The sequence below is a fragment of the Methylobacterium oryzihabitans genome (genome assembly GCF_004004555.2).
Lineage (GTDB): Bacteria > Pseudomonadota > Alphaproteobacteria > Rhizobiales > Beijerinckiaceae > Methylobacterium > Methylobacterium oryzihabitans.
In genome coordinates this window covers 168044-223082 of record NZ_SACP01000006.1, presented here as the reverse complement: position 1 = coordinate 223082, position 55039 = coordinate 168044, and the positions used below count along the sequence as shown (strand labels likewise).

Here is a 55039-nt window from a genome sequence, read left to right as displayed (position 1 = left end):
CGCCGCGGCTCGCCCGCAGCAGCCGGCGGGCCGCCTCGGCACGGGCGGCCTCGGCCTCGGGCGGCGCGAGCAGCCCGCGGGCGGCGTCGCGGTCGATCTCGCGGAGCTGGTCCTCGTAGAACCCGGTCTCGGTCGCCAGGACGACGGCCTGGGCCGCGACCGGGACCGGCCGGCGCGACATCGGCCACAGCAGGGCCAGGACCGCGGCGCCGGTCATGAGCGCCAGGATGAACCAGATTGCCGTCATCGGGCCGGTCTAGCGGTCCGGGTCTCCGGGTTCGATCGCACGGAGCGGCGACACGGTGTCACTGCGCCGGGATCCGGAGGATGGCCCCGAGCCGGTGCCGTCCCGGAGAGACCGCTCCGGCACGGCCCGCCGGGGCGGGGACCGTGCGGAGGAGTAGGCTCAGACCGGCCATTCCAGATCGCGGGCGCGATCGGCCAGGGACAAGAACGCAGCAGCACAGGACAGGTGCAAGATCGCGAGCCAGAGCATGTGATTTCCAGACGCTGGTATCCGGAGCGAGGGCGCCGCGCCTGCCTCCCAGAAGCGGTTGAGATTATTTATTCAGCAAAATGCCCCTATTTTGCAAGCACCCGTCGCCGGTCATGAGAGATATTTTTCCGACCTGTCCAAGCCGCATCCTCTGTGCATGACTTTCCACCAGGATGTAGACTTTGCGAGATCCCCACTCCGAACAATCCAGTTCGCACGAATGCTGCGATCCGGTTCACATGCCGTGCATCTTTCACCGAAATTCATCAATCAAGAAGCAGGCAGATAGAACTTATGCGATCATCCGCCGACAGATAAGGCAAGCCAACCAAATCCCGGTGCGACGAATTTACTTAGCGGAACCGAATTTTGGAGTTCGATGCAGCGAAACCCGCGCGATCCGCAAGACATTCTGAGCGCGCCTCATCCAGAAGATCGATCGCGGTCTTCTACCATCCGGCCTCGGACCGGGGCGGATAGGAAGGCCGCCGCCGCCTGATGGGAAATGATGCATGCGGAAATGTACGTAGGAACTATTCCGCCGATGCGCAGCGCGCCGAGCCCGATTCGGCGGCGTCGCACCAGCCCTGCCCCGTCCACAGCCGGACCTGCACCGTGGCGGTGCCGTCGGCGATGGTGATTCGGTTGTAGGCGTTCGGCTCGTTGCCACGCAGACGTGTGGAGGTCGCCGAGCCCGCCTGCACGGCGAGCAGCCGCGTGGGATGGGTCGAGACCTCGCTGCGGTTCAGCTCGGCCCGGGGCGGTCCGTCCGGGTTCGGGGCGGCGAAGCGGGCATAGCCGCGGTGCAGGTGTCCGGCGAGGGTCAGGCCGACTCCGTGGCGCTGGAAGGCGGCGAGCGCCTCGTCGGCCCGGCCGACGAGGCGGGCCTCCTCGTCCCAAGGCGGCGGCATGAACGGGTGGTGGGCGACCACGATGCGGAACAGCCCCGGCGGCAGGACGGCGAGCCGCGCCTCGGTGCGGCGGATCTGCGCGCGGGTGATCTTGCCCTGCGACCAGTCGGTCTCGGGCGCCCAGGTCCGCACGGTGTTGAGGCAGACGACCGCGATCTCGTCGTCCTGGAACACCGGCTCGGTCTCGGGGGCGATATAGCGCCGGTAGCGCCGGAACGGGTGGAAGAACCGCTGCCAGAGATGGAACGGCGAGATGTCGTGGTTGCCCGGCACCGCCAGCCACGGGCGCGGCAGCCGGGCCATGAAGGCCTGCGCCTCGGCGTACTCGCTGCGCCGCGCCCGCATGGTGAAGTCGCCCGACGCGATGACGAGGTCGGGCGGCTCGCGGTTCAGTTCCTCGACCAGCCCTTCGACGACGGCCGGGTCGGTGCGGCCGAAATGCAGGTCGGAGATGTGGGCGATGCGTCTCACGGGCGGTTCCCCGGCAGGGAGTGGCGGGACGGGGCGGTCGGCGGGGGGCTCAACTCTGCATCTCCGTCCTGTCGGGCCTTCGGGCAGCCCGGCTCCAGTTAGGGCACACCGGCAGTCCGGACGAGGACGCTCCTCAGCAGACTTGCGTTGGCAGGCCAACGCTTCGTCCGCTTAGATGTTTGTTTCGCCGCAGATTTTTGTCGGAGAACCGGCTACCACTTTTGCGAAATCTGCTTAGCGCTTCGGGGCCGGCGCCTTCGGCTCGCGCGCCTCCTCGATCGTCTCGGCCTTCTCCTCGTCGGTGTCGCCGCCCTGCTCGATGGTGCGGTCGGGGTCGGCCACCAGCTCGCGCAGGATCGCCACCAGCCGGGCGCACTCGGCCGGGCGCTTGTGGGCGTCGAGGATGATCGCCGCGTCGCGCAGGGTGCGCAGGTCGCGCACGGTCTGCGCGTTGGCCGATTCGCGCAGCTCGGGCTTGCGGGCGATCTCGTCCTCGAGCCGCAGGCCGACCACGTCGCAGCCCTTGCCCGGCTCGGCCGTCGCGGCGACAGGCTTCGCGGTCCCGGCCGCATCCGGCACCGATCGAGTCTGGGCCGAGGCGACGGTCGCGAGGACGAGGCAGACGCCGAGGGAGGCCAGCGCGCGCATGGGAAGACGACTCCTGTGTGATGGAAAGACCGGCCGCTCAGTGGCCGAGGATGCGGTTGGCGAGGGCGACGATCTGGCTCGGGCGGTAGGGCTTCGGGACGAAGACCGAGCCGGACACCGCCTCGCCGTCGTGCAGGGACTGGCGGCCGCCTGAGGTGTAGACCACCGGCAGCGTCGGGTGATGGCGGCGGGCGTCGCGAGCGAGGGCGACGCCGTTGGTGTTGCGGGCGAGGTCGATGTCGGTGAACAGCATGTCGACCTCCTCCTGCGCGAGGATGCGCCCGGCCTCGTCGGCGTCGGCGGCGGTGAGCACGCGGTAGCCTTCGAGGGCCAGGGCCTCCGCGGCGATCTCGCACACCATCGCCTCGTCCTCGACGACGAGCACGGTCTCGATGACGGCCGCGGGGGGAACCATGAATACGGCCGGGGCGAACTGGATCATGACGCAACTCCGTCCAAGGCCCCTCGCCTGAAGGGCCTTCGCCTGAACCGCCCGCCGGAGGCGGTCCCGGCGGGGTGCCGGACCGCGAGCGTGGCCGGCTTTCGTGTCGGGAGAACCGGCGCGGCGGGGCCGATGTTCAGAGACTTTGATGCGAAATGGAGGAGTTTGGTAAGCAAGCGCTTAACCTTGACGGATCGCTCCTTAACGGCGGCCGGAACCCGCGGCGGCCCGGCCGGCCTTGCACCGGCCGCCCCCATATGAGACCCAGCCCCGAAGACCGATGCCCCACGCGGGGCCGAGGCACAGGTCCAGGCCGATCCCAGGGTTGACCCGATGAGCGCCACCGCCGCCCCCTCCCTCACCGAGCACGTCGCCGAGATCGCGGCCGGCGCCCACGTCGCGGCGGCCCACTGGCTCGGAGACCGCGTCGCCCTGGCGCTGGCCGACGGCGTCGTGCTGCTCGCCGGCGACGGCGGCGAGACCCGGGTCGAGGCGCATCCCGGCGGCGGCATCCTGGTCGCGGCCGGCGACGGCGCGCGGCTGGTGACCGGGGGCGACGACGGCCGCGTGGCCGCCACCCGCGCGGACGGCACCCGCGAGGAGATCGGCGGGTCGGGCGGCGCCTGGATCGACGCGCTCGCCCTGCACCCGGACGGCGCCGTCGCCTACGCCGCGGGCAAGGCGGTGGTGGCGCGCGACGCCAAGGGGCGCGAGCGGACCTTCCAAGCCCCCTCCACCGCCCGCGGCCTCGCCTTCGCGCCCAAGGGCTTCCGCCTCGCGGTGGCGCATTACGGCGGCGCCAGCCTGTGGTACCCGAACCTCGACACCGCGCCCGAGCCGCTGACCTGGAAGGGCTCGCACATCGACGTGACCTGGTCGCCCGACGGCCGCTTCGTCATCACGACGATGCAGGAGAACGCTCTACACGGCTGGCGCCTCCAGCCCGACCGCGGCCACATGCGGATGAGCGGCTACCCGGCCAAGGTCCGTTCCACGGCGTGGTCCGCCGACGGGAACTGGCTCGCCACCAGCGGCGCCGAGGGGGCGATCGTGTGGCCGTTCGATTCCAAGGAAGGCCCGACCGGCAAGCAGCCGCGGGAATGCGGCGTGCGCCCGGCCCGGGTGTCGCGGGTGGCGTTCCACCCGCGCTCGCCGGTGCTGGCGACCGCCTACGAGGACGGCTGCATCCTGCTGGTGCGCTTCACCGACGCCTCCGAGCTGCTGGTGCGCCCGGCCGTCCGCGGCAGCGGCGTCACCGCCCTGGCCTGGGACCGCAAGGGCGAGCGCCTCGCCTTCGGCTGCGCCGACGGCGCCGCCGGCGTGCTCACCCTGCCGCGCTGAGCCGTGGGCCTCCTCGGGGCGTTCCGGCGCCGCCGGCCGGACGAGGCCGAGGCCCGCGCGCGGGTCGCCGCCTGGGTGCGGGAGATCGGCGGCTTTCCCCCGGAGGTCGCGGTCTCGGTGAACGAGATCGTCTGCCCCGACCCCGCCTGCCCGGGCACCGAGACGGTGATCCTGGTCATGGTGCCGTCGCGCCCAACCCGCGCCTGCAAGGTCCCGGCGCCGGTCGAGGCGGTGGAGCGCGAACAGGTCGTCCGGGCCCTCGCCACCTGATCGAGGTGTTGCATCGCGTCCCCGGTGTTGCGCCGCATCTACAGCGTCGCGGGCCGCGGCTCGACTACGAGGGGTGTCCGGGCGCAGCCCTGACGCACCGGTTCCGTGGATTCGCAGGACCATGCCGCGCCCGCCCGCCTCCGCCCCGAGCGATCCCGCCGCCGACGCGGCGGCCCTGCTGCGGCGCATCGGCTTCTTCGGCCTCCTGGTGCTGCTGCCGCTCGCGGCCCTGGTGTCGCGGCGCGCGATCGTGATCCTGGTGCCGATCGGGCTCGCGCTGCTGATCCTCGCGGCGTTCATCGACGGGGGCGGCGTGCGGCCGGTCGCCGCCGGCCTGACCCGGATCCTCGCCTCGCGGGCGGCGATCGCCGGGGGCATCCTCGCCGGCTGGTGCGCCCTCTCGCTGATCTGGACGCCGTTCCCGGGACCGGCGGGCGAGCGCCTGCTCAACTTCGCCGCCACGGTCGGGCTGACGATCGCCGGCTACGTCGCGCTGCCGGAGCGGATGCGCTCGGCCAACCTCTACCTCCTGCCGCTGGGCGTCGGGCTGGCCGGGCTCGGCGGCGCGGTGCTCGGCCCGTTCGGCGGCGCGATCCTGCCGGCGGGCTTCGACGACGACAGCGCCCTGGAGCGGGCCGCGATGCTGATCGCCCTGCTGCTGTGGCCCGCCGTCGCGTGGCTGCGCTCGCGCCACCGCAACGCCGGCGCGCTGGCGGTCGCGGTGGCGGCGGCGCTCGCCCTGGCGCTGGCCCCGCGGGCGATCCCGCTGCTGTCGCTGGCGGCCGGCGCGGCGGCCTACGCCCTCGCGACCTGGGACCTGCGCCGGGGCGTGCGGGTCGTCGCCGGCCTCGCCGCCGGCCTCGTGGCCCTCGGCCCCGCCCTGCCCTTCCTGCTGCGGCCGCTGCTGGCGCCCCTGCTCGGCGCCGCCGACCCGACCGTGCAGTCGCTGAAGGTCTGGATGCGGATCGTGACCGGCGAGCCGCTGCGCCTCATCACCGGCCACGGCTTCGAGACGGCGCTCCGCGGGCGGATGGTCGGGCTGCTGGCCCCGAACGCCCCGTCCTCGCTGCTGTTCGAGATCTGGTACGAGCTCGGCATCGTCGGCGCCTTCGCGGCGGCGTTCCTGCTGTGGGGCGCGATCCGGCAGTCGGGCCGCGACCATCCGGTGCTCACCCCGGGCGCGATCGGCACCGCCGCCACGGCCTTCGCCTCGGCCTGCCTCGGCATCGGCACCACCACGGCGTGGTGGGTGACCAGCGTGGCGCTCGCGGTGCTGGTCTTCATCGCGGTCGAGCGCGGGCAGTTCCGCACCGCGCGCCCGAAGGCGAGCGCGCTGCCGACCCTCAAGGCCCGGTGATCCCCTCCTCCGGGCGGCCCAGCACCGGGACCTGCGGCGCGGCGTCCCGCGGCAGGTGGCCGGCGAGGCGCGGATCGGGGATGACCTCGACCGCGCGGGCATAGGGCGCGAAGCCGCAGCGGCGGTAGAAGCCGAGGGCGGCCGGGTGGTCGAGGGTGCAGGTGTGCAGCCACACCCGCGCGACCGTGCCGCTCCAGGCCCGGCGCAGGGCCTCCGCCATCAGCCGCGGGCCGGTGCCCCGCCCGGTCGCCTCCGGCACGAGGCCGAAGAACGCGATCTCGACCTCGCCCGGAACCCGGCGGTCGAGCTCGACGAGGCCGACATCCTCCCCCGCCCGGGTCAGCGCCAGGGCCGAGACCGCCGGATCGGCGAGGATGCGCGCGAGCCCGGCCTCGTCGAGGCGCCGCCGGCTCGACCACAGCCACGGCTCGCCGATGCGGGCGTAGAGCGCCCGGTAGCGGGCGAGGTCCGCGCCGATCGGCTCCAGCGGCGGCGGCGCGCCGGGCACCGGGGCGGGCGGGCGGCGCATCTCCAGGTAGGTCACCACCGCCGCGACGTGGGTCGGCGGGATCGGCGTCAGGCCGTCGAGGGCGAGAACGGGCGGGGTCATCGCGGTCCCGGATCGAGGAAGGCGGGCGCGTCGCCGGGCCGGACCGGGGCGTCGACGGAGGATGCCCGGCGCAGCGACATGCGTTAAGAGCTTTGCCTTATTCCCCTGTCCCCGTGAACGCGCCCCACCTGGGAGCGTTGTCGCAGCCGGACCGGGCCGGAACCCACGCCATGAACGATCCATCGGGCCAGAGCGACACGGCGCAGGGGCGCCGGTTCGCGGCCGCGCACGAGGCCCCGCCGGCGGTCACGCGGATGCTCGCCCGGCCGGGCGCCCCGGCGCTGGAATGGATCGAGGCGCGCCCCGGCGGCAAGGCGCAGGGCGCCCCGCTGCTGTTCGTCCACGGCGCCTTCGGGGGCGCCTGGATCTGGGGCGAGATCTTCCTGCCGCACCTCGCCCGGCGCGGACGGCGGGCGGCCGCGATCAGCCTGCGCGGCCACGGCCGCAGCCAGGGTGCCGCCCGGCTGCGGGAGACCGGGCTCGGCGACTACCTCGACGACGTCCGGCACGCGATCGCGCAGTGGCCCGAGCCGCCGGTGGTGGTCGGCCACTCCCTCGGCGCGCTGCTCGCCCAGCGCCTGATCGGCCAGGTGCCGATGCGCGGGCTCGCCCTGCTGGCGCCGCTGCCGCCGGAGGGCCTGTCGGTGATCGGCGCCCAGATCGCCCTCACCGATGTCGGCTTCTGGCTCGAATCGCTCGCCGGGTCGCTGCTGCCCGGGCGCGAGCCGGCCCAGGCGCTGTCGATGCACTGGCTGTTCTCGGAGGGGCTGCCGGTCGCCGAGGCGCGCCGCTACGCCGCCCGGATGTCGGCCGAGAGCCCGCTCGCCCTCGCCGAGGCGCACTGGCCGCTGCCGACGCTCCCCGCCGCCCTGCTCGGCCTGCCGGCCCTGGTGGTCGGGGGCGGGCTCGACCGCATGATCTGGCCGGTGACGACCTGGCGCACGGCGCTCTACCACGGCGCCGAGCACCACACGGTCGCCGACATCGCGCATTTCCTCCAGCTCGACCGCGGCGCCGAGGGCGTCGCCCGCCTGCTCCTCGACTGGCTCGACCGCCGCGGGCTCTAAATGGAAACCGGCTTGCAACCGATTGATCTTACATCCAATTTTTGAGTGCGGGATCCCCTCTCCCGAGTGGGAGGGGGAGACCCGCGCCGAGACGAAAACTGCTTCGATGGCGGCAACAGGTGCAGAAAAGCCGCGACCCCGCTTCGTCCGCAAGGGACGGCCAGGCCGGTGTGCAACTGAGACCAACGGTCGTTGAAAACGACCTTTGGTTCCGCTCTAAATTTCTTGCCAAGCCTTTGGCTTGCAATCAACAATTCGAGATGGGTCAACGGCCCGTTGCGTCAGCATCTTGGGCCGTTGGCATGAAAGCCTGCTTGACTCTCGATCTAAAGAATAAGCACTCCTTTCCCGGGCGACTGAAACGAAGTGGAAGGAGATCCGGGATCCAGCACAAGAAATCGCGCAGCGTCCGTACTCAGTCATAGCGCTGGCAGACTGAGCCGCTCCGCGGCAATTTTCTTGCTGGGTCCCGGATCTCCTTCCGCTAACGCTACAGTCGTCCGGGAAAGGGGTGCTTCGCGCGGTTGATACGATGAGCCGCCACGCAAACAGGCTGCGACACGGAAGCCGGACGATTGCTTCCGGACGCGGTATCACCAGCCCGCGCGACCGGCACGAAACCGTCACGATCCCACGGCAGGAGAGGCCGGCCGGCGCCGTGCGGCTTGCGGCCCGCCGAACCCTCGGGCAGAAGCGCCCGACCCAAGCGGATGTGACGGGACCCCATGAAGAAACTTCGCGACTTCATCTGGCCGCTGATCGGTCTCGCCGCCGTGGTGGTCTCGGTCTACCTGCTGTGGAAGCTTCTCCAGGGGCTGTCCTTCGCCGACGTGCAGGCGAGCCTGTCGGCGATCCCGCCGCACCGCTACGCGCTGGCCGCCCTCTCGACCCTCGTCGCCTACGCGGCCCTCGCCTGGTACGACCGCATCGCCCTGCTGCATCTGGGCGTGACGAACATCTCGTGGATGTTCGTGTCGGTGTGCTCGTTCACCACCTACGCGCTGTCGCACAACATCGGCGCCTCGGTGTTCTCCGGCGCGGTGGTGCGCTACCGGGCCTACACCTCGAAGGGGCTCTCCACCGCCCAGGTCGCGGTGCTGGTCGCCCTGTGCTCGTTCACCTTCGGCCTCGGCACGATCCTGCTCGGCGGCGTGGTGCTGACGCTGCTGCCGGACCTGCTGCTGCGGATCAAGGACCTGCTGCCCGGGCCGCTGTCGAACCCGGTCACCGCCCGCACCATCGGGCTCGGCCTGCTCGCCTTCGTGGCGCTCTACGTCGTCGGCTCGATCCTGCACCTCAAGCCGCTGACGATCCGCAGCTTCAAGCTCGAATACCCGCGCCCCAACATCATGGTGCGCCAGCTCATCGCCGCGCCGCTGGAGCTGCTGGGCGCCGCCGGCATCATCTACTTCGCCCTGCCGGAGGCCAACAATCCCGGCTTCCTCGTCGTGCTGGCAGTGTTCCTCGGCTCGTTCTCGGTGGCGCTGGTCTCGAACGCGCCGGGCGGCATCGGGGTGTTCGAGCTCGTCTTCATCACCGCGATGCCGGAGGTACCGAAGGTCGACGTCCTCGCCGCGGTGCTGATCTTCCGCCTGTTCTACCTCCTGATCCCGTTCGCCCTGGCGATCGTCGTGGTGCTGCTGTTCGAGCGCGGGCGCCTCGCCGACGCGATCAAGGGCCGGGCGCAATCGCCCGCCACCGTGCCGCCGCCGCCCGTCGACGGGCCCGGCATCACCCCGGACCTCGGCGCCGGCGCCGCGCCGGCGCGCAAGGCCGGCTGAGCCCGGCATGATCCGGACGCGCCTGCGCCGGGCCCATCTCGGCGTCAGGACGCTGTTTTGCCGGGTGCCGCAGGGCTTCTTCATCCCCTACCGCCATGCCGGCGCGGTCCGGCCGGCGGACTACCCGGCCCTGCGCCCGCTGTTCACCGCCGCCGAGCCCGCCTTCCGCGGCGTGCTCGCGGCGATCGAGGATCACGGGCCCGACCTGCTGCGCATCGCCTCCGGCGGCCCGGGCCTCGTCGGGACGAACCCGGCCCGCTTCACCCAGGACTGGTTCCCGCGCCTCGACGCCTGCGCCGCCTACGCGATCGTGCGGCGCGAGTGCCCGCGCCGGATCGTCGAGGTCGGCTCGGGCCACTCGACCCGCTTCCTGGCCCAGGGCGTCGCCGACGGCGCCCTGGCGGCCCGCATCACCTGCATCGACCCCTCCCCTCGCGCGGCGCTCGCCGGCCTGCCGGGGGTCGAGCACCGGGCGCGGCTGTTCGACGGGGCGGAGGCCGACGCGGCGGTCGCGGCGCTGGGCCCGGGCGACGTGCTGTTCATCGATTCGAGCCACGTCGCGATGCCGGGCTCCGACGTCGACCGCCTCGTCCTCGACGTGCTGCCGCGCCTCGCCGCGGGGGTGCTGATCCACCTCCACGACATCTTCCTGCCCGAGGCCTACCCGGCCGCGTGGGCGTGGCGGGGCTACAACGAGCAGGGCCTCGTCGGGGCGCTGCTCCAGGGCGGCGCCTACCGCCTCGTCTTCGCCAGCCGGGCGGTCGCGGCGGCGGGCCTGCCGGCCGGGTCGGTGGTCGGGCGGCTGCCGCTCCCCGCCGGGGCCTGGGAGTCGAGCCTGTGGCTGCGCAAGGAGGCGCGGCCGGGGTGAGAGCCGCGGGCCCGCACCGTCCCCGCGGGCTCAGGCGGCCCGCACGGTGGCGAGGAAGCGCCGAACCTCGGCCGACAGGTGCTCGGACTGGCGCGACAGCTCGGAGGCCGAGCCGAGCACCTGGCTCGCCGCCGATCCGGTATCCTCCGAGGCGCGCGCCACCCCGGCGATGTTGCTCGTCACCTCCGCGGTGCCGGCCGAGGCCTGCGCCACGTTGCGCACGATCTCCTGGGTCGCCGCGCCCTGCTGCTCCACCGCCGCCGCGATGCCGGCCGCCACGGCGTTGATCTCCCGGATCCGGCCGGTGATCGTCCCGATCGCCGAGACCGCCTGATCCGTCACGCCCTGGATCTCGCCGATCTGCCCGCTGATCTCGTGCGTCGCCCGGGCGGTCTGGTTGGCGAGTTCCTTGACCTCGGCGGCGACGACGGCGAAGCCGCGGCCCGCGGTGCCGGCCCGGGCCGCCTCGATGGTGGCGTTGAGCGCCAGCAGGTTGGTCTGGTCGGCGATCGAGGAGATCAGGCCGACCATGTCGCCGACCCGGTTCGACGTCGCCCGCAGCGCCTCGACGAGCAGCACCGTGCTGTCGGCCTCGCCGACCGCGGCCTGGGCCAGCCCGGCCGAGCCCTGGACCTGACGGCCGATCTCCTGGACGGAGGTGCCGAGTTCCTCCGCCGCCGCCGCCACCGTGCCGACGTTCGAGGCCGCCTCCTCCGCCGCCGCCGCCACGGTGGTGGATTGCGAGGCCGTCTCGGTGGCGGTCGAGGTCAGTTGCTGGGCGGTGGCCTGCAATTCCGTCGCCGAGGACGACACCAGCCCCACGATGCCGCCGACCGCCGCCTCGAAGCCGTCGGCCAGCTCGATCATCGTGCGCCTGCGCTCGGCGGCCGCCGCCTCGTCGGCGCGCCGCTTCATCTCGGCCTCCTCGGCGGCCTTGCGCGCCACCATCGCCTTGATGCCCTCGACGGCGCGTCCGACGGCGCCGATCTCGTCACCGCGCGCCGCTTCCCTGATCTCGGCCTCGATCTCGCCGCGGGCCATGCGTTGCAGGACGTTCACCAGGCCGGCCAGCGGCCGGGTGATCGTGAACACCACGATCGTGCCGGCCAGGGCCAGCGCGGCGGCGAGCCCGGCGAGCGCGGAGCCGATCAGGTTGCGCGTGCCGTTCGTCACATTCTCGGTCGCGCTCGACTTCGCGGCGGCCAATTCCCTGGCCTGGACCTCGGCGCGCTCCGCCATCCACTCGTTCAGCTTGAGGCGGGCGGGAATGCCGACGTCCCGGGCCAGCCGGAAGGCTTCGTCGCGCTGCTGGCGCAGCATGATCTCGTAGACGCGATCGAGGGTCTCGAAATATTTTTCGACGTCCCGGCGGAAGCTCTCGTTCGCGGCGCGGCGCTCGGGGGTGTCGGCCAGCGCGACGAGACGGTCGCTGCCCTGACGCGCCTCGGCCATGGCGGCCTGCTGGCGCGCCTTGAAGCGGGCCTGCACCTGGGGATCGCTCTCGAGCAGCATGTTGCGGTCCATCACCGCGGCCTCGGTGATGCCGCCGCGCAGATGCACCAGCGCATCCAGGCGCGCCGCCTGAACGTTGGCGATCCGGTTCATCTGCTGCGAGAGATCCTGCATCACCGATCGCGAATACGCGATCAGACCTGCCCCGATCGCGATCATGACGGCGAAGGGCAATGCGATCTTGACGGCGATCTTTGCGTTGCGGGCAAGTTTCATCGAGGCTGTTCCACGCGCGTTCCCGTATGACGCAGCGTAATATGCCCATCAGATGCTAATGAAGATTTATTGGTCGGATCTCGATCACGGCGGCCGAACATCCCGAAGACCACGAGGCCATCGATCCGGCCACGGGCGCGCGATTTCACATGCGAGGCGCCCAAGTTGCTTTGGCACGTCTCAATTTCGCTCATCCCGGCTCGGCGTGACGAGGCGGGACGCGGAGCGTGGCGGCGCAGGCCATGCGGCCCGGTCCTCATCCGCCGGGGCGGCCGGTTCGGCGACGGCACGAAAAAACCCGGCACTGTGGCCGGGTCCATCGAACCGTCGAAGGTCTGTCGTCCGGGATCGCTCGGCGATCCTGCGGGATCGCTCGGCGATCCTGCGGGATCGCTCGGCGACCCCGGTTCCGGCTTACGCCGCGACCTGGAGCGCCTTCACCCGCGCGGCGAGGCGCGAGACCCGGCGGGAGGCGGTGTTCTTGTGAACGATGCCCTTCTGCGACGCGCGCATGATCTCGGGCTCGGCGGTGCGAAGCGCCGTCAGGGCGACCGCGTGGTCGCCGGCTTCGATCGCCTCCTCGACCTTGCGCAGGAAGGTGCGCATGCGGCTGCGGCGCGAGCGGTTGATCGCCGTGCGCTTGGCGATCTTGCGGGTCATCTTCTTGGCCGACACTGTGTTGGCCATCGGCAGTCCTCATTCTCGTCTGGCGAGGCCCAGGAGCCCGTCCGGGCCATGGCGGCGTCGCGTGAAAGGCGCTGGAAGCACGGGGAACCCGTCCGGCCGAGCCGGCGGGTCCGTGAGCCGCGGTCTATAAAGGCGGCGGGCCGGAAGGTCAACGCTTCCGTCGGCGGCAAGCCGGGTCCGCCCGCCGGGTCCGCCGGCGTTGCGGCGGGGACCGGCTCCGGGCCACTCTCGCCGGGACCCGACACCGGAAGGAGACCCGCATGACCGACCTGCCGCCGCGCCTCGCGCGCTTCCAGCCCCTGTCCGGCATGGCGATGCCGCGCTTCGCCGGCCTCGCGAGCTTCATGCGGCTGCCGGTGCTCGACACCGCCGCGGCCGTGGCCGAGCCCCTCGACATCGCGCTGTTCGGCATCCCGTTCGACAGCGCCACCACCAACCGGCCGGGCACGCGGCTCGGGCCGCGGGGGATCCGCGAGCAGTCGGCGCTGATGCGGCTGGTCAACCACGTCACCGGCGCCTCGCCCTACGAGACCTGCGCCTGCGCCGACGTCGGCGACGTGCCCGTCAACCCGGCCGACGTGGTCGACACGCTCGGGCGGATCGAGACCTTCGTGGCGCCGCTCGTCGGCGCCGGCATCACCACGCTCGCCATCGGCGGCGACCACCTCGTCACCTATCCGCTGCTGCGGGTGATCGGCCGCAACTCCCCGGTCGGGCTGATCCACATCGATGCCCACAGCGACACCACCGATTCGTATTTCGGCGGCGCCAAGCTCACCCACGGCACGCCGTTCCGCCGGGCGATCGAGGACGGCGTGCTCGACCCGACGCGCACGGTGCAGATCGGCATCCGCGGCACCCTCTACGCCCGCGACGAGCGGCAATGGGCCCTCGACCAGGGCATCCGGATCCTGGAGATGGAGACGGTCATCGCCCAGGGGCTGCCGGCGGTGATCGAGGAGGCACGCTCGATCGTCGGCGCCGGCCCGACCTATGTCAGCTTCGACATCGATTCCCTCGACCCCGCCTTCGCGCCCGGCACCGGCACGCCGGAGATCGGCGGCTTCACCTCCCGCGAGGCGCTGTTCCTGGTGCGCGGCCTGCGCGGCCTCAACCTCGTCGGCGCCGACGTGGTCGAGGTCGCCCCTCCCCTCGACCCGAGCGGCACCACCGCCCTCGTCGGCGCGACGATCGCGTTCGAGCTGCTGTGCCTGCTCGCCGAGGCGCGGGGGCGGCGCGCCTGAGGCGTCAAGGGGCCGGCGGGGCGGGCCGGCGTTTCCACCGCCCCGCCCACCGCGGTGCCCCCGCTCTCGACAAGTGCCGGCGCCGCCGGCGAAACGTCGATCCGCCGCACGACCGCTTCCACGAACCGTTCACGATTCCAGGCCGTTGTGCCGGGACAGGCTGTGGGCGGGGCGTGGGCGGGCCGATCTCTCAACGATCGGTTTACCATCTCGCCAATGGTTCCTGTTGCGAAGCTTCACCAGGGCAGCTTAGTTTTCCCCGGTGCCGCGGTTCGGGCCGCGGGTTCCCGAGCATTTCCAAGCAAGATCCGACACCATCCACCGCCCCGGCGGGCCGGAAGGTCGTGCCGTGGCGCGGCCTGACCGTGAAAAGGGTTCGATTGTGGAGATCCGGTGAACCGGAGCTTTAACACAAACGAGACTTCTTGTTGATAGATCCGAGATAACCACGGGAAAGACGCCGGACGCGGTTGACGTCCGGCGCCGGCCACGAGGCGGCGCGCTCCCCGGACCGGAGCGTGACGAAGAGTCAGCGTATCGGCGTACGGGCCGGCGGCGGGCAGCCGCCACCGGTCCGAGGAAGGACCAGTCATGCGTTTGGACGGCAGCTTGGCGGAGGGGGTCGACCCCGTCTCCGCGATGGGCGACGGCGCGGTGCAGGCCGCCTGGCAGCGGGTGAAGCGCCGGCTGCGGGCGGAACTCGGCGAGGACGTGTTCGCGAGCTGGTTCGCCCGGCTCGAACTCCAGGACGTCGAGGGCGGCATCGCCCGGCTGACCGTGCCGACCCGCTTCCTCAAGAGCTGGATCGAGTCGCACTACCTCGACCGGGTGCTCGCCACCTTCCGCAGCGAGGCCGACGGCATCGAGGGCATCGCGGTCGGCGTGCGCGGCGCCTCCGCTCCGCCGCGCCCGGCGGCGCCCAAGGCGGCGGCCGCCCCGCGGCCGGTCCCGGCGATGTCCGCCCCCGCCCTGCCCGAGGGCGGCGAGGCCGAGCGCGGCCCCCGCCACGCCCATCCTCCCGCCTCCGGCGAGGCCGGCGACCTCGGCGGCGCGCCGCTCGACGCCCGCCTGACCTTCGAGAGCTTCGTGGTCGGGCGCTCGAACGCGCTGGCCCACGCGGCGGCCGAGCGGGTGGCGCGCACCGACGGCGGTCCGGCGCTCTACAACCCGCTCTACTTCCATGCCGGCGTGGGCCTGGGCAAGACGCACCTGCTGCACGCCATCGGGCACGCCGTGAAGATGGCCGGGCGGCGGGTGACCTACCTCACCGCCGACCGCTTCATGTACGGCTTCGTCAACGCCCTGAAGACCCAGAACGCCCTCGCGTTCAAGGAGCGGCTGCGGGCGATCGACCTGCTGATCCTCGACGACGTGCAGTTCATCCAGGGCCGCTCGATCCAGGCCGAGTTCGGCCACACCCTCAACGCGCTGATCGATGCCGGACGGCAGGTGGTGGTCGCCTCCGACCGGCCGCCGGCGGAGCTGGAGAGCCTCGACGAGCGCGTCCGCTCGCGGCTGGCCGGCGGGCTCGTGGTCGAGATCGGCACCCTCGACGAGACCCTGCGGGCGCAGATCCTGCTCTCGCGCCTCGAGGCGGTGCGCGCCGCCCACCCGTCCTTCGAGGTCGGGCCGGCGGTGGCCGAGTACGTCGCCAAGGCGATCACCGCCAACGGCCGCGACCTCGAAGGCGCGGTCAACCGGCTGCTCGCCCACGCGACGCTCACCGGCGCCCCCGTCACCCTCGACACCGCCGAGACCGCCATCCGCGACCTCGTCAAGAACCGCGAGCCGAAGCGGGTCAAGATCGAGGACATCCAGAAGCTGGTGGCGAGCCGCTACAACGTCTCGCGCTCCGACATCCTGTCCGAGCGCCGCACCGCCGCCGTGGTCAAGCCGCGCCAGATCGCGATGTACCTGTCGAAGGTGCTGACCCTGCGCTCGCTGCCGGAGATCGGCCGCCGCTTCGGCGGGCGCGACCACACCACGGTGCTGCACGCGGTGCGCAAGATCGAGAAGGCGATCGGCGAGGACACGGCGCTGTGCGACGAGGTCGAGCTGCTCAAGCGCATGCTGCAGGATTGATCCGGTCCGGGGTGATCGGACCGCAATCCGGTCGCCCGCAGGGCGACGCGATATGGCGAGGGCGAAGAGCGCCCTGCGGAGCGGGTTCGGGGGGACGACTATCCGCCCGAACGCAGAGCGAAGCGAAAGCCAAAGTCACGGCGACACGACGTGTCGCGCGTGACTGCCGGCGCCTGAGGCCGAGCAACGAGGAAGTCGCCCGGCTTGCCTTCGGGGGGCGCCTTCGCCAATGTTCCGCTCCCGTGCGCGGCGCGGGACGAGAGATGCGGTGCCGGCCCCGTGGGGGTCGGACAGGACGAGACACGGATCACCCTGATGAGAGTCACCGTCGAGCGCGCGGCCCTCCTACGGTCGCTCGGCCACGTGCACCGCGTCGTCGAGCGGCGCAACACGATCCCGATCCTGTCGAACGTGCTGCTGCGCTCCGACGCCGCCGGGCTGCAGCTCAAGGCGACGGACCTCGACATCGAGGTGACCGAGACGATCCCCGCCGACATCGCCGACGGCGGCGCCACCACGGTGCCGGCCCACGTCATCTACGACATCGTGCGCAAGCTGCCGGACGGCGCCCAGGTCTCGCTGGAGACCACCGGCGAGACCGGCCAGATGGTGATCCGCTCGGGCCGCTCGCGCTTCGCCCTCGGGGCGCTGCCCGAGACCGACTTCCCCGACCTCGCCGCCGGCGAGCTGCCGCACGGCTTCCAGCTCCAGGCCGCCGAGCTGAAGCGGCTGATCGACAAGACCCAGTTCGCGATCTCGACCGAGGAGACGCGCTACTACCTCAACGGCATCTTCTTCCACACCATCGAGGCCGAGGGTTCGCTGAAGCTGCGCGCCGTCGCCACCGACGGCCACCGGCTCGCCCGGGTGCAGATGGAGGCGCCGGAGGGCAGCGCCGGCATGCCGGGCATCATCGTGCCGCGCAAGGCGGTGGCCGAGATCCAGAAGCTCGTCGAGGACGGCGGCGAGAGCGTCACCGTCGAGATTTCCTCCGCTAAGGTGCGGTTCAGCTTCTCCAGCGGCGTCACGCTGATCTCGAAGCTCATCGACGGCACCTTCCCGGACTACCAGCGGGTGATCCCGAGCGGCAACGACAAGCGCCTGACGGTGGAGCGCGAGCAGTTCGCCAAGGCGGTCGACCGGGTCTCGACCATCTCGTCCGAGCGCGGCCGGGCGGTGAAGCTCGCGATGGCGGAGGGCCGCCTGTCGCTGTCGGTGAACAACCCGGATTCCGGCAGCGCCACCGAGGAGCTCGACGCCGACTACGAGGCCGCGCCGCTCGATATCGGCTTCAACGCCCGCTACCTCCTCGACATCACCGCCCAGCTCGACGGCGACACCGCCCTGTTCCGCCTCGCCGACCCGGGCTCGCCGACCCTGATCCAGGACAAGGAGGGCGCCCCGGCCCTCTACGTGCTGATGCCGATGCGGGTGTGATACAATTTTCGGACGATCAGTTCCGAAAATCGTATCACCAACTCGCGCGGCGCCTGAGCGAAGCCGGTTTTTTGCAGCGCGAAGCGATTGCACGGCCATCGCCACGATCCCGCAGGGATCGCCGAGCGATCAATCAGAAACCGTGTGAGGCGGCCGGCTTGCCCGATCCGCCCGCCCCTGTCAGGGTGGGCGGCATGTCGAAATCCGTGGTTCTGGACCTTCCGGCCGAAGAGATCCTCGACGGTCTCATGCGCACCGGGCGCGACCGGTCGGAGGGCGATGCCGTCTCCGACGCGCTCCGCCTGCTGAGGGCGCAGGAGGCGGAGGCGTCGCGCCTGAGGACGGCCTGGAGGGAAGGCGGGGAGAGCGGCGTCCATCGTCCGGCGGACGCCGTCCCTGCAGGCCTTCGCCAGCGCTACGCCGGACCTGCGGATTGCACGCCCTGATGCACGGGGCGCACGACCGAAACGGCCACCCCGACATTCCATCGGCACGATGACCGCCCCCGACGCCGCCGGCGTCACCCGCCTGATCCTGCGCGACTTCCGCAACCACGCCGATCTCGATCTCGGCGTCGGGCGCCGCTTCGTCGCCCTCGTCGGCGAGAACGGCGCCGGCAAGACCAACCTGCTGGAGGCGCTGTCGCTGTTCGCCCCCGGCCGCGGCCTGCGCCGGGCGGACTTTTCCGTGATGGCCCGGGAGGGCGGCAGCGGCGGCTTCGCGGTCTCGCTGTCCCTCGCCGGCCCGCATGGCGAGCACCGCATCGGCACCGCCTGGGAGCCGGCCCGCAACCGCGAGGACGCCCGCGCCGGCCGGCTGTGCCGGATCGACGGAGCCACCGCCCCCTCCCCCACCGCCTTCGCCGAGCACCTGCGGGTGGTCTGGCTCACCCCCGACCTCGACGCCCTGTTCCGCGGCCCGGCCGGCGACCGCCGCCGCTTCCTCGACAGGCTGGTGCTGGCGGTCGATTCCGGCCACGGCGCCCGGGTCAGCGCCCTGGAGCGGGCCCTGCGCTCGCGCAACCGCCTGCTGGAGGAGGAACGGCTCGACGACGGCCCGTGGCTCGACGCGGTCGAGCGCGAGGTGGCCGAACTCGCCGTCGCCGTCGCGCTCGCCCGGCGCGAGACCGCCGAGCGCCTCGACCGGCTGATTCTGTCCACCCGGGACGAGGCCTCGCCGTTCCCCTGGGCGGCGATCCGGCTGGAGGGCGACATCGACGACCTCGTGGCGGTGTGGCCGGCGGTCGATGCCGAGGACCGCTACCGCGCGACCCTGCGCCAGAACCGGTTTCGCGATCGCGCCGCTGGCCGCACCCTCGCCGGGCCGCAGGCCTCGGACCTCGTGGTGCGCCACGGCCCCAAGGACGTGCCCGCCGCCACCGCCTCGACCGGCGAGCAGAAGGCGCTGCTGATCGGCCTCGTGCTCGCCCATGCCCGGCTGGTCGCCGGGATGAGCGGCATCGCGCCCTTGATCCTCCTCGACGAGGTCGCGGCCCATCTCGACCCGCGCCGCCGCGCCGGCCTGTTCGACGCCCTCGACGCCCTGCCCGGGCAGGTCTGGATGACCGGCGCCGATCCGGCCCTGTTCGGGGAACTAGGGGATCGGGCCGACCTCGTCGCCGTGGGGGAGGGCGGCGTGCGGATCGCGGCGCCCTGACCGGGGCCGGGCGGCGTCGCCGGGATCGGCTGCCGGTGCGACCCGCCAGCCGTCGCGCCCCTCGGCCTTCGCCCGGTACAGGGCGAGGTCGGCCCGATGCAGCGCCCGGTCGAACGGCTCGCCCTCGATCATCGCCGCGACGCCGAAGCTCGCGGTGACGGCGGCCTCCGCCGGCACGAGGGCGTAGCGGGTGACCCGGACCAGGGCCCGGACCGCCTCGACCCGCGCCAGTGCCGCGGCGAGCCCGCCCTCCGGCAGCACGACGCCGAACTCCTCGCCGCCGAGCCGGCCGCACAGGGCCGTCTCGCCGAACCCCGCCCGCAGGCTCGCCCCGAAGGCGCGGATCACCTCGTCCCCGGCGGCGTGGCCGAACCGGTCGTTGATCGACTTGAAGCGGTCGAGGTCGCACAGGACGACGACGCGGCCACGGGCGGCGGCCGGTCGCGCGAGGGCGGCGCCGACCCGCTCCAGGAACCCGGCCCGGGTGAGCACGCCGGAGAGGCCGTCGCGCTGGAGGCGCAGGCGCGCCTCCTCCATCACCTCGCGCACCACGACCCCGATCAGCGCCAGCCCGAGGCACAGCGACAGGATGCCGCCCGCGGTCTGCGAGTAGAACGCATAGGTGCTCAGGACGTAGTCGCGCACACCCGGTCCCGCGCCGGCGAGGCCGGCGAGGATCGCCTTGACCAGGAACTGGGCGGCGCTGAGCGCCAGGATCGCCGCCAGCGCGAGGTCGGCGGCCCGCCGGGGCGAGGCGGCCAGCACGATCCCGGCCGCGACCGCCAGCATGGCGGCGAACGGGGTCTGGTAGCCGAGGGCCTGTCCCCAGCTTCCCCGCTTGAGGTCGAACACCACGGCGGCGTTGAACACGACGGCGAGAGCGTAGAGCGAGGCGAGCCAGCGCAGGCCGGCGCCGGGGCGGTAATGGCGCAGGAGGCCGGCGGTGATCGCGGTCAGCGCCAGCATCAGCAGCCCGAACGAGGCGGCCGAGGTGAGGCGCACCCAGGGGAGGACCGGGGAGAACGCCTCGACCGTGACGGTGGCGGCGGCCGACAGGAAGCCGGCGGCGCACCAGCGGCCGAGACGGATGTCCGACCGCCACGTCAGCCCGAGGAACGCGGCCGCGAAGGCCGTGCCGATGGAGAAGTTGATGGCGAGCAGGAACGTCGCGCTGGTCATGGACCCGGTGTGCCGCGGAGGGCGTGCGGCGGGGAGCGGCCGTGGCGACGGCATACCGTGGTTGTCGCGACAGCGTCACGCCCCGCTTTCAGATCATTCGCAGTCGCATGAGAATCCCGGGTGCGGTCCACGCGACGGCCGGATCACGGTGCCTGCGGAGTGTCCGTCCGGCTGACATCGTCGCCGACGAACAGCCGCGCCGGATCCGCCACGCCCGGCGGCACCGCGGCGCCTCCCCGATCCCGCCATCGTGAGGTAAGGGTTCATCGACGCTTCTCCCGGGCGCGAATCGCCCCAACCCGGTCCCGACCCCGCCCGATGACAGACCGCCTCGACGAGGCCCGCGCCGCCCTGCGCAGCACCTTCGGCTACGACGATTTCCGCCCCGGTCAGGCGGAGGTGATCGGCGCCGTCCTCGACGGCCGCGACGTGTTCGCCGTGATGCCGACCGGCTCCGGCAAGTCGATGACCTACCAGTTGCCGGCCCTGGTCGAGCAGTCGCTCACCGTCGTGGTCTCGCCGCTGATCGCGCTGATGCACGATCAGGTGCAGCAGATGCTCGGCTTCGGCGTCGCCGCCGCGACGCTCAACTCCACCGTCTCCGAGAGTGCGGCGCGCGAGACGTGGCGCGGGATCCGCGCCGGCACGCTGCGGCTCTTGTTCGTCTCGCCCGAGCGGCTGCTGATGGAAGGGCTGATGGAGGCCCTGCGCGGCGCCGGGGTGCGCCGGCTCGCCGTCGACGAGGCGCATTGCGTCTCGCAATGGGGCCACGACTTCCGGCCGGAATACCGCGACCTCGCCCGCGCCCGCGAGGCGCTCGGCGACGTGCAGACCGTGGCGCTCACCGCCACCGCCGATGCGGCGACCCGCACCGACATCAGCGAGCGGCTGTTTCCGCGGGAGCGCCCGCCGGAGGTGTTCGTCCACTCCTTCGACCGGCCGAACATCCGCCTGACCTTCGCGCCGAAGGACCAGCCGACCCGCCAGCTCGCCCGCTTCCTGCGCACCCGCAAGGCCGAGAGCGGCATCGTCTACTGCTCCTCGCGCAAGCGCACCGAGCAGATCGCCGACCTGCTGCGCGCCGACGGCTTCAACGCGCTCGCCTACCATGCCGGCCTCGACCAGGGGGTGCGGATGAGGAACCAGGACACCTTCCTGCAGGAGGACGGGGTGGTGATGGTGGCGACCGTCGCCTTCGGCATGGGCATCAACAAGCCCGACGTGCGCTTCGTCTGCCACGCCGACATGCCCTCCAACGTCGAGGGCTACTACCAGGAGATCGGCCGCGCCGGCCGCGACGGCCTGCCGGCCGACACGCTCACCCTCTACGGCCTCGACGACATGGCCTTGCGCCGGCGCCAGATCGACGAGAAGGACATCCCCGACGACCGCCGCCGGGTCGAGCGGCGCAAGCTCGAGGCGATGATCAGCCTGTGCGAGGGCGCCACCTGCCGGCGCCAGTCGCTGCTCGGCTATTTCGGCGAGGCGATCGGGCCGTGCGGGCGCTGCGACCTGTGCCGCGGCGGCCTCTCCCTCGTCGACGGCACGGTGGCGGCGCAGAAGGTGCTGTCGGCCATCGTGCGCACCGGCCAGCGCTTCGGCGCGGCCTATATCTGCGACCTCGTCCACGGCAAGGAGAGCGAGCAGATCCGCCGCAACGGCCACGCCGGCCTCAAGACCTTCGGGGTCGGGTCCGACAAGCCCGTGGCGGCGTGGCGGGCGATCCTGCGCCAGCTCTTCGCCGCCGGCGCCGTGGCCGAGAACACCGACGGCTACGGCGGTCTCGCGATGACCGACAAGGGCGAGGCGATCCTGTTCGGCCGCGAGACCGTGCAATTGCGGCCCGACCCGGAGCCCCGCCCGCCCAAGGAGCGCCGCAGCCGCACCGCCGCCGCCGACCGCGACGACGGGATCGGCCTGTCGGACGAGGACGAGGCCCTGTTCCAGCACCTGCGCGGCCTGCGCGCGACGATCGCGCGCCAGGAGGGGGTGGCCGCCTACATGATCTTCCCCGACCGCACCCTGATCGAGATGGCCCGCGCCAAGCCGATCGACCTGTGGGCCCTGCGCTCGGTCCACGGCGTCGGCGAGCGCAAGCGCGAGGCCTACGGCGCGCGGTTCGTCGACGAGATCAAGCTGTTCCTCGCCGACGCGGCCAAGCGGGCGGGGTGAGCCGGCCTGCCCGGATCGGACGCTCAGGGGGCGTCCGGGGCACGCACGTGCTCCAGCCAGACGACCTCATCGCCGTCCGGGCGGGCCTCATGGATGGCGATGTGGACGAAGTGGTGCCCGGGACTGGCCCCGTGCCAATGCTCCTCGTCCGCGTCGATCCACGCCGTGTCGCCCGGCCCGAGCGTCAGGACCTCGCCGCCGCGCTGCTGCACCTGCCCCCGGCCCGAGACGACGTGGAGGATCTGCCACGAGGGATGGGTGTGCCACGCCGTGCGGGCGCCGGGCTCGAACGACACCCGGTAGACCCGCACGTCGTGCGGCGGCCCCCCGCGCACGATCTCGTCGCGCCAGACGGTGCCGGCGAAGCCGGCCGGTGCCCCCTTGAGGCTCGGCACCCGGTTCTCGTTCCACAGACGGACCATGACGCGTCCCTCACCAGCCGGCGAAACCGGCTCCGGGGAACCGCTTCTCGATGAACGCCTTCACGTCCGGCGACTGATAGGCGGCCACCAGCTTCTTCACCCACGGCGCATCCCTGTCTCTGGCGCGGACGACGATCTCGCAGACGTATTGCGATTGCGGCTTCTCGAGCAGGATCGAGTCGCGCTGCGGATTGAACCCGGCCAGGAGCGCGTAGTTGGCGTTGATGACCGAGGCGTCGACGTCGTCGAGGGCGTGGACGAGTTGCGCGGCTTCGAGTTCCCGGAAGCGCAGACCCTTCGGATTGTCGACGATGTCGAGGGGAGTCGCCCTGGCCTCGGAGCCCGGCCGCAGCGTCAGCAGGCCCGCCTCCTGGAGCAGGATCAGGCTGCGCGCCTCGTTGGCCGGATCGCTACCGATGCTGATGAGCGATCCTTTCGGCAGATCCTCGAGGCGCTTGTGCTTCCTGGAATAGACCGCGATCGGGAACAGCACCGTGCGTCCCACGGGAACGATGTCGTAGCCGCGGGCCTCGATCTGGGCCTTCAGGAACGGCGGATGCTGGTAGCTGTTGGCCTGCAGGTCGCCGGCGGCGAGGGCGGCGTTCGGCTGGATGTAGTCGTTGAACTCGACGATCTGGACGGTCAGGCCGTCGCGCGCGGCGACCTTCGCGGCGGCCTCCAGAACCTCGGCATGGGGTCCCGTGGTCGCACCGACCTTGATCGTCTCCGCCTCGGCGACTCCGAGCGAGACGACGAGCGTCAGCAGGGAGGCCACGAATCTGAACGTCTTCATCAATGAACTCTGTATTCCGGTCACGCACGTTTGCATGCGCTTCATTCTTATAGTTCGATATGACGCAAAGTTGCTTTTGTTTTTTCGCCGATTTGTGGGATCCGGAGCTGTGAACTGGAGACCGGACAGAAAGATCTTCCCGGCGGAGATCGGCCGGGATCGTCTCCCCGGTCGCCGGGTCGGGCTCGGCGGCGCCATCCACACTTCGGCGGCCGACACGGTGGGGCACACCGTGGCGCCCGGGCCCCGACCGGCTACACTGCCGGGCGATCCGCGAGGCGATGCAGGTCGAGGATGTCCATGCCCGACACGCTCTACACCACCCTCGACAGCCCGATCGGCCCGCTGCTGCTCGCCGGGGACGGCGTGCGGCTGTCGCGGCTCGGATTTCCGACCGGCAAGGGCGCGGTGACGCCCCGGCCGGACTGGCGGCGGGACGACGACGCCTTCCCCGAGGTCCGCGCACAGCTCGGCGCCTATTTCGACGGCCGGTCGACCCGCTTCGACCTCGCCCTCGACCCGCGCGGCACGCCGTTCCAGTTGCGGGTCTGGGAGGCGCTGACCGCGATCCCGCCCGGCGAGACGATCAGCTACGGCGAACTCGCCCGCCGCATCGGCCGGCCGAATGCGAGCCGCGCCGTCGGGGCGGCCAACGGCGCCAACCCGCTGCCGGTGATCGTGCCCTGCCACCGGGTCATCGGCGCGGGCGGCGCCCTCACCGGGTTCGGCGGCGGGATCGCGACCAAGCGCTGGCTGCTCGCCCTGGAGCGCGGCGAGCGGCTGGAGACCGGGCAGCTGGCGCTGCTGTGATACCAACGGTCGTCGAAAACGATCATTGGTTCCGTTCTTGAATTTCCGTCAAGCCCAAGGTCCCGAACGTCTGGGCTCGGCATCGCAAATTCGAGATGGATCAATGGTCCTGTCGATCTCGGGCCTGCCCGAGATCGAAGTCGATGCGTCAGCATCTTGGGCGATTGGTATGATACGGTTGTCGGAACGCGTCGTCCGAAATGCGTAGCGGAGCCCGACGCGGCCGGCAACTCTGGACACCCGCCGGCGGCGCGATGGTATCCAGGCGATCCGTCGCCTCGCCTCCGGACGACCATCCGCCTGCGAGCCGCCGATCCCGATGAAACCTTCCGATCGGGACCCATTGCAACAGAAGGGCTTGTCACGATGGATTTCAGTTGGAGATGGGTGCGCAAGCCGGCGGATCCGCTCGGACCTCGCACGACCGTCCTGACGGCCTGCGACAAGCGTTATCTGCCCTACGCCAAGGCCCTTCTGCGAAGCATCGATCACTTCTCGCCGGGACAGACGTTCATCGTCCTGCTGATCGATCACGACCAGGACGACCTGGCCGAACTGGAGGTCCTTGCCAGTGAGGTCAGGCACACGACCGTCCTCACGGCCTCGGACACGAGCGTGACGCCGGCTCCCATGAGCCGGGAACAACGGCTGGCCTATTACGCCTCGGCCCGCTTCCTGTTCGCACGCTCGTTGCTGGATCAGGCGAGCGGGCCGGTGATGTGCATCGACGCGGACTCGCTCGTGGTGGGCTCCCTGGAGGCCGACACCGCCGTCGAGGCCGGTGCCGACGTCGCCCTGTGGCGGCGGGACAGGACTCATACGCTGGATCACCAGAAGGTCGCCGCGGGCGTGGTCGTCCTGTTTCCGACGCGCGGTGCGAAGCTCTTCGCCACGCGCGTCTCCGAGATCCTGACGGCCCGCTTCGCGGCCGGCGAGGCGCTCTGGTACGTCGATCAGGCGGCGCTGTTCCGGGCGATGACCGAGTTGGCCGGGGAGGTCCGCGTCTCGGACCTGCACCGCCGCTTCCGGGACTTCGAGGCGTTCGGCGCCGGCTCAGCGCTGTGGTCGGCCAAGGGCGACCGCCAGGCGTTCGGCGAGCCGTTCGCGTCGCTGCTCAGGATCTTCGGCGATTCCGAATACGCCCGGGTGCAGGCCAAGCACGTCCTCAACCGCGCCGGCCGCCTCACCCACAGCAAGGTCGGCGCCTTCTACGAGGCCAATCCCGGACTTCGGCAGCGGCTGCCGCGCTCGGGTACCCTCTACCTGCCCCGGATCGACCTGCCGTGGAAGCCGTACAAGGGCAATGCCGCGCCGGCCCTCAGCGACGACACCCTGGCCGTCCGCCTGACGTGGAAACAATTCGCGAGCCTCCTCGCCAACCGCTTCGAGACGAAGGGGGTGCGCATGGAGATCCAGGAGATTCCCGCCTGGGAGATCACGCCCGAGCGGGTCAACGGGTCGAGCGGCGATTTCGCACTCGTCGCCCACAAATGCGATTTCCAGATGCCGGGCCTGGACCTTCCCGTTCATTTCTACATGCAGGAATACATGCCCTGGCTGTTCACGCTGGATCCGGCCGGCTGGGGCGCAGGAGCCTCGGCCTATCCGGTTCCGCCCGGCGATCTGGTAGGAACCCCGGCAGGTGAGCCGGAAGCCTTCGACGATTACAGGTCGCAGCTCGATCGGAGGACCCTCGGGACCAAGTTTCCCCAGGCGGCCCAGCGCGAGTCCTCACGGACGGACTCTCCGGACTACGATCTGTTCATCCCTCTCCAGATTCCGCACGATCAGGTCATCCAGTTCTTCTCCGACGTGCGGCTGCCGGAGATGCTGGAAGCGGTGACGACGTTCGCGACGCGCAGGAACCTGCGCCTCGTGCTGAAGCCCCATCCGGCGAATCTCAAGGCGACCCGGGCCTTCCGATCCCTGGCCGACGATCGCAACGTCTTCTGGTCGGAGGACAACATCCACGACCTGATCGCCCGATCGACAGCGGTGTTCACCATCAACAGCAGCGTGGGCTTCGAGGCGATGCTGCACGGCAAGCCCATCGTCACCCTCGGGCGGACTCTGTACGACGCGGCGACGATCCGGGGCCGTCTCGACGATCTCGACGGGGCCTGGGCGCAGTGCCGGGACTGGGACGTGGAGGACGGCCTCGCCCGCTACCGTGCCTTCTACACCTGGTTCTGCGACCGCTACGCCGTCGACCTCAGCCGTCCGGCGCAGCGCGACCGCAGCCTCGACCACCACGTCGGACGCCTGCTGTCGCGCGTCTATGGCTGACGGCGGGCATCGCGGACGCTCCCCGCCTCAATGCGCCTCCTGCCAGTTCGCCGCCGCCTTGGCCTCGACGGCGAGCGGCACCCGCAGGCTCACCGCCGGGTGCGGCGCCTCCTCCATCACCCGGGCGATGATCGGCAGCGCCCGCTCGACCTCGTCGTCGGGCGCCTCGAACACCAGCTCGTCGTGGACCTGCAGCAGCATCCGGGCCGAGAGGTTTTCGGCCGCGAGGGCGCCCTCCATCCGCACCATCGCCCGGCGGATGATGTCGGCCGCCGTGCCCTGGATCGGCGCGTTGATCGCCTGCCGCTCGACCGAGGCGCGCTCCTGCGGGTTGTTGGAACGGATCTGCGGATAGTGGCAGACCCGGCCGAACAAAGTCGTGACGTAGCCCTTGTCGCGGCAGGTCTTCTTGGTGTCGTCGATATAGGCGCGGATGCCGGGGAAGCGCTCGAAATACTGCTTGATGAAGGCCGCGGCCTCGCCCTGCGGGATGCCGAGCCGGTCGGCCAGCCCGAAGGCCGAGATGCCGTAGATGATGCCGAAATTGATCGTCTTGGCGCGCCGGCGCAGGTCCGGCGTCATCTGGTCGAGGGGGACGCCGAACATCGCCGAGGCGGTCGCCGCGTGGATGTCGATGCCGTCCTCGAACGCCTGCCTGAGCTGCGGGATGTCGGCGATGTGGGCGAGCAGCCGCAATTCGATCTGGCTGTAATCGGCCGAGATCAGCTTGTGGCCGGGCTCGGCCACGAAGGCCTGCCGGATGCGCCGGCCCTCCTCGGTGCGGATCGGGATGTTCTGGAGGTTCGGCTCCGACGACGACAGCCGCCCGGTGGTGGTGGCGGCGAGCGAGAACGAGGTGTGGACCCGGTCGGTGCCGCGGTCGGCGTGTTCCTGGAGCGCGTCGGTATAGGTCGATTTCAGCTTCGAGAGCTGGCGCCATTCCAGGATCTTCTTGGGCAGGTCGTGCCCCTGGCCGGCGAGTTCCTCCAGCAGCGTCGCCGGGGTCGCCCACTGGCCCGACGGGGTCTTCTTGGCGCCGGGCAGGCCCATCTTGCCGAACAGGATGTCGCCGATCTGCTTGGGCGACGACACCGAGAACTTTTCTCCGGCCGTCTCCTGGATCTCGTCCTCCAGCCGGGCGAGCGACTGCGAGAAGTCGCCCGACAGCCGGCTCAGCATGCCGCGGTCGACCCGGATGCCCTCCCGCTCCATCCGGGCGAGGATCGTCAGCAGCGGCCGCTCCAGGGTCTCATAGACGGTGGCGCGGCGCTCGGCGACGAGGCGCGGCTTCATCACACGCCACAGCCGCAGGGTCACGTCGGCATCCTCCGCCGCGTAGGCGGTCGCCCGGTCGAGGGGCACCCGGTCGAACGTCACCTTCTGGCGGCCGGTGCCGGCGACCTCCGCGAAGGTGATCGGCTGGTGGCCGAGATGGCGGCGGGCGAGTTCGTCCATGCCGTGCGAGCCCTTGCCGGCGTCGAGCACGTAGGAGATCAGCATCGTGTCGTCGAACGGCGCCACCTCGATGCCGTGGCGGGCGAGAACCAGCCAGTCGTACTTGATGTTCTGGCCGACCTTCAGCACCGCCGGGTTCTCCAGCATCGGCTTCAGGCGCTCGCGGACCGCGGTCCAGGGAAGCTGGTCGGCGATGCGCCGGAACTCGCCGGTCGCCGCCTTGCCGCCGAACAGGTCGCCGTCGCCCTTGGCCTCGACCGGCTCGACGTGGTCGAGCGGGATGTAGGCGGCGCGCCCCGCCGCGGTGGCGAGCGAGACCCCGACGAGGTCGGCCTTCAGGGCGTCGAGGGCGTTGGTCTCGGTGTCGACCGCGACCACGCCGGCCTCGACCGCCTCGGCGATCCAGGCGTCGAGCCGCTCCAGCGAGGTCACGGTCTCGTAGGCGCCGGTGTCGAACGGCTTGACCGCCTCGGCGGCGCGGGCGGCCACCAGCGTGGCGGGCGACGCCTCGGCGGGCTTCCTCGGTGGCGGCGGCGCGTCGGGCAGGTCGAGGTCGGCGAACGGGTCGACCTCGGCGACGGGCGCGGCATCCGGCGCGTCGCCGAAGAACGGCGTCACGTCGCTGCCGCCCTGCGGGTTGGAATAGCCCGGATCGGCGCCGCCGGGCAGCAGGGCCGGGTCGGGCCGCACCGCCTCGGGGTCGACGTGGAGCAGCGACGCGATCCGGCGCGTCAGCGTGTTGAACTCCATCGCCTTGAGGAAGCCGACGAGTTTCTCGGGGTCGGGCTTCGGCAGGCCCAGCGCGTCGAGGGGCACCGGCACCGGCACCGCCTCGTCGAGCGCCACGAGCCGGCGCGACAGCCGGGCCTGATCGATGTGGCCGAGGAGCGTCTCGCGGCGCTTGGGCTGCTTGATCTCGCCGGCCCGCTCCAGCAGGGCGTCGAGGCTGCCGAATTCCTTGATGAGGGCGGCGGCGGTCTTGAGCCCGATGCCCGGCACGCCCGGCACGTTGTCCGAGGTGTCGCCGATCAGCGCCAGGGCGTCGCCGATCTGCTCGGGCGCCAGCCCCTCCCAGCGCTCCATGATCGCGGCGCGGTCGAGGCTGCGCTCGGGCCGGTAGCCGGGCTTGCCCTTCTGGCCCGATTCGAAGTCGTAGAACCGCACCGTCTCGCCGACGAGCTGCATCAGGTCCTTGTCGGAGGACACGATGATGACCCCGGCGCCCCGCGCCTCGGCCTGCCGGGCGTAGGTGGCGATGAGGTCGTCGGCCTCGTAGCGGATCAGCTCGATCGGTTCGAGGCCGAAGGCCCGCACCGCGTCGCGCATCAGCGGCATCTGGCGCTTGAGGTCGTCGGGGGCGTCGGGCCGGTGGCCCTTGTAGTCGGGAAAGATCTCCTTGCGGAACGAGCCCTCCGACTTGTCGAACACGATGCCGAGATGAGTCGGCACGATGCCGGCCGCGCCCTCCTGCACGAACTGGGCGATCTTGGCGCAGAACAGCCGCACCGCGCCGGTCGGCAGCCCGTCGGACGGCCGGAAGTTGTAGCGCTCGGGCTGGTTGATCGACTGGAAGTAGGCCCGGAAGATGAACGACGAGCCGTCGACCAGGAGCACCTGGTCGCCGGGGCCGACGGGCTTGGGGGCGGGAGGGGTGTCGAGGGTCATGGGCGCTCGGATCCGGCGGTCGCGCCTGTCTTAGGGCGTCGGGCGCCGCGGGACCACCGCCGCGACCGTCGCATGACCGGCACGGCGCTGTGGACGCGCGCGGGCACGGGTGTGCCCGCAGCACACCAGCCGCACGCGAAAGCGCGCCGGCCCGCCGCCGCGGCTTGACTTGGGGAGGGCCGGCGGCATCGTCGGCGCTCACGCTTCCAGGCGGGCCGGGGTGGGCCCGTCGCCCGGCGCGGTGCCCCCGCGCCCCACGAGGTCCAGGCCCGCATGCGCCACTCCCGTCTGCCTTCCGCGAAGACGCTCCTCGCCACCGTCGCGCTCGCCGCGTCCGCCGTCGCTGTGGCCGCCCCCGCCGGCGCCCGCTCTCCCCGGCAGGAGGTCCAGCCCGCCGAGGAGCGCGAGTTCCCCTTCGACGCCAACATCCCGGGCTGCCAGGACCCGGCGGTGCTGGAGGAGGTGTCGAGCAACTTCGCCGAGAAGGAGGCGAAGTTCTGGAACTCCTCGCTCACCATCGTCGGCTTCGACAGCATCGAGCGCACGGCGTGGCGGCCCTGGGGGCTCGACTTCATCCCGCGCCGCTACTGCTCGGCGGTGGCCACGACCTCGGACGGGCTGCGCCGGCGGGTCGACTACTCGGTGCGCGAGAGCACCGGCATCATCAGCTCGACCTGGGGGGTCGAGTTCTGCGTCCACGGCCTCGACCGCAACCTCGCCTACGCCTACGCCTCCACCACCTCGTGCCGCGAGGCCCGGCCCTGAGCCCGCTGCGCCGCTTCTCCGCCGTCGCGGCGGCCCTGGCCGCGGCGGCCCTGGCCGGCCCGACGGCCCGGGCCGTCGCGCAGGAGCGCGGCGGCACGCCGGGCGTGTTCGACTTCTACGTGCTGGCCCTGTCGTGGTCGCCGACCTTCTGCACCCTGACCGGCGAGCAGCGCGGCAACCCGCAATGCGACGCCGGCAAGCGCCTCGGCTTCGTCGTCCACGGGCTGTGGCCGCAATACGACCGCGGCTATCCGAGCGAGTGCGGCGCCGCCCCGCGCTCGCCGTCCCGCATCGCCCTGGAGGAGGCCGCCGACGTCTTCCCGACCGAGGGGCTGGCCCGCCACGAGTGGCGCCGCCACGGCACCTGTTCGGGCAAGGACCCGGCGAGCTACTTTCGCGATGCCCGCCGCGCCCGCGCCGCAGTGACGATCCCCGACCGCCTGATCCGGCCCGACGGGGACCAGCGCCTCGCCCCGATCGACATCGCCCGCCTGTTCGTCGCCGGCAATCCCGGCCTGCGCCCCGACATGATGGCGGTGACCTGCCGCTCGGGACGGCTGGAGGAGGTGCGGATCTGCTTCTCGAAGGACCTGCGCGGCTTCACGCCGTGCCCCGAGGTGGCGCGGCAGAACTGTCGGGCGGGGGAGGTGGTGGTGGAGGCGTCGCGGTAGATCGCGGGCCCCGGCCCGACCGGCAGGCGGACCTGGAAACGATCGCGCCCGAGGCAGCCCGCCGGCGATCGCCAAGCTCGTGATGGGATGTCGCTTCTCGTGCGCGACGATGACGTGCATGATACCGGGATGACAGAGCTTCTCGATCGAGCCGTCCAGCGCGTGCGCGCTCTTCCCTCCAGCCAGCAGGACGAGCTCGCGCGGATCCTGCTCCGTCTGGCCGGCGACGAAGAGGCGATCTACCGGCTCACTCCCGAGGAGGAGGTCGACCTGATCGAGGCCGAGGCCGAGATTGCGCGCGGAGAACTGGCCACGACCGCCGAGGTCGACGCCGTCTTCACGAAATTCCGTCCCTGAGGCTGCGCTACACCAGCACCGCGCTCCGGCAGATCGAGGACGCCCTGTCCTCCCTCGCGGCGCGATCGCCCGGGGGCGCCGCAGGGTTGCGGGACCGCATCCTCGCCGCGGCAGCGCTGATCCGGGAGCATCCTCACGCGGGACAGGCGATCAGCCGGCCGGCGGCCCGACGCGTGGTGCTGGCTCCGTGTTCCCAGGTCCTGTTCTACCGGGTGTCGGCCGCTCTCCGGAGCCGGTCCGCGCTGAAGGCCGAGGTCCGGCGCGGCTTCGCCCCTGTCCGGAGGTGGCGCGGTACAATGGCCCTGACCAATCCGACCATCCCAGGGCGTGATGTCGGTCAGAGCCGAGGCGTTCTCGCCGATCGTCTCGTGCGCCGGGATGCGCATCAGGTCGGATGCCCGGATGAATTTTACTCGATCGTTAATCCATGCTCATTATCGAGCGACTTTTACCGAGTGAACGTTCAAAGTTCTGCCGGCCGCCCCACAGGCGTAAACACCAAGATTGACCTTTTTTCCGATGGCAAGCATCTCTTCCAGCGCGCTTTTCGTGCGCGCTGTGGTGACCGCATCTTTATCAACATACTCATTATCAACATTGATGAATGTGCGGGTCCCCTTTTTTTCTTCCACAACAATTCCCGCTAAATATAATCCGCTGCGATCGAAGTCGCGTTTGACGACTCGCCCTTGAATCGTTGCTGGGAAGCACTCGTCTCGCGGGACTAGGTTTTGTATCCCCGTCACTCGTCCGCCTGGGCCCATAGTGATTCGAGCAGAGGTCGCCGACGCCTCGGAGAAACTGCCCGCAAGACAGACAGCGAGCACAATCGTCGACGCGAGCCGGCCATAGAAAACAGGCATTGTTCGAATCTCCAGGCGCCCAACCAAAGAGTCGTTGACTGATTGTTCCAAACAGGCATCTTAACGTGGACTTTAGAGCAGCGAGGTCGCTCATGCAATGGGGCCTTGTTTCAGGGGTTGCACTGGCCTGTCTTGCCGGAACGACGACGTCACTGCGGGCCGAGAACACGATCGTACTCGACACCTTCTTCTCTGGAATTTTGCCTCGATGCCAGGGATCGAAGTCATTCGAGCAATTCAGAACGTCGCTTGCCGACCGGTATGGACATGATGCAAATGGGAAGCGCCTAAAATCTAATACTCCAGTCACAGCTCCGACAGAGATCAAGCCGGCACTGGGTTCCATCTCTGCGAAAAACAAGGGCGAATATACGTTAGTGCTTGTGCCACTGTCTGGCACTTTCCGGTCGCTGCCGGTCAGCGCCGTCGAGTTCGTGTTCGGCAATGAGAACGGCTACGATATGACGATCGTGCGCTTCTCGGCATCGCGATCCAAGGTCGCCCAGGTCCTTGACCAGGACATTGCGCGAGCTAAGCGCCTGCTCAAGCGGCGCTTTCAGGCTGGCGAAACCGGCGCGGACCAGTCGGTCACACTCGACGTCGAGGGGGGACAAACGCGCCTGATCTGCGACACCTCGAATTAGCCTTTGATACGATTTTCGGACGATTGGTTCCGGACAGCTCATCAACCGCCCGCACGGCGCGTGAGTGAGGTCGGCTCCAGGCCGACGAAGACGTCGACGTCCGAGCCCTCCCGTGCCTCGCCGCGGGCGCAGGAGCCGAAGAGAGAGGTGCGCGACGCCGGCCCTCCGCAAGGCGGCTTCGGCCCGCTCGAGCCGGGCGATGAGGTCGTCACGGGGCATGGGGCGATGATACGGACTTCGCCGGCCGCCGCCGACACCGATCCGGACCGGCCGGCCACACGGGGACGGAGTTCGTGAATTACCGCCACGCCTTTCACGCCGGCAACCATGCCGACGTGCTCAAGCATCTCGTGCTCGCCCGGGTGCTCGCCTACCTCCAGCGCAAGCCGGCGCCGTTCCGGGCGATCGACACCCATGCCGGGCTCGGCTTCTACGACCTCGCCGCCGACGAGGCCGAGCGCACCGGCGAGTGGCGCGACGGCTGGGGCCGGCTCGACCTGCCGTTCGCCCCCGAGGTCGAGGCGCTGCTCGCCCCCTACCGCGAGGCGGTGGCGGCGGTGCGGGAGCGGCACGGGCCGCGGACCTATCCGGGCTCCCCGGCGCTGATCCGCGAGTTCCTGCGCCCCGGCGACCAGGGCGTGTTCGTCGAGTTGCACCCCGCCGACGGGGCGGTGCTGCGCGAGCGGTTCAACCGCGATCCCCGCACCAAGGTGATGAATCTCGACGGCTGGACCGCCCTGCCCGCCCTGATCCCGCCGAAGGAGCGCCGCGGCCTCGTGCTGATCGACCCGCCCTACGAGGTCGGCGGCGAACTCGACCGGCTCGGGCGCGACCTCACCCGGGCGGTCGCGAAGTGGCCGACCGGCATCTACCTCGCGTGGTATCCGATCAAGGAGGTGGCGGCGATCGACCGGCTCGCCGCCGGCCTCGACGCGGCGCTCGGCCGGCCGGCGCTGCGCCTCGACCTGATGATCGACCGCCCGGACGACCCGTCGCGCCTCACCGGCAGCGGGCTGATCGTGGTCAACCCGCCCTATACCCTGCGCGAGGAGGCCGAGACCGTGCTGCCGGCGCTGGCCGAACGGCTCGCCCGCGGCGCCTATGGCGCCTATCGCTGCGAGGCGCTCGGCCCGGCGGCGTGAGACAGGCCGCCGCCGACGAGGCAGCCGGCGAGATAGGCCGCGAGCAGGAGCGCGGCGGTCTCGACCCACAGGCCGGAGCGGCCCGGCACGAGACCGGCGACCGCGACCGCGCCGGCCGCGAGGGCGAGCCCCGTCACCAGGGCGGCCCCGGCGCGGGCGAGGCGGCCGGCGGGCAGGCCGGCCCAGTACCCGGCGACGCCGCCGAGGAGGAGCGCGGTGAGGAGCGCCGGCCACAGGGCGGCGAGCAGGATCGTCACGACGGACCTCCTCAGGAGCGCAGGGAGAACACGACCGCCCGGGCCTCGGCCGGCGGGTCGCTGGCCGGAACCGGGGCGATCCGGTCGGCGCCGATCCCGGCCTTGAGCAGGTAGTCGACGATGACCGCGGCGCGGCGCTGCGGCAGGCCGGGATCCGGCATCGCGGCGGCCGGCGCCGCCTCGGGCTTCGCCGCCCGGCCCTTGCCCTTGGCCTGATCCTTGGCCTGATCCTTGGCCTGATCCTTCACCGGGACCGGCTTCGGCTCGGGGGCCGGTGCGGTGCCGGGCGGGTCGTCGTGGCCCGCGACGGTGAAGCGCTCGCCCGGGCAGGTCAGGGCCAGGGCCGCGAGGTCGTCGAGCACCGGGTAGAAGTCGGGCCGCAGGTCGGCGCTGCCCGGCGCGAACCGCACCGGCCGGGCGGTGATGCGCCCGGCCAGCGCCGTGCGGCACGCCTCGGCGCCGAGCCGCGCCTCCGGCGGGGGCGAGCTGCGGCCCGAGGCCGGCGAGGCGGCGCGCCGCCTCCGGGTACAGGCTCTCGCCGGTCAGGCTCAGGCTCGCGTCGCGGGCGACCAGTTCGCCCCTGGCGAGCTGGCCGAGGACCGGGATCGCCCCGCGCAGGGCCGCGACGAGGCCGGCCGGCGCGCCCTCGGCGGTGCGGGTGCGGTCGATGATCCGCTCGCCGAAGCTCTGCTGGCGCAGGGCGGCGACGAGGGCAGCCCGGCTCTCGGCGTCGGGCAGGTGCCCGGCGAGCGACAGGCTGTCGACGTCGCGCCGGATCGTGACGACGTAGGGCGAGACCGCGCTCGCCGTGAGGGCGACGCTGCCGCGGCTCATGCCCTCCGGCAGGCTGCCGGTGGTGAGGGCGTCGGCCTCGCGCAGGGCCTGGGCGTCGAGCGCCGCGCCGCGCACCGACAGGGCGCCGCCGTCGAGCGACACCGTGCCCTCGCACAGCAGGGCCAGCGCCGCGAAGGCGCGCTCGATCAGGGCGCGGCCGTCGAGGCCCGGCGGCAGCCCGCGGGCGATCCGCATGCCGTCCTCGACCGGAGCACCGTCGGCGGCGGCGCGGGCGGCGGCGAGGATGCCGGCCCGCGCGGCCTCCGAGACCGCGTAGCCGTCGAGGCGCAGGGAACCGTCCGGGCGGCGGGTCGCCGACCAGACGAAGCGGCCGACCTCCGCCGGCTCGACCGCGACCGTCCCGATCGTGAATCCGTCCGGCGGCGCCGACAGCGCCTCCCGCAGGGCGGCGTAATCGGCGACCGAGGCGGCCTCGCCCGACAGCGACAGGGTGCGGTCGCTCAGCGAGCCGGTGGCGCCGGGCTTGAGCCGCGCCGTCTGGCCCAGCAGGAAGGTTGCGCCCTTTGCGAATTCGGGCGGCGCGCCGCGGGCGGCCCGGGCGAGGTCGCGCACCGCGAGGGTGTCGGGAATGGCGGGGGACAGCTCGGCCAGCAGGGCGGCGCGGCCGGTCTCGGCCGGGCGGAAGCCGCCGAGGTCGAGGCGGCCGGCGCCGCGCAGGGTCGCGGTCCACACGAACGGCGAGACCGATTCGACAGTGCCGAGGCGGTCGACGATCCGGCGCGGGCCCGGCAGGGCGGAGAGGCGGTCGAGGGCAGCGCGCCGTTCGGCGGCGTCCGGCGCCTCGCCGAACGCCACGAGGTCGCGGCCGCGCCGCTCGACCCGCAGCCACGGCTCTGCGCCCTCCGGCCGACTCGCCTCGGCGACGCCGGCGGCGTCCTCGCCGAGATCGGCGTCGAGCCCCGATTCGGCCCACAGCGTCCCGCCCAGCCACAGCCCCGCGAGCAGCGGAAGCCCGGCGACCCAGCCGATCGAACGCATCGCCACCTCCCGGCCGCCCTCCGGCCCGACGGAACGATCATCGTGCCGTTTCCGGCATCCTCATGGCAGGCGGCGTCCGGCGAGGCCCCCGACAGCAAAAAGGGCCCCGGCGATGCCGGGGCCCCGTTCAGGCGCGCGATGGCAAGCGACTTAGAAGTCGCGCTGCACGCGCATACGGACCTGGAACGTGTCCGCGTAGTTGGTGGTGGCGAGCACCGCACCGGCCGCCGTGACCGGTTGGCCGTTGGCGTTCACGCCGGCCGCCAGAGCCGCCGTGGCGCCCTTGTTGGCGTCGAACACGCGACCGTTCTTGATGTCGACGCGGTTGTAGAGACCCTCGACGCCGATATCGAGGTCCTTCACCGGCGACCAGATCAGGCTCGCGCCGGCGACGATCTGGCTGGTGTCGCGCAGGGCCGGGCTGAACAGGAACGAGGCGTTGCTGTTGACCGGGTTGCCGAGGCCGTTGAAGTTCAGGCCGCCCAGCAGGTTGCGCGAGGTCGAGCCGAACGACATCTCGCCGTAGCTGCCGATGATCGCCGAGCGCCACTCGGGCGTCCAGTAGTGCAGGTACGAACCGACCACCGTCCAGCTGGTCGACAGCTCCATCTTGCCGGTCAGCGGGTTGACCGCCGCGTCGGTGAAGAAGGTGCCGAAGGCCGCACCCGGCGCGTTGCCGGCGCTGGCGGTGTAGGTGCCGATGTACTGGGAGTAGCCAGTGTAGAGCTGGGCGCCCTCGCCGTACGAGCCCTGCAGGTACAGGGTGTCGCCCGGGGCGATGAACGGCATGTTGATCTTCACGCCGGCCTGCACGGCCCAGCCGTACTCCGAGTTCACCCGCGGCGCGATCGCCGAACCGGCCGGCAGCGCGACACCGTTGAAGCCGAGGACCGACGCGGCGTTGCCGGCGTTCAGCTCGTGGACGGCGGCCGACAGCTGGGCCGAGCCCCAGGCCGAGTCGTAGCGCAGGACGCCGACGAAGTCGGGCATGCGCGAGGTCTGGCGCAGGTCGTAGAAAGCCTCGCCGACCACGGCGCCGGCCGGGTTGGTGGCCAGGACCGGGCTGAGGTTGCCGTTGTTGCCGAACACGATGAACTGGCTGGCGAGGTTACCAGCCACCGCGGTGCCGAACAGCGGGTTCTTGCGGAAGTTCGGATCTTCGACCGACAGCGTGGCCGAGAAACCGTTGCCGAAGGTGGCGGTGTAGGCGAGCAGGTTGGTCGAGGCGACGTCGGAACCCAGCGAGGTGCCGATCATCTCGAAGTCGTGGGCGTAGAAGTCGTAGAACGACGCCGCACGACCGGCGGTGAGGCCGGCGAACTGGATGAACGCCTTGTCGACGTTCACGTATTGCTGCACGCGGTTGAAGGTGTCGACGCCGGTCGCCGAGAAGGCGTTGCCGTTGCGCTCCTGCGTACCCGACTTGAGGTAGGCGCCGGTGCGGGAGGCGAGCTCGAAGCGGACGAAGGCGCGCAGGGTGCCGTAGGCGGTCTGCGTGCGGGCATCGAGGTTGAGGCGGCCGAGGCCGCGGTAACCCATCAGGTCGCCGCTGTTGGCGTTGCGGGTGTAGCCCTGGGAATAGGTGGCTTCGAACCGGGCGCGGCCGGAGACGCGCAGGCAGGTGTCGGTGCCGGGAATGTAGAAGAAGCCGGCCCCATAGGCCGAGCAGACACGCACGTACTCAACAGGAGCCGCCTTCTTGATCGGCAGATCGGCAGCATTCGCCCCTGCCACCACGGTCAGGCCGGCAGCCGAACCCAGCAGAAGGCTCTTCACGAGCTTCATCGAGACCTCCAAAGTTTCGAGACCCTTTGGGGTGATCGGCTGCGCCTCGGCGATCCTCGCGGACCGTGAACCACGCCAGTCTTATCCCCTCCGGTCCGGACGTCCCGATTTTCGGGTATCGGCCGAACCGCCTCCGGGTTGTCCCCGGTGCAGAGACACCATGTGCGAGGCGGGCCGGTCGATCAACATCGATCAGCGGAGTCGGGGGCCCACCGCAAGGCTTTGGATAGGATTGTTGCAACCGGGCAACGAAGTCTTGACCCTGCGGATGCTGGCGATTTGTGGATCGGACGTCGTCCACGGGGCCGCCGGCGCAAGTCGTGGGCCGCCGCGATGCGGCGCTCGAACCGCCGCCGGCCGGCGCGCCTCAGCCGCCGAGTTCCTCGCGCAGCATCTCGAGGGTCAGCCAGCGCTCCTCGGCCGCGGCGAGGTCGGCCTCGGTCGTCGCCAGCGTGGTCGAGACCTTGGCGAAGCGAGCGGGATCGCGGGCGTAGAGGCCGGGGTCGTCGAGGGCGGCGCGCAGCTTGGCGGCGTTGGCCGAGAGGGTGTCGATCCGGCCCGGCAGTGTCTTCAGCTCGTGCTGCTCCTGGAAGCCGAGCTTGCGCCGCGGGGCGGCGTCCTCGCGGCGCGGGGGCTTCGCGCCCTGGCGCGGCTCCGGCCTGGGCGCGCCCGCGACCGTGCGGGCCTGCACCCCGGCGCCGCGCTGGGCGACCATGTCGCTGTAGCCGCCGGCGAAGGCGGTCCAGCGCCCCTCCCCTTCCGCGATCAGGACGGTGTCGACCACCCGGTCGAGGAAGTCGCGGTCGTGGCTCACCAGGATCAGGGTCGCGGAGGACTCGCCGAGCATCTCCTGGAGCAGGTCGAGGGTTTCGAGGTCGAGGTCGTTGGTCGGCTCGTCGAGCACCAGGAGGTTGGCCGGGCGGGCGAGCGCGCGGGCGATCAGCAGGCGGTTGCGCTCGCCGCCCGACAGCACCCCGACCGGCGTGCGCGCCTGCTCGGGGGCGAACAGGAAGTCCTTCATGTAGCCGACGACGTGGCGGCTCTGGCCGCCGACCGTGACGCTGTCGCTGCCGCCGCCGGTGAGCACGTCGGCCACGGTCTGCGCGGGGTCGAGGTCGGCCCGGCGCTGGTCGATGAGGTTGAGGGTGACGTTGGCGCCCAGCCGGATCTCGCCCGAATCGGGCGCGAGCCGGCCGGTGAGCAGGTTGACCAGGGTGGTCTTGCCGGCGCCGTTGGCGCCGACGATGCCGAGGCGGTCGCCGCGGGCGATGCGCAGGGACAGGTCGCGCACGATCGGGCGCTCGTCGTAGCTCTTGGCGGCGTCGCGGGCCTCGACCACGAGGGTGCCGGACGCGTCGGCCTCGCCCGAAGACAGGCTGACGCTGCCGACCGGGCCGCGATGCTCCTTGCGCTGGCGGCGCAGGTCGTGCAGCCCGGCCAGCCGCTTGACGTTGCGCTTGCGCCGGGCAGTGACGCCGTAGCGCAGCCAGTCCTCCTCGGCGGCGATCTTGCGGTCGAGCTTGTGGCGGTCGCGCTCCTCCTCCTCGAAGAACGCGTCGCGCCAGCCCTCGAAGGCGGAGAAGCCCTGCTCGATCCGGCGGGTGACGCCGCGGTCGAGCCACACGGTCGCCCGCGACAAAGCCTGGAGGAAGCGGCGGTCGTGGCTGATGAGGACCAGGGCGGCGCGGCTGCCCTTCAGCTCGGCCTCCAGCCACTCGATCGCCGGCAGGTCGAGATGGTTGGTCGGCTCGTCGAGCAGGAGGATGTCGGGCTCCGGCGCGAGCGCCTGGGCCAGGGCGGCCCGGCGCGACTCGCCGCCCGACATCCGGGCCGGGTCCTCGTCGCCGGTCAGCCCGAGACTCTCCAGCAGGTAGCGCGCCCGGTAGGCGTCGTCGCCCGGGCCGAGGCCGGCCTCGACGAAGGACAGGGCGGTGGCGTGGCCGGAGAAGTCGGGTTCCTGGGCGAGATAGCGGATCGTGGCGCCGGGCTGGACGAAGCGGCGGCCGCGGTCGGGCTCGACGAGGCCGGCGGCGATGCGCAGCAGCGTCGACTTGCCCGAGCCGTTGCGGCCGACGAGGCAGGTCCGATCGCCGGGGGCGATGGCGAGGTCGGCCCCGACGATCAGGGGGGTGCCGCCGAAGGTGAGGGCGACGTCTTGCAGGGTGAGGAGCGGGGGAGCGGCCATGGGGCCGGCTTATGGCAGGCCCCGGGCGGGACGCAAAACCCGCCCGGACCCCGCATCGCCGCTACATCGTCGGGTTGGCCGGGCCCGTCGGCGACGGGTCGGGGGTGATCGCCGGCGACTGGCCGGGATCGTTGACCGGGATCTCGACCGGACGCTCGCCGGGGGCCTCGCTCGGCACGTCCGCCGGGCCGGTCGGGGGCTCGGGCGGCTGCACCGGCGGGACCGGGTCGTAGGGCTGGTCCGGAACCGGGCCTGGATTGGACATGGGGACACCTCTCGCGTGTCCCACCGTAACCGGGCCCGACGGATGCGGTTCCTACTTCTTCGTCAGGAGCTTGGTGCCGTTGGTGTCGATCAGCGCCCGCACCTTGCCGGCGAACAGCGACAGCAGCATCGGCATCCGCACCTCGACGCGGACCGAATCCTCGTCGACGTCGATCTGGCCGTCGACGTTCTGGTTCATGGCGCCGACGAGGAAGTTGAGCTGGTCGCCCTGCCACGTCGCCTCCGCCATGCGGATGCCGGCCTTGCCGAGCAGCTCCTGGGCCGAGCCGAGGCCGGTCTCGAGGCGACGGCGCGCCTCGGCCCGGCCGAGCTGGTGGGGAATCACGACGACCAGGGGCTTCACCATCGCTTCCGAGACTCCCTGCGGTCCCCGCGCGGATCGGCGGGCGCGCGTCGGGTTACCTAATCAGCGCGATGGCGAGGCGGAAGTGTCGCGGGCCGACTTTCCGCGGTGGACGGACCCTACTCGACCACGGTCAGGGCGACGCGGCTGATCCCGCTCATGCCGATGGCGCGGGCGGAACCGCGGCTGAGGTCGATGATGCGGCCATGGGCGAAGGGTCCGCGATCGTTGATGCGCACGACGACGGCGCGTCCGTTGGTCTGGTTCACGACCCGCACCCGGGTGCCGAAGGGCAGGCTGCGGTGGGCGGCGGTGAGACCGTTCGGATTGAAGCGCTCGCCATTGGCCGTGCGTGAGCCGGATGCATACCAGGAGGCCCGGCCGTCCTGGGCGTGCGCCGCGGACACGTCACCGAAATCGAGCGTCCCGGCCAGAGCCAGACCGCACCCGAGACCCACCGCAACCGACCGGCGCACAGACTTCGTGCCAATCATCCCGACATCCCTTGTCATTGCTGTCGGGATGGCAAATCGAGGCCGAACAGGACGAAAATGTGACCACCGGCACGGGACGACGAGCGGCCCCATTGCCGCCCGATATCCTACCCGATCGTTAAGATGTGAGGCACAAAGACTTGCGAAGGTGAGTTTTCGTCGGCTCGTCTTGCGCGACCGCGGACGGAGCGCGGAACATCAGCATCCGCAAGTCGCGCCGGCCGTGGGCTCGCGGGGCGGTGGCGTCGGGTTCCCGCCCAGCATCGCATGCGTGCCCTGCACTGCGTGCAGAGCATGGCGGGACCTGTCGCGGGGAGCCGGTCGAGGGAGCCCGGCAAAAACTGCAGCCCCAAATCGAGACGTGAAATGTTTCCGGGGGCAACCCGGCCTTTACCGTAACCGGGTCATGGTCTGCCGGTCAGTCGCGTAACGGTGTTTGCCATGGCTTCCCTGCGTACCGCGGTCGCCGGCGCCGCCGCCCGGAAACAAGTCTCGCGTCCCGGGCGGGCAGCGTCGGCGCCGCGGATGGGTCTCGTCCCGTCCACCCAGCGCCTTCCCCTCGACGAGGTCATCGTCGGCGACTGCCTCGCGGCGCTCGACCGGCTTCCGCCGGCGAGCGTCGACCTCGTCTTCGCGGATCCGCCCTACAACCTCCAGCTCGGCGAGGGCTCGCTGCTGCGCCCCGACCAGAGCGCCGTCGACGCGGTCGACGACGACTGGGACCAGTTCGCCAGCTTCGAGGCCTACGACACCTTCACCCGGGCCTGGCTCACGGCGTGCCGGCGGGTGATGAAGCCGACCGCGACCCTCTGGGTGATCGGGTCGTACCACAACATCTTCCGGGTCGGGAGCGCGTTGCAGGATCTTGGTTTCTGGATCCTGAACGACATCGTGTGGCGCAAGGCCAACCCGATGCCGAACTTCCGCGGCAAGCGCTTCACCAACGCCCACGAGACCCTGATCTGGGCCTCGCGCTCGCCGCAGAAGGGCTACACCTTCCACTACGAGGCGCTGAAGGGGGGCAACGAGGACCTCCAGATGCGCTCGGACTGGTTCATCCCGCTCTGCACCGGCGAGGAGCGGCTGAAGGGCTCCGACGGACGCAAGGTCCACCCGACGCAGAAGCCCGAGGCGCTGGTCGCCCGCACCCTGCTCTCGGCCTCGAATCCCGGCGACGTGGTGCTCGACCCGTTCTTCGGCACCGGCACGACCGGGGCGGTGGCCAGGCGCCTCGGCCGGCGCTTCATCGGTATCGAGCGCGAGGAGACCTACGCCGCGGCGGCGCGGGCGCGGATCGCCGCCGTCGAGCCGCTCTCGACCGCCGCCCTCCTCACCGCCCCGACGAAGCGCGCCGAGCCGCGGGTGCCGTTCCTGAGCGTGATCGAGGCCGGCCACGTCCGCCCCGGCGAGACGCTGACCGACGAACGCCGGCGCTTCAAGGCGCTGGTGCGCCCGGACGGCACCCTCGCGGCCGGCCCGGCCACCGGCTCGATCCACAAGATCGGCGCCCTCGTCCAGGGCTTCCCGGCCTGCAACGGCTGGACGTTCTGGCACGTCGAGCGCGCCGGCAAGCTGGTCTGCATCGACGATTTTCGCGGGACGATGCGGGCGGGGATGCGCTCGGCCTGAGGCGGGGCGTGGCCGCCATATAAGATGGCACCGACCCTCCGGGCTCGATCGCGATACGCAGGCTACGCACGGCCACGTTCGGTCCGAGCCGCGGCGAACAGGACCGTCAAGTTCCTCTCGACCTCATCGAGGCTGAGCGCGGGACGGGGATCGTCCAGCGAGCGGCGGATGCGGGCGCGAACGAGATCGAGACGCTTCGCATCCTCGTCGCGCACGGCGCGGAATGGCTTCGTGGTCATGCCGATGCCGATCCTCTGCACGGGCCACACCGCTCGGCCTCGCTCCGATGTCCGTGACGGTCGCACGCGCTACGGCCGGCCGCCTCTTCACGCTCACCGCCCCTTCGGCCGCCCGCGCCCGGTGGTCTTGACCACCGGCGCCGCGGCGGCCGGGCGGCGCGACAGCACCTTCGGGACCGGCGCGCGCCGGGGCGGCGGCTCGGCGGGGGCCGGGGTCGCGAGGTCGGGCGGCGGCTCGGGGGCGGCCGGCGCCGCCGCGGCGAGCCGCGTGTCGAGGGCGTGGGCCAGCACCTTCTTCATCGCGCCGGGCAGCGGCTCGGCGGCGAGGTCGGCGGCCGGGGTGAACCGCATGCCCTCGGGCGCCGGCGTGCCGGCGGCGACGCGGGCGTGAAACACCGTGAGTTCGAGGGGGAAGTGGGTGAAGACGTGGCGCACGATGCCGGGCAGGCGCTTCCAGCGCGCGTCGAGGGGCGCGTCGAGGAGGGCGCGGGCCGGGTCGTAATCGGGCAGCCACGGGCTCGTCGGCGGCTCGGCCATCGAGCCGAGCAGCCCCTCGGGCGGGCGGGTGCGCAGCAAGACCGCCCCGTCGCCGGCCCGCACCGCCACGAAGGCGGCGCCGCGGCGCAACTGGCCCGGCACCTTCTTCACCTTGCGCGGAAACGTCTCCTGCAACCCCTCGGCCCGGGCGCGGCACGGCCGCATCCACGGGCACAGGGCGCAGGCCGGGCGCTTCGGGGTGCACAGGGTGGCGCCGAGATCCATCACGGCTTGCGCGAAGTCGCCCGGGCGCTCGCGCGGCACCAGCGTCTCGGCGAGGCGGCGGATCTCGGGCCGGGCGGCGGGGATCGGGGTCTCGATCGCGAACAGGCGCGACACCACCCGCTCGACGTTGCCGTCCACCGCCGCCGCCGGCCGGTCGAAGGCGATCGCCGCGATCGCGCCGGCCGTGTAGGCGCCGATGCCCGGCAGCCGGCGCAGGCCCTCGACGGTGTCGGGGAAGCCCCCGGCCGCCGCCACCGCACGGGCGCAGGCGTGCAGGTTTCGGGCGCGGGAATAGTAGCCGAGGCCGGCCCAGGCGCTCATCACCGCCTCCTCGGGCGCCGCCGCGAGGTCGGCGACGGTCGGGAACCGGGCGAGGAACTTTTCGAAGTACGGCTTCACCGCCGCGACGGTGGTCTGCTGGAGCATCACCTCCGACAGCCAGACCCGGTACGGGTCGGGCGCGACGCCGGGCAGCGCGCGCCAGGGCAACACCCGGCGGTGACGGTCGTACCAGTCGAGGAGATCGGCCGCCTCGGGCTTTGAGCGTGGCGGTTCGGGCGCTACCATGGCGGCCCGATTACTTGGTTTTCGCCGGCCTTGGGAGCGGCCCCGCCGGGGATTTTCCGGCGAGGCGCCACGAGGCGCCGGCAGCGTGGCGGCGTGGAGACGATGGCGCGGGTCAAGCCCCTCAGCGAACTCATCGAGCGGTCCCTCGGCCCGGTCTTCGCCGCGCAGGGCTTCGCCTCGACCGACATCATCGCGTCGTGGCCCGACATCGTCGGCGAGCGACTCGCCCGGGCCTGCCAGCCGGAGAAGCTCGACTGGCCGCGCCGGCGCGCGACCCAGGAGCGCGGCCGGCCCGCCCCCGGCACCCTGATCGTGCGGGTCGACGGCGCCTTCGCGCTCGAGTTGCAGCACCTCGCCCCGCAGGTGATCGAGCGCATCAACCGCCATTACGGCTGGGCCTGCGTCGGCAGGATCAGCCTGCGCCAGGACCGCATCGCCCGGCCGGGGCCGCGCAAGCCCGCGCCGCCGCCCCTCGACCCGCTGCGGCGGGGCGAGGTGGCGCTCGCGGTCTCCCGCGTCGGCGAGGACGGGTTGCGCGACGCCCTCGACCGGCTCGGGATCGCGGTGCTGAGCGCCCGGCGCGGGGCGTGAGCGGAGCCGGCTTACGACCGACCGCTTGAGCCCGCGGCGGGGCGTCGGCTTGCCACGAGGCGGCCGGGATTCTACCGCAGGCGTCATCGGATGAAGCCCAGAGCGGAGGACGCCCCATGATGACCCGGCGCGATGCACTGACACTCGGCGGCGCGGCGGCCGCGGCGGGCCTGCTCCTGCCCGGTCTCACGGTTCCGGCCCTGGCCCAGGGCCCCTCCGTCGAGGGGCTGATGCAGCCCGGCCCCCTCGGCGACGCCTGGCTCGGCCCGGCCGACGCCAAGGTGACGATCATCGAGTACGCCTCGATGACCTGCTCGCACTGCGCAGCCTTCCACAAGACCACCTGGCCGGCGCTGAAGTCGCGCTGGATCGACACCGGCAAGGTGCGGTTCACCCTGCGCGAGTTCCCCCTCGACCCGCTCGCCACCGCCGCCTTCATGCTGGCCCGCTCCGACGACGGCGCGCGCTACTACCCGATCACCGACATGCTGTTCGACCAGCAGGCGAACTGGGCCTTCGTGCCCAAGCCCCTCGATGCCCTCGAGCAGATGATGCGGCAGGCCGGCTTCTCGAAGGAGCGGTTCGAGGCGGTGCTCAAGGACCAGAAGCTCTACGACGGCGTCAACACCGTGAAGGAGCGGGCGATGACGACCTACAAGGTCAACGCCACCCCGACCTTCTTCATCAATGGCCAAAAGTATTCCGGCGAGATGACGATCGACGGCCTGGAGAAGGTCATCAAGCCGATCGTCGGCGCGTAGTCCCGGTCCGCTCCAGCTCCCCGAGGCTCCCGTCGCCGCGCCGCCGGCTCCGGGAGCCTCGTCGCGTCCGGCGGGCAGGATCGCCCGGAGCCGCCGGCCGCGCGGGGGCGGGCGGCGCGAAACGGCTAAATATCCAATTTCGCCAGCAACTTAGCGGAACCCGGGGTCGCCTTGACTCCCAAGATGGGCGAAACTATGGTGCGCCGCGCTTGAGGGGCCCGGATCGGATCTCTTCGTCTCATCCCAGCGAGGTTTCGCCATGACCGGCAACGACCCGCGGGGTGACGACGGCACCGATCGGAACCCCGACAGCGATCTCTCCGCGAGGCTCAAGCGTCTCGAAATGCAGATCGACCGGCAGCGGCCCCCCGCCTCCGGCCCGGTCGCGCGTGACGGGACGCCCGGCGAACCCTCCTCCCTCGGCCGCGCCCTGCGTCTCTCGACGGAGTTCGTGGCCGGCGTGCTGGCGGGCGGCATCCTCGGCTGGGCCTGCGACCGGTATCTCGGGACGAAACCCTGGGGGCTGATCGTGCTGCTCGTGCTCGGATTCGGCGCCGGAATCTACAATGTCATGCGGGTGTCCGGGTTTTTTTCGGCCCCCGGGACGCAGAAAGACCGGGCGGGGACTTGATCATCCGGTGGATGCCGTGCATCCGCCAGCGCGAACCAGGCGGCGGAGGGGCTCCGCGGCGCCAACGAGATGAGGGGCGGGACCGGCATGGCCGTCAAGATGGATCCGATCCACCAGTTCGAGCTGAAGCCGCTGATCTCGTTCGGCCATATCGGCCATCAGGAAATCGCCTTCACCCAGTCGGCCCTGTACATGTTCGCCGCCGTCGGCGTGATCGCGCTGCTCACCATCGCGGCGACCAGCCGCCGCTCGCTGGTGCCCGGCCGCATGCAGACCATGGCCGAGACCTTCTACGAGTTCATCGCCTCGACCGTGCACCAGTCCGCCGGCCACGGCAGCGAGCGGTTCGTGCCGCTGGTGTTCTCGCTGTTCATGTTCGTGCTGGTCTGCAACCTGTTCGGCATGATCCCCTACACCTTCACGGTGACGAGCCACATCATCGTGACCTTCATGCTCGCCCTGGTGGTGATCCTGACGGTGGTGATCTACGGCTTCATGGCCCACGGCACCCACTTCCTCGGCCTGTTCGTGCCCCCCGGCGTCCCCGGCTGGCTCAAGCCGCTGATCGTCGTGATCGAGGTGGTGTCGTTCATCTCGCGGCCGATCAGCCTCTCGGTGCGTCTGTTCGCCAACATGCTGGCCGGCCACATCGCGCTCAAGATCTTCGCGGGCTTCGTGCCGGCGCTGCTCGCCGCCGGCGTCTGGGGCATCCTGTCGCCGCTGCCGCTCGCCCTGTCGGTCGCCGTCACCGCCCTCGAGATGCTGGTCGCGGTGCTGCAGGCCTACGTCTTCGCGACGCTGACCTCGATCTACCTCAGCGACGCGCTGCATCCGGGCCACTGAGCCGCGCTCGTCCCGGGCACCAGAAAAGTTTCCCACCCCGGTTCGCCGTGTCGCGGCCGGATCCCACCCGCCAGACGACTAGACGACCTTAGGAGCACTCTGATGGATCCCGTTGCTGCGAAGTACATCGGCGCCGGTCTCGCCTGCCTCGGCATGGCGGGCGCCGCCGTGGGCCTCGGCAACCTGTTCGGCCAGTTCTTCGCCGGCGCCCTGCGCAACCCCTCGGCGGCCGACGGCCAGCGCGCCAACCTGCTCCTCGGCTTCGCGCTGACGGAAGCGCTCGGCATCTTCTCGCTGCTCGTCGCGCTGCTGCTGCTGTTCGCGGTCTGATCTTCCGGTCCGGGACCCTCCCGGACCCGACGCGCGCATCGGTCGTCCCGGCCGGTGCGCGCTCTGCCGACCAGGGCCGAGCCGGGTGATCCCGGCGCCGTCCGAAACGGCGCCGACCAGACGAAGACCAGACCGGCCGGGCGCCAGAGGGCGCTCCGCCTCCCGCTCGAACCGGACGACACGATGGCGCAGTCCCACCCTCCCGCAGGCCAGACCGGTACTCTCATCGAGGAGCCCATGTCCGAGCACGGCGCCGGCTTTCCGCCGTTCAACAGCACCACCTACGCGTCCCAGATCCTCTGGCTCGCCCTCGCCTTCGGGCTGCTCTACTACCTGATGTCGCGCATCGCCCTGCCGCGCATCGCCGGAATCCTGCACGACCGCCAGTCGCGCCTGGCCGCCGACCTCGACGAGGCGAGCCGGATGAAGTCCGAGGCCGACGGCGCCCGCGAGACCTACGAGCGCTCGCTCAAGGAGGCGCAGGACAAGGCCAAGGGCATCGCCCAGTCCACCCGCGACCAGCTCGCCGGGGAAGCCGAGGAGCGTCGCAAGACCCTCGAAGCCGACCTCGCCGCCAAGCTCGCCGAATCCGACGCCGCCATCCGCAGCCGCACCGCGACCGCGATGGGCAACGTGCGCGAGATCGCCACCGACACCGCCGCCGCCATCGTCGAGCGCCTCACCGGGCAGAGCCCCGACCGCGCCGCGGTCGAGGCCGCCTACGACCGCGCGCGTCCGGTCCACTGAGACCCGCCTGAAGGATCACGTCATGCTGATGGAAGCGGAGTTCTGGGTCGCGGTCGCCTTTGTGGTGTTCGTCGCCATCGTGTGGAAGGTCGGGGGCTTCGACAAGCTCATCGAGGCGCTCGACCACCGCGGCGTCCGGGTGCGCAAGGAACTCGACGAGGCGCGGCGCCTGCGTGAGGAGGCGGCCTCCGTCCTCGCCGACTACAAGCGCCGCCGCGCCGCCGCCGAGAGCGAGGCCGCCGCGATCGTCGCGAGCGCCCGCGAGGAGGCCGAGCGCGCCGCCGCCGAGGGCCATGCCCGCCTGAACGAGTTCGTCGCCCGCCGCACCAAGGCCGCCGAGGCGAAGATCGCCCAGGCCGAGGCCCAGGCCGCCGCCGAGGTGCGCGCCGCCGCCGCCGACGCCGCGGTGCGGGTGTCCGAGACCATCCTGCGCGAGCGGATGAGCGGCGACGCCGCCCAGGACCTCGTCCGCCGCAGCCTCGGCGAGGTCCGCACCCGCCTGCGGGCCTGACCTCTCGCCCCACCCCGTTCGTGTCCGACGACGAAGCCGCCCCTCCGGGCGGCTTCTTTCGTTTGTGCGGTGCCGTACGAGGGGCGGAATACGCAGATCCGTCTCGCAGTCGCGAGATTACCCGCAATCGTTGCGATCCAAGGTTGTGCAATCGAGAATTGCGTGACAACGTTTAGGGAGTGTCCGTCGAGACAATCGTCCACTCAAGCCTTCGCCATGCCAATATATTACTTCCACTTCCAGCTCGGATCCCGGCTGATCCTGGACACGGAAGGAATTGCGCTGAACTGTCCGGCCGATGCCCTTGAACGGGCGACGCGGCTGGCGACCGACCTGCTGGCGGATCTCGACGCCCGGCCGTGCTGCCGCGACGGTGCGGTGGTGGTGGAGGACGAGCACCACCAGCAGATCCTGCGCGTGGCGATGACCAGCATCCGGGCCCGCCGCGAGCGGGCCCAGGCGTGGTTTCACTGATACGATTGTCGGACGATCAGTTCCGAAAATCGTATCACCAGCCCGCGCGGTGCTTGAGCGAAGCCGAAATCCGCATCGCGAAGGCGATCCGCCAGGATCGCCGAGCGATCAATCGGATTTCGTATGAGACATCGCGCTCACGGCCGGTCCGCCAGGAACGCGACCACCCCCTGCTTGTGGACCTTGTCGCCGACCGCGAGGTTGTGGTCGCGGTTGGGGATGTCGAGGGCGCGGGCGTTCGGCATCAGCGCGGCGAGGGCCGGGCCGGAGCCGGCGACGTCGTCGGTGGTGCCGACCGAGACCAGAACCGGCATCTCGATCCCCACCACCTCGGCCCGCGACAGGGTCTGGCGCGAGCCGCGCATGCAGGCGGCGAGGGCGCGCAGGTCGCTGCGGGTCTGCTCGGCGAAGATCCGGAACGAGCGCGCGACCGGATCGGCGATGACCTCGCTCGACGGCGCCTCCATCGCCTCCGGGATGCCGCTCGGCAGGCCCCGGCCCTCGACCAGATGGATGCCGAGCCCGCCGAGCAGGGCCGAGCGCACGCGGTCGGGCCGCAGCAGCGCGAGGTGGGCGGTGATCCGCGCGCCCATCGAGTAGCCCATCACGTCGGCGCGCGCGATGCCGAGATGGTCGAGCAGCCGCAGCGCGTCCTCGGCCATCACGTCGGAGGCGTAGGCCGCGGGGTCGTAGGGCTTGCCGCTGCGGCCGTGGCCGCGGTTGTCGAGGGCGACCACCCGGTGGCCGGCCCCGGTCAGGGTGCGGACCCAGCCGGTATTGACCCAGTTCACCGCGTGGTTTGAGGCGAAGCCGTGGATCAGCAGCACCGGATCCCCGGCCCCGTCCGCGGGCGCGGCGTCGAGATAGGCGATCGGGACGCCGGCGGAATCGAAGGTCTGCATCGGGGGACGTGCGCTCCGGGAGGTGCGGGACAGGGTCGCTGACTACCAGCCCGTGCCGCCGCGAGACAGGCCCGTCCGGTTGCGGCGGGCGCCCCGCGGTGGCATCAGGCGCGGGCCGGGGCCGCGGTGCGACCGCCGCCGGCCCGGCCCCCGGTCCTCACGAACCCCGCGCATGTCACAGACCCCGCCGCCCTTCGGCACCTACGCCCCGTCCGGCCTCGTCCGCTGGATCGTCGGGCAGACCCAGCGCCTGCCCGAGGAGGCGTGGAGCGGCCGCCGCCTCGCCCTGTTCCTGCGCCGCTGCGCCATCACCCTGCTCAAGGGCCGTCCCCTCGACGTCGAGCGCTACGGCGCGCGCATGCGGCTGCACCCCTACAACAACAACTGCGAGAAGAAGGTGCTGTTCACGCCGCAGTTCTTCGATGCGGCGGAGCGCCGGCTCCTCGCCGAGCGGCTCGGGCCGGACTGCGTCTTCCTCGACATCGGCGCCAATATCGGCGCCTACGCCCTGTTCGTCGCCGCCCTGGCGGGACCGGGAGCGCGGATCCTCGCGGTCGAGCCGCAGCCGGACGTGTTCGACAAGCTGACCTTCAACATCGCCCAGAACCCGTTCGGCACCGTGAAGGCGGTCGATTGCGCCATCGCCGACAAGACCGGCGAACTGACGCTGTTCGTCGACCCGCGCAACCGCGGCGAGTCGAGCCTCAAGGTCGTCGGCACGCAGGAGAACGCCGCGATCCGGGTGCCGGCCGTCACCCTGCTCGACCTCGTGCGCGGCGAGGGCATCACCCGCATCGACGCGATGAAGCTCGACGTCGAGGGCGCCGAGGACCTGATCCTCGACCCGTTCCTGCGCGAGGCGCCCCCGGCCCTGCGCCCGCGCCTGCTCGTGATCGAGGACGGCACCGACCTGTGGCAGACCGATCTCGCGGCGCTGCTGACCGGCTACGGCTACCGCCCCCTCGCCCGCACCCGGCTCAACCTGATCTTCGAGCGCGAGAGCTGACGCAGCCCGGACCGCCGCCTCATACGATTTTCGATTGATCGCTCGGCAATCCCTTGCGGTATCGCTTTCGCAATGCGGACATCGGCTTCGCTCAGGTGTGTGGAGCCTTCGGCTCCACCGCGCGGGCTGGTGATACGGTTTTACGGAACAAATCGTCTGAAAACCGTATCACACCAGCTCGGGCCGGCGCCGGTGCCGGGCGAGGGCGTGTCCGACCAGGGCGTCGATCAGCGCCGGGCCGGGCAGGCCGTCGGCGGCCCACAGCTTCGGGTACATGCTGATCGCGGTGAAGCCCGGCAGGGTGTTGACCTCGTTGAGGTAGATCGCGTCCGGCGCCGCCGGGTCGACGAAGAAGTCGACCCGCGCCAGCCCCTCGCAGCACAGGGCGTCGAAGCAGGCGAGCGCGAGGTCGCGGATCCGCCCGGCGGTCGCGGCCGGCAGCTCGGCCGGGATCAGCAGGCCGGCGCCGTCGGCATCGACGTACTTGGCGTCGTAGCTGTAGAAGCCGTGCTCGGGCGCCGGGGCGATCTCGCCGAGCACCGAGGCGCGCAGCTCGCCCTCGGCGGTCTCCAGCACCGCGCATTCGATCTCGCGGGCGCGCACGATGCTGCGCTCGACGAGGACCCGCTCGCCGTAGGCCGAGGCCGCCGCCACGGCGCGGGCGAAGGTCTCGGCGTCTCCGGCCGGGCCGACCCCGACCGAGGAGCCCATCCGGGCCGGCTTGACGAAGAGGTTCGGGGTGCCGAGCGCGGCCACCGCCTCGGCATAGGTCACCGGCCGGCGCGGCGTGACGGTGAGGAACGGCACCACCGGCAGGCCGGCGTCGCGCATCAGCCGCTTGGCGACGTCCTTGTCCATCGCCACCGCCGAGCCGGTCACCCCGGACCCGACATACGGCAGGCCGGCGAGGTCGAGCAGGCCCTGGATCGTGCCGTCCTCGCCGTTGGGGCCGTGCAGGACCGGCACCGCCACGTCGAGATGCGTCACCTCGCGGCCGTCGGCGTCGAGCAGGCGGCCGCCGCTGCCCGGGGCGAGGGAGACGACGCCGCCCAGCGAGGCCGCGATGACCGGGAAGTCGCCGGCCCCGGGGTTGCACAGCCGCCACACCCCGGTCTCGCGCTCGATGCGGATCGGCACGACCTCGTGGCGGGCCGGATCGAGAGCCCGGTGGACGTGCGCCGCCGACATGATCGAGACGTCGTGTTCCGGCGAACGGCCCCCGAACAGGAGCGCGGTTCTGAGGCGGGCGGCCATGGGGTCTTCCTCGGGGACGGGCCGGGGCGAATCGCCCCGCGCGACGCGCGAGCGTGACGGCAAAAGATGACCGGACCGTGGATGGGGCAGCGGTGGGGCCGCCCGGGCGGGTGCAGGCCGCCTGCGCGGGTTCAGGCCGCCCGGGCGGGTTCAGGCCGCCCGCGCCACCGCCTCGCCGAAGATCTGCACCAGCCGCGCCTCCAGCTTGCCCTCCATGCCGGCGAGGATCGCCATCGCGTCGCGCATCGCCATCGGCTCCTTGTAGGGCCGGCGCTCGGTCAGGGCGGCGTAGATGTCGCAGATGGTGAGGAGCCGCACCATGTCGGTGATCTCGGGACCGCTCAGCCCGTCCGGATAGCCGGAGCCGTCGAGCATCTCGTGGTGGTGGCGCACCACGTCGAGGGTCAGGGCGTCCCACTCGCCGCTCGCCCGCAGGATGTCGTAGCCGAGGGCGGCGTGGGTGCGCATCACCGCCATCTCCTCGGGATCGAGGCGGCCGGGCTTGTTGAGGATCGCCAGGGGAATGCGCGCCTTGCCGACGTCGTGGACGAGGGCCGCGCGCACGAAGCGGCGCTGGTCGTCCTCGCCGAAGCCGAGATGGACGGCGAAATGCGCCGCGAGCCCGGCGACCATCAGGCAGTGCTGGTAGGTGGCGTCGTCGTGGGTCCAGACCCGGTCGAGCCACAGCGACAGGCCGCCGTCCTGGACCGCGGTCAGGATCGGCGCGAGCCCGGTCTCGATCGGGGCCGCCCGGACCTGGTTGCCGGTGCGGGCCTCGGCGAGCAGGCTGGTGAGGGTCTCGCCGGCCCGGGCGACGCCCCGTGCGACCCGCAGATCGGCGGAGTCGAGCGCCTCGAGGTGCTTGGCGAGGGCGCCGGCGATGGTCTGGGGCGGCGCGTAGGCCGGCAGGCACACCGTGGCCCCGAGGCTCTTGGCCTCCCGCAGGGCGTCGCCGGTCGCCCTGCGCAGCAGGCAGACGACCGGGAAGCTCTGCCCCTTGAACCGCGTGGTGAGGCTGCGCAGGCACTGCACCGCCACCGGGCGCGCGAGCGTGAGGTCGCAGACCACGCCCAGGGGAACGTCCCGCATCCGCGACCACGCCACGTCGGCGCCGACGACCGTGCAGGTCGAGACCTCCCGCAGGGCTTTCGCAACATCCTCGCTCCGGTCCAGGCGGTCGGTGACGAGAACGATGGTCCCGGCGGCCATTCCACACCTCCCTGCCTGCCGGCTGTGTCGCCGTGGACTTCCGACTACCGGGTTCCGCAGAACAAGTGCTTAAGCGGAACCCGCCCGATGGCAAGCCTCGTCCGGCGGCGTCTTGCCGCGCCGGAGCTCGGCACGCCGCAATGGAGGCCGTCCCGGCACGCCCGGTTCAGAAGCGCCCGCCGAGACCGACCGAGCCACCGCTGCCCATCGTCGGGCTCAGGCTGCCGCCGCCGCCCGAGCGGCCCTCCTCGGCGCCTTCGAGCTCGTCGCGGCGGATGCGGCGGGGGCCGGACTGGCCCGCATCGGCCTGGGCGCGGGGATTGGCCGGCACGTCGAGGCGGCGGGACGGCGCGGTCGGCATCACCCGGTCGGGATCGACCTGCGACGGCGTCGCCGTGCGGGACGGCGCCCGCAGGTCGGCGCGCATCGACGGGGGCGGCCCGACGTCGCTCGCCGGCAGCACGCCGCCGGTCTGGCCGAGGGGGTTGACGCAACCGCCCGCCACCGCCGCCAGCACGGCGACGAGGCAGGCTCTGTTCAGGACGGGCATCGCAGGATCCCTTGTGCTTGTCTCGGCCCGTCGCCGCGCCGACGGGCGCCGTGGCGGAGGGCGCCCCCGGGGCCTCCGTGTAGCGGCGACGCCCGGGGAAGGCCAGCCGCGGCCGCGCCCGACGGGGCCCGGCCGCCGCCGCGGCGGTGCGCGGCCAGATCGGCAAGGGCGGCGACCAGTTGATGCCGGTCTTCGTGCCGCCCGAGCGGCTGGAGCGCGACGGCGCGGCGATCGAGCGCCACCGCTCCGACCTGTTCAAGGCGACGTACCTGCCGCAGGTGCGGCCGTTCCCCGGGGTGCGGGCGCTGTTCGCGCGCCTGCGCGAGGAGGGCCACACCCTGGCGCTCGCCTCCTCGGGCAAGGCCGACGAGGTCCGACACTACATGGAGATCGCGGACATCGCGGATCTCGTCGACGTTGCGACCAACTCCGACGAGGCCGACCGCTCCAAGCCGCATCCGGACATCTTCGAGGCGGCGCTCGACAAGCTCGGCCATCCGGATCGCAGCGACGCGATCGTGATCGGCGATT

At 71.7% G+C, this 55039-nt stretch carries 54 protein-coding genes and 1 pseudogene (1 of these 55 only partly in view); 30 read left to right on the top strand and 25 right to left on the bottom strand.

All coding sequences use genetic code 11. From position 1 onward, the window contains the following. From ccmI to EOE48_RS08865, 4 genes are all read right to left on the bottom strand, one after another. The coding region (ccmI, locus tag EOE48_RS08880) for a c-type cytochrome biogenesis protein CcmI (RefSeq protein WP_127728435.1) at positions 1-247 on the bottom strand (247 nt) is incomplete at its 3' end. Between the two features lie 782 nt (positions 248-1029). Further along, a complete protein-coding gene (locus tag EOE48_RS08875) occupies positions 1030-1878 on the bottom strand; it encodes a metallophosphoesterase family protein (protein ID WP_127728434.1) in 849 nt (282 codons plus the stop codon). 234 nt (positions 1879-2112) lie between these two features. Next, a complete protein-coding gene (locus EOE48_RS08870) occupies positions 2113-2526 on the bottom strand; it encodes a photosystem reaction center subunit H (protein WP_246154053.1) in 414 nt (137 codons plus the stop codon). A 37-nt stretch (positions 2527-2563) separates the two neighbouring features. Beyond that, positions 2564-2968 carry a response regulator gene (locus EOE48_RS08865; RefSeq protein WP_127728433.1) on the bottom strand — a complete coding sequence of 135 codons (405 nt, stop codon included), beginning with the start codon at positions 2966-2968 and terminating at the stop codon, positions 2564-2566. A gap of 333 nt (positions 2969-3301) precedes the next feature. On the opposite strand from EOE48_RS08865, the gene EOE48_RS08860 reads away from it, so the two are divergent. The 3 genes from EOE48_RS08860 to EOE48_RS08850 all read left to right on the top strand — a co-directional run bounded on the left by EOE48_RS08860 (position 3302) and on the right by EOE48_RS08850 (position 5936). Continuing rightward, entirely contained in the window at positions 3302-4309 is a 1008-nt protein-coding gene (locus EOE48_RS08860; RefSeq protein WP_127728432.1) for a WD40 repeat domain-containing protein, read from the top strand. Between the two features lie 3 nt (positions 4310-4312). Further along, positions 4313-4579, top strand: coding sequence for a hypothetical protein (locus EOE48_RS08855; RefSeq protein ID WP_127728431.1), 267 nt, complete (start codon positions 4313-4315; stop codon positions 4577-4579). A 121-nt stretch (positions 4580-4700) separates the two neighbouring features. Next, positions 4701-5936: a peptide ABC transporter permease gene (locus EOE48_RS08850; RefSeq protein WP_127728430.1), complete on the top strand. Its 1236-nt coding sequence runs from the start codon at positions 4701-4703 to the stop codon at positions 5934-5936. On the opposite strand, the gene EOE48_RS08845 is transcribed toward EOE48_RS08850, so the two are convergent. Beyond that, positions 5923-6546: a GNAT family N-acetyltransferase gene (locus EOE48_RS08845; RefSeq protein ID WP_127728429.1), complete on the bottom strand. Its 624-nt coding sequence runs from the start codon at positions 6544-6546 to the stop codon at positions 5923-5925. The genes EOE48_RS08850 and EOE48_RS08845 overlap by 14 nt on opposite strands. A 170-nt stretch (positions 6547-6716) precedes the next feature. Between EOE48_RS08845 and EOE48_RS08840 the strand changes: the two genes are divergently transcribed. From EOE48_RS08840 to EOE48_RS08830, 3 genes are all read left to right on the top strand, one after another. Continuing rightward, positions 6717-7613: an alpha/beta hydrolase gene (locus tag EOE48_RS08840; protein WP_127728428.1), complete on the top strand. Its 897-nt coding sequence runs from the start codon at positions 6717-6719 to the stop codon at positions 7611-7613. A 725-nt stretch (positions 7614-8338) separates the two neighbouring features. Continuing rightward, positions 8339-9394, top strand: coding sequence for a lysylphosphatidylglycerol synthase domain-containing protein (locus EOE48_RS08835; RefSeq protein ID WP_127728427.1), 1056 nt, complete (start codon positions 8339-8341; stop codon positions 9392-9394). A 7-nt stretch (positions 9395-9401) separates the two neighbouring features. Continuing rightward, complete coding sequence (locus EOE48_RS08830; protein ID WP_127728426.1) at positions 9402-10262, top strand: class I SAM-dependent methyltransferase; 861 nt, start codon at positions 9402-9404, stop codon at positions 10260-10262. Between the two features lie 30 nt (positions 10263-10292). Here the strand turns inward: EOE48_RS08830 and EOE48_RS08825 are convergent, their stop codons facing one another. Together EOE48_RS08825 and rpsT are read right to left on the bottom strand one after the other, a co-directional pair. After that, complete coding sequence (locus EOE48_RS08825) at positions 10293-11990, bottom strand: methyl-accepting chemotaxis protein (RefSeq protein WP_127728425.1); 1698 nt, start codon at positions 11988-11990, stop codon at positions 10293-10295. A 414-nt stretch (positions 11991-12404) separates the two neighbouring features. After that, the gene (gene rpsT / locus EOE48_RS08820) at positions 12405-12677 is read right to left on the bottom strand and encodes a 30S ribosomal protein S20 (RefSeq protein WP_127728424.1); all 273 of its coding nucleotides are present in this window, start codon (positions 12675-12677) and stop codon (positions 12405-12407) included. 260 nt (positions 12678-12937) lie between these two features. On the opposite strand from rpsT, the gene speB reads away from it, so the two are divergent. The 5 genes from speB to recF all read left to right on the top strand — a co-directional run bounded on the left by speB (position 12938) and on the right by recF (position 19096). Beyond that, positions 12938-13921, top strand: coding sequence for an agmatinase (gene speB / locus EOE48_RS08815; protein ID WP_127728423.1), 984 nt, complete (start codon positions 12938-12940; stop codon positions 13919-13921). A 591-nt stretch (positions 13922-14512) separates the two neighbouring features. Continuing rightward, a complete protein-coding gene (gene dnaA / locus EOE48_RS08810) occupies positions 14513-16003 on the top strand; it encodes a chromosomal replication initiator protein DnaA (RefSeq protein ID WP_127728422.1) in 1491 nt (496 codons plus the stop codon). Between the two features lie 315 nt (positions 16004-16318). Further along, positions 16319-17440, top strand: a complete 1122-nt coding sequence (gene dnaN, locus EOE48_RS08805) for a DNA polymerase III subunit beta (protein WP_127728421.1) — start codon at positions 16319-16321, stop codon at positions 17438-17440. Positions 17441-17634: 194 nt separating this feature from the next. Then, complete coding sequence (locus EOE48_RS08800) at positions 17635-17886, top strand: ribbon-helix-helix domain-containing protein (RefSeq protein ID WP_127728420.1); 252 nt, start codon at positions 17635-17637, stop codon at positions 17884-17886. Positions 17887-17935: 49 nt separating this feature from the next. Next, positions 17936-19096, top strand: a complete 1161-nt coding sequence (gene recF / locus EOE48_RS08795; protein WP_127728419.1) for a DNA replication/repair protein RecF — start codon at positions 17936-17938, stop codon at positions 19094-19096. Here the strand turns inward: recF and EOE48_RS08790 are convergent. Further along, positions 19034-20275, bottom strand: a complete 1242-nt coding sequence (locus EOE48_RS08790) for a GGDEF domain-containing protein (RefSeq protein WP_187371353.1) — start codon at positions 20273-20275, stop codon at positions 19034-19036. The genes recF and EOE48_RS08790 overlap by 63 nt on opposite strands. Positions 20276-20593: 318 nt before the next feature. Between EOE48_RS08790 and recQ the strand changes: the two genes are divergently transcribed. Beyond that, entirely contained in the window at positions 20594-22447 is a 1854-nt protein-coding gene (gene recQ / locus EOE48_RS08785; RefSeq protein WP_127728417.1) for a DNA helicase RecQ, read from the top strand. A 23-nt stretch (positions 22448-22470) separates the two neighbouring features. Here the strand turns inward: recQ and EOE48_RS08780 are convergent, their stop codons facing one another. Next, positions 22471-22869 (bottom strand): cupin domain-containing protein, encoded by a 399-nt coding sequence (locus EOE48_RS08780; RefSeq protein ID WP_127728416.1) that lies wholly within the window; start codon positions 22867-22869, stop codon positions 22471-22473. A 10-nt stretch (positions 22870-22879) separates the two neighbouring features. Continuing rightward, positions 22880-23662 (bottom strand): MetQ/NlpA family ABC transporter substrate-binding protein, encoded by a 783-nt coding sequence (locus tag EOE48_RS08775; RefSeq protein ID WP_127728415.1) that lies wholly within the window; start codon positions 23660-23662, stop codon positions 22880-22882. A gap of 300 nt (positions 23663-23962) precedes the next feature. Here EOE48_RS08775 and EOE48_RS08770 point away from each other — a divergent pair, with 300 nt between their 5' ends. Together EOE48_RS08770 and EOE48_RS08765 are read left to right on the top strand one after the other, a co-directional pair. After that, positions 23963-24472 carry a methylated-DNA--[protein]-cysteine S-methyltransferase gene (locus tag EOE48_RS08770; RefSeq protein ID WP_127728414.1) on the top strand — a complete coding sequence of 170 codons (510 nt, stop codon included), beginning with the start codon at positions 23963-23965 and terminating at the stop codon, positions 24470-24472. 366 nt (positions 24473-24838) lie between these two features. Then, positions 24839-26758, top strand: a complete 1920-nt coding sequence (locus EOE48_RS08765) for a capsular polysaccharide export protein, LipB/KpsS family (protein ID WP_127728413.1) — start codon at positions 24839-24841, stop codon at positions 26756-26758. A gap of 27 nt (positions 26759-26785) precedes the next feature. On the opposite strand, the gene polA is transcribed toward EOE48_RS08765, so the two are convergent. Then, positions 26786-29878, bottom strand: coding sequence for a DNA polymerase I (polA, locus tag EOE48_RS08760; protein WP_127728412.1), 3093 nt, complete (start codon positions 29876-29878; stop codon positions 26786-26788). A 273-nt stretch (positions 29879-30151) separates the two neighbouring features. Here polA and EOE48_RS08755 point away from each other — a divergent pair, with 273 nt between their 5' ends. From EOE48_RS08755 to EOE48_RS08745, 3 genes are all read left to right on the top strand, one after another. Then, positions 30152-30643, top strand: a complete 492-nt coding sequence (locus tag EOE48_RS08755) for a hypothetical protein (RefSeq protein WP_127728411.1) — start codon at positions 30152-30154, stop codon at positions 30641-30643. After that, complete coding sequence (locus EOE48_RS08750) at positions 30622-31314, top strand: ribonuclease T2 family protein (RefSeq protein ID WP_425463638.1); 693 nt, start codon at positions 30622-30624, stop codon at positions 31312-31314. The genes EOE48_RS08755 and EOE48_RS08750 overlap by 22 nt, the downstream gene beginning before the upstream one ends. A 99-nt stretch (positions 31315-31413) precedes the next feature. Continuing rightward, positions 31414-31671 carry a hypothetical protein gene (locus EOE48_RS08745; RefSeq protein ID WP_425463637.1) on the top strand — a complete coding sequence of 86 codons (258 nt, stop codon included), beginning with the start codon at positions 31414-31416 and terminating at the stop codon, positions 31669-31671. A 434-nt stretch (positions 31672-32105) separates the two neighbouring features. Here EOE48_RS08745 and EOE48_RS08740 read toward each other — a convergent pair whose 3' ends face one another. After that, positions 32106-32534, bottom strand: coding sequence for a hypothetical protein (locus EOE48_RS08740; protein ID WP_127728410.1), 429 nt, complete (start codon positions 32532-32534; stop codon positions 32106-32108). A gap of 92 nt (positions 32535-32626) precedes the next feature. On the opposite strand from EOE48_RS08740, the gene EOE48_RS08735 reads away from it, so the two are divergent. Beyond that, positions 32627-33178 carry a hypothetical protein gene (locus tag EOE48_RS08735; RefSeq protein ID WP_127728409.1) on the top strand — a complete coding sequence of 184 codons (552 nt, stop codon included), beginning with the start codon at positions 32627-32629 and terminating at the stop codon, positions 33176-33178. Between the two features lie 41 nt (positions 33179-33219). On the opposite strand, the gene EOE48_RS30465 is transcribed toward EOE48_RS08735, so the two are convergent. After that, positions 33220-33507 (bottom strand): nucleotidyltransferase family protein, encoded by a 288-nt coding sequence (locus EOE48_RS30465; protein WP_425463639.1) that lies wholly within the window; start codon positions 33505-33507, stop codon positions 33220-33222. Between EOE48_RS30465 and EOE48_RS08725 the strand changes: the two genes are divergently transcribed. Next, entirely contained in the window at positions 33472-34320 is an 849-nt protein-coding gene (locus EOE48_RS08725; RefSeq protein WP_127728407.1) for a 23S rRNA (adenine(2030)-N(6))-methyltransferase RlmJ, read from the top strand. The two genes, EOE48_RS30465 and EOE48_RS08725, sit on opposite strands and share 36 nt — an antisense overlap. Here the strand turns inward: EOE48_RS08725 and EOE48_RS08715 are convergent. The 6 genes from EOE48_RS08715 to EOE48_RS08690 form a co-directional block, all read right to left on the bottom strand. Beyond that, complete coding sequence (locus EOE48_RS08715; RefSeq protein WP_246154052.1) at positions 34287-36410, bottom strand: flagellar motor protein MotB; 2124 nt, start codon at positions 36408-36410, stop codon at positions 34287-34289. The genes EOE48_RS08725 and EOE48_RS08715 overlap by 34 nt on opposite strands. 150 nt (positions 36411-36560) lie before the next feature. Further along, the gene (locus EOE48_RS08710; protein ID WP_127728405.1) at positions 36561-38195 is read right to left on the bottom strand and encodes a porin; all 1635 of its coding nucleotides are present in this window, start codon (positions 38193-38195) and stop codon (positions 36561-36563) included. Positions 38196-38562: 367 nt separating this feature from the next. Next, positions 38563-40380 carry an ABC-F family ATP-binding cassette domain-containing protein gene (locus tag EOE48_RS08705; protein ID WP_127728404.1) on the bottom strand — a complete coding sequence of 606 codons (1818 nt, stop codon included), beginning with the start codon at positions 40378-40380 and terminating at the stop codon, positions 38563-38565. A 61-nt stretch (positions 40381-40441) separates the two neighbouring features. Then, the gene (locus EOE48_RS08700) at positions 40442-40645 is read right to left on the bottom strand and encodes a hypothetical protein (RefSeq protein ID WP_127728403.1); all 204 of its coding nucleotides are present in this window, start codon (positions 40643-40645) and stop codon (positions 40442-40444) included. Positions 40646-40696: 51 nt separating this feature from the next. Then, entirely contained in the window at positions 40697-41011 is a 315-nt protein-coding gene (locus tag EOE48_RS08695; protein WP_127728402.1) for a polyhydroxyalkanoic acid system family protein, read from the bottom strand. Between the two features lie 116 nt (positions 41012-41127). After that, positions 41128-41502: a septal ring lytic transglycosylase RlpA family protein gene (locus EOE48_RS08690; protein ID WP_127728401.1), complete on the bottom strand. Its 375-nt coding sequence runs from the start codon at positions 41500-41502 to the stop codon at positions 41128-41130. A 441-nt stretch (positions 41503-41943) separates the two neighbouring features. Between EOE48_RS08690 and EOE48_RS08685 the strand changes: the two genes are divergently transcribed. Then, on the top strand, positions 41944-43131 hold the full coding sequence (locus EOE48_RS08685; RefSeq protein ID WP_127728400.1) for a site-specific DNA-methyltransferase: 1188 nt from the start codon (positions 41944-41946) through the stop codon (positions 43129-43131). A 62-nt stretch (positions 43132-43193) separates the two neighbouring features. Here the strand turns inward: EOE48_RS08685 and EOE48_RS08680 are convergent, their stop codons facing one another. Beyond that, positions 43194-43370 (bottom strand): hypothetical protein, encoded by a 177-nt coding sequence (locus EOE48_RS08680; protein ID WP_246154048.1) that lies wholly within the window; start codon positions 43368-43370, stop codon positions 43194-43196. 93 nt (positions 43371-43463) lie between these two features. Further along, the gene (gene mutY, locus EOE48_RS08675; RefSeq protein WP_127728398.1) at positions 43464-44699 is read right to left on the bottom strand and encodes an A/G-specific adenine glycosylase; all 1236 of its coding nucleotides are present in this window, start codon (positions 44697-44699) and stop codon (positions 43464-43466) included. Positions 44700-44801: 102 nt separating this feature from the next. Here mutY and EOE48_RS08670 point away from each other — a divergent pair, with 102 nt between their 5' ends. The 8 genes from EOE48_RS08670 to EOE48_RS08635 all read left to right on the top strand — a co-directional run bounded on the left by EOE48_RS08670 (position 44802) and on the right by EOE48_RS08635 (position 49587). Further along, positions 44802-45290, top strand: coding sequence for a DUF721 domain-containing protein (locus tag EOE48_RS08670; RefSeq protein ID WP_127728397.1), 489 nt, complete (start codon positions 44802-44804; stop codon positions 45288-45290). A gap of 116 nt (positions 45291-45406) precedes the next feature. Next, entirely contained in the window at positions 45407-46051 is a 645-nt protein-coding gene (locus EOE48_RS08665) for a DsbA family protein (RefSeq protein WP_127728396.1), read from the top strand. 259 nt (positions 46052-46310) lie between these two features. Beyond that, positions 46311-46682, top strand: coding sequence for an AtpZ/AtpI family protein (locus EOE48_RS08660; RefSeq protein ID WP_127728395.1), 372 nt, complete (start codon positions 46311-46313; stop codon positions 46680-46682). Between the two features lie 87 nt (positions 46683-46769). After that, positions 46770-47525 (top strand): F0F1 ATP synthase subunit A, encoded by a 756-nt coding sequence (locus EOE48_RS08655; RefSeq protein WP_127728394.1) that lies wholly within the window; start codon positions 46770-46772, stop codon positions 47523-47525. A gap of 102 nt (positions 47526-47627) precedes the next feature. After that, on the top strand, positions 47628-47855 hold the full coding sequence (locus tag EOE48_RS08650; RefSeq protein WP_127728393.1) for a F0F1 ATP synthase subunit C: 228 nt from the start codon (positions 47628-47630) through the stop codon (positions 47853-47855). Positions 47856-48038: 183 nt separating this feature from the next. After that, positions 48039-48602, top strand: a complete 564-nt coding sequence (locus EOE48_RS08645) for a F0F1 ATP synthase subunit B (protein ID WP_127728392.1) — start codon at positions 48039-48041, stop codon at positions 48600-48602. Between the two features lie 25 nt (positions 48603-48627). Then, positions 48628-49113 carry a F0F1 ATP synthase subunit B family protein gene (locus EOE48_RS08640; RefSeq protein WP_187371354.1) on the top strand — a complete coding sequence of 162 codons (486 nt, stop codon included), beginning with the start codon at positions 48628-48630 and terminating at the stop codon, positions 49111-49113. Positions 49114-49329: 216 nt separating this feature from the next. Continuing rightward, positions 49330-49587 (top strand): DUF6894 family protein, encoded by a 258-nt coding sequence (locus EOE48_RS08635; RefSeq protein WP_127728390.1) that lies wholly within the window; start codon positions 49330-49332, stop codon positions 49585-49587. A gap of 137 nt (positions 49588-49724) precedes the next feature. Here the strand turns inward: EOE48_RS08635 and EOE48_RS08630 are convergent, their stop codons facing one another. Beyond that, a complete protein-coding gene (locus tag EOE48_RS08630; RefSeq protein ID WP_127728389.1) occupies positions 49725-50489 on the bottom strand; it encodes an alpha/beta fold hydrolase in 765 nt (254 codons plus the stop codon). A gap of 172 nt (positions 50490-50661) precedes the next feature. Between EOE48_RS08630 and EOE48_RS08625 the strand changes: the two genes are divergently transcribed. Then, the gene (locus EOE48_RS08625; RefSeq protein WP_127728388.1) at positions 50662-51495 is read left to right on the top strand and encodes an FkbM family methyltransferase; all 834 of its coding nucleotides are present in this window, start codon (positions 50662-50664) and stop codon (positions 51493-51495) included. 168 nt (positions 51496-51663) lie between these two features. On the opposite strand, the gene EOE48_RS08620 is transcribed toward EOE48_RS08625, so the two are convergent. The 3 genes from EOE48_RS08620 to EOE48_RS08610 all read right to left on the bottom strand — a co-directional run bounded on the left by EOE48_RS08620 (position 51664) and on the right by EOE48_RS08610 (position 54508). Beyond that, positions 51664-52749 (bottom strand): D-alanine--D-alanine ligase family protein, encoded by a 1086-nt coding sequence (locus EOE48_RS08620; RefSeq protein ID WP_127728387.1) that lies wholly within the window; start codon positions 52747-52749, stop codon positions 51664-51666. Between the two features lie 150 nt (positions 52750-52899). Further along, complete coding sequence (locus tag EOE48_RS08615) at positions 52900-53958, bottom strand: HD-GYP domain-containing protein (protein ID WP_127728386.1); 1059 nt, start codon at positions 53956-53958, stop codon at positions 52900-52902. A gap of 166 nt (positions 53959-54124) precedes the next feature. Beyond that, positions 54125-54508 carry a hypothetical protein gene (locus EOE48_RS08610; protein WP_127728385.1) on the bottom strand — a complete coding sequence of 128 codons (384 nt, stop codon included), beginning with the start codon at positions 54506-54508 and terminating at the stop codon, positions 54125-54127. Positions 54509-54648: 140 nt separating this feature from the next. Here EOE48_RS08610 and EOE48_RS08605 point away from each other — a divergent pair. Continuing rightward, positions 54649-55039 (top strand): annotated as a pseudogene (locus EOE48_RS08605) (HAD family hydrolase); its annotated part runs 176 nt beyond the window's last position; the annotation flags it as partial.

Coding starts and splice junctions, on each gene's coding strand:
- EOE48_RS08690 (WP_127728401.1), bottom strand. CDS start 41,502: ATGATTGGCACGAAGTCTGTGCGCCGGTCGGTTGCGGTGGGTCTCGGG.
- EOE48_RS08680 (WP_246154048.1), bottom strand. CDS start 43,370: ATGACCACGAAGCCATTCCGCGCCGTGCGCGACGAGGATGCGAAGCGT.
- EOE48_RS08870 (WP_246154053.1), bottom strand. CDS start 2,526: ATGCGCGCGCTGGCCTCCCTCGGCGTCTGCCTCGTCCTCGCGACCGTC.
- dnaN (WP_127728421.1), top strand. CDS start 16,319: ATGAGAGTCACCGTCGAGCGCGCGGCCCTCCTACGGTCGCTCGGCCAC.
- EOE48_RS08755 (WP_127728411.1), top strand. CDS start 30,152: ATGCGCCACTCCCGTCTGCCTTCCGCGAAGACGCTCCTCGCCACCGTC.
- EOE48_RS08845 (WP_127728429.1), bottom strand. CDS start 6,546: ATGACCCCGCCCGTTCTCGCCCTCGACGGCCTGACGCCGATCCCGCCG.
- EOE48_RS08850 (WP_127728430.1), top strand. CDS start 4,701: ATGCCGCGCCCGCCCGCCTCCGCCCCGAGCGATCCCGCCGCCGACGCG.
- EOE48_RS08615 (WP_127728386.1), bottom strand. CDS start 53,958: ATGGCCGCCGGGACCATCGTTCTCGTCACCGACCGCCTGGACCGGAGC.
- EOE48_RS08650 (WP_127728393.1), top strand. CDS start 47,628: ATGGATCCCGTTGCTGCGAAGTACATCGGCGCCGGTCTCGCCTGCCTC.
- EOE48_RS08860 (WP_127728432.1), top strand. CDS start 3,302: ATGAGCGCCACCGCCGCCCCCTCCCTCACCGAGCACGTCGCCGAGATC.
- EOE48_RS08770 (WP_127728414.1), top strand. CDS start 23,963: ATGCCCGACACGCTCTACACCACCCTCGACAGCCCGATCGGCCCGCTG.
- EOE48_RS08790 (WP_187371353.1), bottom strand. CDS start 20,275: ATGACCAGCGCGACGTTCCTGCTCGCCATCAACTTCTCCATCGGCACG.
- EOE48_RS08705 (WP_127728404.1), bottom strand. CDS start 40,380: ATGGCCGCTCCCCCGCTCCTCACCCTGCAAGACGTCGCCCTCACCTTC.
- EOE48_RS30465 (WP_425463639.1), bottom strand. CDS start 33,507: ATGGTTGCCGGCGTGAAAGGCGTGGCGGTAATTCACGAACTCCGTCCC.
- EOE48_RS08865 (WP_127728433.1), bottom strand. CDS start 2,968: ATGATCCAGTTCGCCCCGGCCGTATTCATGGTTCCCCCCGCGGCCGTC.
- EOE48_RS08665 (WP_127728396.1), top strand. CDS start 45,407: ATGATGACCCGGCGCGATGCACTGACACTCGGCGGCGCGGCGGCCGCG.
- EOE48_RS08825 (WP_127728425.1), bottom strand. CDS start 11,990: ATGAAACTTGCCCGCAACGCAAAGATCGCCGTCAAGATCGCATTGCCC.
- EOE48_RS08740 (WP_127728410.1), bottom strand. CDS start 32,534: ATGCCTGTTTTCTATGGCCGGCTCGCGTCGACGATTGTGCTCGCTGTC.
- EOE48_RS08700 (WP_127728403.1), bottom strand. CDS start 40,645: ATGTCCAATCCAGGCCCGGTTCCGGACCAGCCCTACGACCCGGTCCCG.
- EOE48_RS08710 (WP_127728405.1), bottom strand. CDS start 38,195: ATGAAGCTCGTGAAGAGCCTTCTGCTGGGTTCGGCTGCCGGCCTGACC.
- EOE48_RS08775 (WP_127728415.1), bottom strand. CDS start 23,662: ATGAAGACGTTCAGATTCGTGGCCTCCCTGCTGACGCTCGTCGTCTCG.
- rpsT (WP_127728424.1), bottom strand. CDS start 12,677: ATGGCCAACACAGTGTCGGCCAAGAAGATGACCCGCAAGATCGCCAAG.
- EOE48_RS08620 (WP_127728387.1), bottom strand. CDS start 52,749: ATGGCCGCCCGCCTCAGAACCGCGCTCCTGTTCGGGGGCCGTTCGCCG.
- EOE48_RS08835 (WP_127728427.1), top strand. CDS start 8,339: ATGAAGAAACTTCGCGACTTCATCTGGCCGCTGATCGGTCTCGCCGCC.
- EOE48_RS08625 (WP_127728388.1), top strand. CDS start 50,662: ATGTCACAGACCCCGCCGCCCTTCGGCACCTACGCCCCGTCCGGCCTC.
- EOE48_RS08660 (WP_127728395.1), top strand. CDS start 46,311: ATGACCGGCAACGACCCGCGGGGTGACGACGGCACCGATCGGAACCCC.
- EOE48_RS08630 (WP_127728389.1), bottom strand. CDS start 50,489: ATGCAGACCTTCGATTCCGCCGGCGTCCCGATCGCCTATCTCGACGCC.
- EOE48_RS08830 (WP_127728426.1), top strand. CDS start 9,402: ATGATCCGGACGCGCCTGCGCCGGGCCCATCTCGGCGTCAGGACGCTG.
- dnaA (WP_127728422.1), top strand. CDS start 14,513: ATGCGTTTGGACGGCAGCTTGGCGGAGGGGGTCGACCCCGTCTCCGCG.
- EOE48_RS08610 (WP_127728385.1), bottom strand. CDS start 54,508: ATGCCCGTCCTGAACAGAGCCTGCCTCGTCGCCGTGCTGGCGGCGGTG.
- EOE48_RS08800 (WP_127728420.1), top strand. CDS start 17,635: ATGTCGAAATCCGTGGTTCTGGACCTTCCGGCCGAAGAGATCCTCGAC.
- EOE48_RS08735 (WP_127728409.1), top strand. CDS start 32,627: ATGCAATGGGGCCTTGTTTCAGGGGTTGCACTGGCCTGTCTTGCCGGA.
- EOE48_RS08715 (WP_246154052.1), bottom strand. CDS start 36,410: ATGCGTTCGATCGGCTGGGTCGCCGGGCTTCCGCTGCTCGCGGGGCTG.
- speB (WP_127728423.1), top strand. CDS start 12,938: ATGACCGACCTGCCGCCGCGCCTCGCGCGCTTCCAGCCCCTGTCCGGC.
- recF (WP_127728419.1), top strand. CDS start 17,936: ATGACCGCCCCCGACGCCGCCGGCGTCACCCGCCTGATCCTGCGCGAC.
- EOE48_RS08780 (WP_127728416.1), bottom strand. CDS start 22,869: ATGGTCCGTCTGTGGAACGAGAACCGGGTGCCGAGCCTCAAGGGGGCA.
- EOE48_RS08765 (WP_127728413.1), top strand. CDS start 24,839: ATGGATTTCAGTTGGAGATGGGTGCGCAAGCCGGCGGATCCGCTCGGA.
- EOE48_RS08840 (WP_127728428.1), top strand. CDS start 6,717: ATGAACGATCCATCGGGCCAGAGCGACACGGCGCAGGGGCGCCGGTTC.
- EOE48_RS08635 (WP_127728390.1), top strand. CDS start 49,330: ATGCCAATATATTACTTCCACTTCCAGCTCGGATCCCGGCTGATCCTG.
- EOE48_RS08670 (WP_127728397.1), top strand. CDS start 44,802: ATGGCGCGGGTCAAGCCCCTCAGCGAACTCATCGAGCGGTCCCTCGGC.
- mutY (WP_127728398.1), bottom strand. CDS start 44,699: ATGGTAGCGCCCGAACCGCCACGCTCAAAGCCCGAGGCGGCCGATCTC.
- EOE48_RS08685 (WP_127728400.1), top strand. CDS start 41,944: ATGGCTTCCCTGCGTACCGCGGTCGCCGGCGCCGCCGCCCGGAAACAA.
- EOE48_RS08655 (WP_127728394.1), top strand. CDS start 46,770: ATGGCCGTCAAGATGGATCCGATCCACCAGTTCGAGCTGAAGCCGCTG.
- recQ (WP_127728417.1), top strand. CDS start 20,594: ATGACAGACCGCCTCGACGAGGCCCGCGCCGCCCTGCGCAGCACCTTC.
- EOE48_RS08695 (WP_127728402.1), bottom strand. CDS start 41,011: ATGGTGAAGCCCCTGGTCGTCGTGATTCCCCACCAGCTCGGCCGGGCC.
- polA (WP_127728412.1), bottom strand. CDS start 29,878: ATGACCCTCGACACCCCTCCCGCCCCCAAGCCCGTCGGCCCCGGCGAC.
- EOE48_RS08645 (WP_127728392.1), top strand. CDS start 48,039: ATGGCGCAGTCCCACCCTCCCGCAGGCCAGACCGGTACTCTCATCGAG.